This is a genomic window from Brachybacterium sp. SW0106-09, assembly GCF_001293905.1.
GTDB lineage: Bacteria > Actinomycetota > Actinomycetes > Actinomycetales > Dermabacteraceae > Brachybacterium > Brachybacterium conglomeratum.
The window spans coordinates 112,840-159,614 of the sequence record NZ_BCAK01000006.1 but is presented as its reverse complement, the minus strand read 5'-3'; the positions used below and the strand labels follow the sequence as shown (position 1 = coordinate 159,614).

General features: G+C 73.7%; 43 protein-coding genes and 1 pseudogene (1 of these 44 running past the window's edge). 26 read left to right on the top strand and 18 right to left on the bottom strand.

All coding sequences use genetic code 11. The annotated features are described in order from the left end of the window. Positions 1 to 425 precede the first annotated feature (425 nt). The 3 genes from Y09_RS04875 (at position 426) to Y09_RS17635 (ending at position 2,815) form a co-directional block, all read left to right on the top strand. Complete coding sequence (locus Y09_RS04875; RefSeq protein WP_053916511.1) at positions 426 to 956, top strand: Dps family protein; 531 nt, start codon at positions 426 to 428, stop codon at positions 954 to 956. Positions 957 to 1,010: 54 nt separating this feature from the next. Then, positions 1,011 to 1,895: a hypothetical protein gene (locus Y09_RS04870; RefSeq protein ID WP_053916510.1), complete on the top strand. Its 885-nt coding sequence runs from the start codon at positions 1,011 to 1,013 to the stop codon at positions 1,893 to 1,895. A 152-nt stretch (positions 1,896 to 2,047) separates the two neighbouring features. Beyond that, positions 2,048 to 2,815, top strand: coding sequence for a WXG100 family type VII secretion target (locus tag Y09_RS17635; protein ID WP_053916509.1), 768 nt, complete (start codon positions 2,048 to 2,050; stop codon positions 2,813 to 2,815). Positions 2,816 to 2,844: 29 nt separating this feature from the next. On the opposite strand, the gene Y09_RS04860 is transcribed toward Y09_RS17635, so the two are convergent. Next, a complete protein-coding gene (locus Y09_RS04860; protein ID WP_053916508.1) occupies positions 2,845 to 3,489 on the bottom strand; it encodes a dihydrofolate reductase family protein in 645 nt (214 codons plus the stop codon). A 170-nt stretch (positions 3,490 to 3,659) separates the two neighbouring features. On the opposite strand from Y09_RS04860, the gene Y09_RS04855 reads away from it, so the two are divergent. Then, entirely contained in the window at positions 3,660 to 4,304 is a 645-nt protein-coding gene (locus Y09_RS04855; RefSeq protein WP_053916507.1) for a dihydrofolate reductase family protein, read from the top strand. Positions 4,305 to 4,404: 100 nt separating this feature from the next. Here Y09_RS04855 and Y09_RS04850 read toward each other — a convergent pair whose 3' ends face one another. Together Y09_RS04850 and Y09_RS18165 are read right to left on the bottom strand one after the other, a co-directional pair. Then, entirely contained in the window at positions 4,405 to 4,614 is a 210-nt protein-coding gene (locus Y09_RS04850) for a CsbD family protein (protein WP_010549905.1), read from the bottom strand. 103 nt (positions 4,615 to 4,717) lie between these two features. Next, positions 4,718 to 6,660, bottom strand: a pseudogene (locus Y09_RS18165) (aconitate hydratase). A gap of 309 nt (positions 6,661 to 6,969) precedes the next feature. Here Y09_RS18165 and Y09_RS04840 point away from each other — a divergent pair. Continuing rightward, complete coding sequence (locus tag Y09_RS04840; RefSeq protein WP_053916506.1) at positions 6,970 to 8,067, top strand: 3-deoxy-7-phosphoheptulonate synthase; 1,098 nt, start codon at positions 6,970 to 6,972, stop codon at positions 8,065 to 8,067. A gap of 21 nt (positions 8,068 to 8,088) precedes the next feature. Here the strand turns inward: Y09_RS04840 and Y09_RS04835 are convergent, their stop codons facing one another. Then, positions 8,089 to 8,844, bottom strand: coding sequence for an SDR family oxidoreductase (locus tag Y09_RS04835; RefSeq protein ID WP_053916505.1), 756 nt, complete (start codon positions 8,842 to 8,844; stop codon positions 8,089 to 8,091). A 151-nt stretch (positions 8,845 to 8,995) separates the two neighbouring features. Between Y09_RS04835 and Y09_RS04830 the strand changes: the two genes are divergently transcribed. The 7 genes from Y09_RS04830 to Y09_RS04805 are packed head-to-tail and all read left to right on the top strand — an operon-like array spanning position 8,996 to position 14,669. Next, positions 8,996 to 9,757 carry a DUF5701 family protein gene (locus Y09_RS04830; protein WP_082358637.1) on the top strand — a complete coding sequence of 254 codons (762 nt, stop codon included), beginning with the start codon at positions 8,996 to 8,998 and terminating at the stop codon, positions 9,755 to 9,757. A gap of 42 nt (positions 9,758 to 9,799) precedes the next feature. Further along, positions 9,800 to 10,228 carry a DUF6226 family protein gene (locus Y09_RS18085; protein WP_053916504.1) on the top strand — a complete coding sequence of 143 codons (429 nt, stop codon included), beginning with the start codon at positions 9,800 to 9,802 and terminating at the stop codon, positions 10,226 to 10,228. A gap of 7 nt (positions 10,229 to 10,235) precedes the next feature. Continuing rightward, positions 10,236 to 10,682, top strand: a complete 447-nt coding sequence (locus Y09_RS18205; RefSeq protein WP_371440346.1) for a DUF6226 family protein — start codon at positions 10,236 to 10,238, stop codon at positions 10,680 to 10,682. Further along, positions 10,567 to 12,261: a carbon starvation protein A gene (locus Y09_RS04820; protein ID WP_371440345.1), complete on the top strand. Its 1,695-nt coding sequence runs from the start codon at positions 10,567 to 10,569 to the stop codon at positions 12,259 to 12,261. The genes Y09_RS18205 and Y09_RS04820 overlap by 116 nt, the downstream gene beginning before the upstream one ends. Continuing rightward, positions 12,258 to 12,521, top strand: coding sequence for a cory-CC-star protein (locus Y09_RS04815; RefSeq protein ID WP_010549912.1), 264 nt, complete (start codon positions 12,258 to 12,260; stop codon positions 12,519 to 12,521). The genes Y09_RS04820 and Y09_RS04815 overlap by 4 nt, the downstream gene beginning before the upstream one ends. Further along, a complete protein-coding gene (locus Y09_RS04810; protein ID WP_053916502.1) occupies positions 12,512 to 13,573 on the top strand; it encodes an ArsA family ATPase in 1,062 nt (353 codons plus the stop codon). The genes Y09_RS04815 and Y09_RS04810 overlap by 10 nt, the downstream gene beginning before the upstream one ends. 55 nt (positions 13,574 to 13,628) lie before the next feature. Beyond that, positions 13,629 to 14,669: a LacI family DNA-binding transcriptional regulator gene (locus Y09_RS04805; protein ID WP_053916501.1), complete on the top strand. Its 1,041-nt coding sequence runs from the start codon at positions 13,629 to 13,631 to the stop codon at positions 14,667 to 14,669. A gap of 4 nt (positions 14,670 to 14,673) precedes the next feature. Here the strand turns inward: Y09_RS04805 and Y09_RS04800 are convergent, their stop codons facing one another. The 3 genes from Y09_RS04800 to Y09_RS04790 form a co-directional block, all read right to left on the bottom strand. Beyond that, positions 14,674 to 16,158: a DHA2 family efflux MFS transporter permease subunit gene (locus Y09_RS04800; RefSeq protein ID WP_053916500.1), complete on the bottom strand. Its 1,485-nt coding sequence runs from the start codon at positions 16,156 to 16,158 to the stop codon at positions 14,674 to 14,676. A gap of 160 nt (positions 16,159 to 16,318) precedes the next feature. Then, positions 16,319 to 17,032, bottom strand: a complete 714-nt coding sequence (locus tag Y09_RS04795; protein ID WP_053916499.1) for a response regulator transcription factor — start codon at positions 17,030 to 17,032, stop codon at positions 16,319 to 16,321. After that, on the bottom strand, positions 17,029 to 18,312 hold the full coding sequence (locus Y09_RS04790; protein ID WP_234695629.1) for a sensor histidine kinase: 1,284 nt from the start codon (positions 18,310 to 18,312) through the stop codon (positions 17,029 to 17,031). Before Y09_RS04790 ends, Y09_RS04795 begins: the two co-directional genes overlap by 4 nt. 102 nt (positions 18,313 to 18,414) lie before the next feature. Here Y09_RS04790 and Y09_RS04785 point away from each other — a divergent pair, with 102 nt between their 5' ends. The 9 genes from Y09_RS04785 to Y09_RS04745 all read left to right on the top strand — a co-directional run bounded on the left by Y09_RS04785 (position 18,415) and on the right by Y09_RS04745 (position 28,228). Continuing rightward, the gene (locus Y09_RS04785; protein ID WP_053916498.1) at positions 18,415 to 19,164 is read left to right on the top strand and encodes a GAP family protein; all 750 of its coding nucleotides are present in this window, start codon (positions 18,415 to 18,417) and stop codon (positions 19,162 to 19,164) included. A gap of 113 nt (positions 19,165 to 19,277) precedes the next feature. Further along, complete coding sequence (locus Y09_RS04780; RefSeq protein ID WP_053916497.1) at positions 19,278 to 20,177, top strand: substrate-binding domain-containing protein; 900 nt, start codon at positions 19,278 to 19,280, stop codon at positions 20,175 to 20,177. Next, positions 20,167 to 21,474, top strand: coding sequence for an alpha/beta fold hydrolase (locus tag Y09_RS04775; protein WP_053916496.1), 1,308 nt, complete (start codon positions 20,167 to 20,169; stop codon positions 21,472 to 21,474). Before Y09_RS04780 ends, Y09_RS04775 begins: the two co-directional genes overlap by 11 nt. Positions 21,475 to 21,769: 295 nt before the next feature. Further along, a complete protein-coding gene (locus tag Y09_RS04770; protein WP_053916495.1) occupies positions 21,770 to 22,063 on the top strand; it encodes a hypothetical protein in 294 nt (97 codons plus the stop codon). A 25-nt stretch (positions 22,064 to 22,088) separates the two neighbouring features. Then, positions 22,089 to 22,664 carry an endonuclease domain-containing protein gene (locus tag Y09_RS17455; protein WP_159419636.1) on the top strand — a complete coding sequence of 192 codons (576 nt, stop codon included), beginning with the start codon at positions 22,089 to 22,091 and terminating at the stop codon, positions 22,662 to 22,664. Between the two features lie 283 nt (positions 22,665 to 22,947). Further along, the gene (locus Y09_RS04760) at positions 22,948 to 24,288 is read left to right on the top strand and encodes an MFS transporter (RefSeq protein WP_053916493.1); all 1,341 of its coding nucleotides are present in this window, start codon (positions 22,948 to 22,950) and stop codon (positions 24,286 to 24,288) included. A gap of 72 nt (positions 24,289 to 24,360) precedes the next feature. Further along, positions 24,361 to 25,002: a TetR/AcrR family transcriptional regulator gene (locus Y09_RS04755; RefSeq protein ID WP_053916492.1), complete on the top strand. Its 642-nt coding sequence runs from the start codon at positions 24,361 to 24,363 to the stop codon at positions 25,000 to 25,002. A 107-nt stretch (positions 25,003 to 25,109) separates the two neighbouring features. Beyond that, on the top strand, positions 25,110 to 26,447 hold the full coding sequence (locus tag Y09_RS04750) for an exo-beta-N-acetylmuramidase NamZ domain-containing protein (RefSeq protein ID WP_053916491.1): 1,338 nt from the start codon (positions 25,110 to 25,112) through the stop codon (positions 26,445 to 26,447). Positions 26,448 to 26,482: 35 nt separating this feature from the next. Further along, positions 26,483 to 28,228, top strand: coding sequence for a glycoside hydrolase family 3 protein (locus tag Y09_RS04745; RefSeq protein WP_053916490.1), 1,746 nt, complete (start codon positions 26,483 to 26,485; stop codon positions 28,226 to 28,228). 55 nt (positions 28,229 to 28,283) lie between these two features. Here Y09_RS04745 and Y09_RS04740 read toward each other — a convergent pair whose 3' ends face one another. Beyond that, the gene (locus Y09_RS04740) at positions 28,284 to 29,558 is read right to left on the bottom strand and encodes an MFS transporter (RefSeq protein WP_053916489.1); all 1,275 of its coding nucleotides are present in this window, start codon (positions 29,556 to 29,558) and stop codon (positions 28,284 to 28,286) included. 162 nt (positions 29,559 to 29,720) lie between these two features. On the opposite strand from Y09_RS04740, the gene Y09_RS04735 reads away from it, so the two are divergent. The 4 genes from Y09_RS04735 to Y09_RS04720 all read left to right on the top strand — a co-directional run bounded on the left by Y09_RS04735 (position 29,721) and on the right by Y09_RS04720 (position 32,012). After that, positions 29,721 to 30,290, top strand: coding sequence for an XRE family transcriptional regulator (locus Y09_RS04735; RefSeq protein ID WP_053916488.1), 570 nt, complete (start codon positions 29,721 to 29,723; stop codon positions 30,288 to 30,290). Between the two features lie 97 nt (positions 30,291 to 30,387). Further along, complete coding sequence (locus tag Y09_RS04730) at positions 30,388 to 30,945, top strand: DUF488 family protein (protein ID WP_053916487.1); 558 nt, start codon at positions 30,388 to 30,390, stop codon at positions 30,943 to 30,945. Next, a complete protein-coding gene (locus Y09_RS04725) occupies positions 30,942 to 31,157 on the top strand; it encodes a DUF2945 domain-containing protein (RefSeq protein WP_053916486.1) in 216 nt (71 codons plus the stop codon). The genes Y09_RS04730 and Y09_RS04725 overlap by 4 nt, the downstream gene beginning before the upstream one ends. A 354-nt stretch (positions 31,158 to 31,511) precedes the next feature. Next, a complete protein-coding gene (locus Y09_RS04720; protein ID WP_053916485.1) occupies positions 31,512 to 32,012 on the top strand; it encodes an FBP domain-containing protein in 501 nt (166 codons plus the stop codon). Here Y09_RS04720 and Y09_RS04715 read toward each other — a convergent pair. The 8 genes from Y09_RS04715 to Y09_RS04680 form a co-directional block, all read right to left on the bottom strand. Continuing rightward, positions 31,996 to 32,649 (bottom strand): nucleoside/nucleotide kinase family protein, encoded by a 654-nt coding sequence (locus tag Y09_RS04715; RefSeq protein ID WP_082358635.1) that lies wholly within the window; start codon positions 32,647 to 32,649, stop codon positions 31,996 to 31,998. The genes Y09_RS04720 and Y09_RS04715 overlap by 17 nt on opposite strands. A gap of 7 nt (positions 32,650 to 32,656) precedes the next feature. Next, entirely contained in the window at positions 32,657 to 35,935 is a 3,279-nt protein-coding gene (locus tag Y09_RS04710; protein WP_053916518.1) for an exodeoxyribonuclease V subunit beta, read from the bottom strand. Next, positions 35,932 to 38,607, bottom strand: a complete 2,676-nt coding sequence (locus Y09_RS04705) for a PD-(D/E)XK nuclease family protein (protein WP_053916484.1) — start codon at positions 38,605 to 38,607, stop codon at positions 35,932 to 35,934. Before Y09_RS04705 ends, Y09_RS04710 begins: the two co-directional genes overlap by 4 nt. A gap of 4 nt (positions 38,608 to 38,611) precedes the next feature. Then, positions 38,612 to 39,088: a hypothetical protein gene (locus Y09_RS04700; RefSeq protein ID WP_053916483.1), complete on the bottom strand. Its 477-nt coding sequence runs from the start codon at positions 39,086 to 39,088 to the stop codon at positions 38,612 to 38,614. An 18-nt stretch (positions 39,089 to 39,106) separates the two neighbouring features. Then, positions 39,107 to 40,168, bottom strand: a complete 1,062-nt coding sequence (locus Y09_RS04695; RefSeq protein ID WP_053916482.1) for a hypothetical protein — start codon at positions 40,166 to 40,168, stop codon at positions 39,107 to 39,109. An 80-nt stretch (positions 40,169 to 40,248) separates the two neighbouring features. After that, the gene (locus tag Y09_RS04690) at positions 40,249 to 41,394 is read right to left on the bottom strand and encodes an SPFH domain-containing protein (RefSeq protein WP_053916481.1); all 1,146 of its coding nucleotides are present in this window, start codon (positions 41,392 to 41,394) and stop codon (positions 40,249 to 40,251) included. Positions 41,395 to 41,440: 46 nt separating this feature from the next. Further along, positions 41,441 to 41,929, bottom strand: coding sequence for a glutathione peroxidase (locus Y09_RS04685; RefSeq protein ID WP_053916480.1), 489 nt, complete (start codon positions 41,927 to 41,929; stop codon positions 41,441 to 41,443). Between the two features lie 37 nt (positions 41,930 to 41,966). Further along, a complete protein-coding gene (locus tag Y09_RS04680; protein WP_053916479.1) occupies positions 41,967 to 42,878 on the bottom strand; it encodes a PfkB family carbohydrate kinase in 912 nt (303 codons plus the stop codon). Between the two features lie 29 nt (positions 42,879 to 42,907). Between Y09_RS04680 and Y09_RS18160 the strand changes: the two genes are divergently transcribed. Next, the gene (locus tag Y09_RS18160) at positions 42,908 to 44,782 is read left to right on the top strand and encodes a penicillin-binding transpeptidase domain-containing protein (RefSeq protein WP_053916478.1); all 1,875 of its coding nucleotides are present in this window, start codon (positions 42,908 to 42,910) and stop codon (positions 44,780 to 44,782) included. On the opposite strand, the gene Y09_RS04670 is transcribed toward Y09_RS18160, so the two are convergent. Then, entirely contained in the window at positions 44,776 to 45,252 is a 477-nt protein-coding gene (locus tag Y09_RS04670; protein WP_053916477.1) for a nucleoside deaminase, read from the bottom strand. The two genes, Y09_RS18160 and Y09_RS04670, sit on opposite strands and share 7 nt — an antisense overlap. A gap of 32 nt (positions 45,253 to 45,284) precedes the next feature. After that, a protein-coding gene (locus tag Y09_RS04665; protein ID WP_053916476.1) for an NADPH-dependent 2,4-dienoyl-CoA reductase crosses the window boundary here: on the bottom strand, positions 45,285 to 46,775 show its 3' portion. It continues 567 nt past the right edge of the window; the window shows 1,491 of its 2,058 coding nt (coding positions 568-2,058); its start codon lies beyond the right edge, outside the window — the gene reads right to left on this strand; the stop codon is at positions 45,285 to 45,287.

Here is a 46,775-nt window from a genome sequence, read left to right as displayed (position 1 = left end):
GTCCTGGCTGACAGTGCACTGACCGCTTGACACCGCCATTTATCCGTACTGGTACGCCACACGCCAGTACTCGACCATGGCTCGAGGACCAGGGCGCGAGGAACGGGGCTCGAGGCCCAGGGTGCGAGGCGCCGGGCTCGCAGCCGCGGCCACGAGCCGAGGCGCGCACGGCACCGGAAGCACAGGCACGCGGCTCGGAAGCATCGGGCCGGGCCTGCACGGCACTGCCCCCCGCCCGATCAGGACGCGCCGTCATTCCTGCCGTGCCGGATCTCGGCCCTCCCGCGGCGCCCGCCGGCGGGCGCCACGTCGACCGCTCGGCCCGGAACGTTGCCGTGCCCGGTGCCTCTGATTAGCGTGCCGAGCAGTGATCGCGGTCCGTGGACCTCGCGGATCGCGCAGGTCATCGACAAGGAGGACCTCTCATGAACGACACCGTCACCGTCCCCGATCCGGCCGGATCCACGCGCACCGGGCGCGAGAACGCCGAGCAGGGCTTCCTCGCCCCCGCCGCACTCTCCAAGAATCTCCAGGCCGTCCTGGTGGACCTCACGGCCCTGCACCTGGTGGGCAAGCAGGCGCACTGGAACATCGTGGGCCCGAACTTCCGTGACCTGCACCTGAACCTCGACGAGGTGGTCGCCATCGCCCGGACGAGCGCCGACGACGTCGCCGAGCGCATGCGCGCCCTGCACGCCGCGCCCGATGCCCGCCCGGCGGTGGTCGCCGAGCAGAGCACGCTACCCGAGTTCCCCCAGGGCGAGGTGCTCACGCACGATGCGATCGACCTGATGACTGCGTCCATCGAGGGGACCGTGGGCACGATGCGCTCGGTCCACGACGAGGTGGACGAGGCGGATCCCACCTCCGCGGACATCCTGCACGGGATCATCGAGAAGCTCGAGCAGCAGGCCTGGTTCATCAGCGCGGAGACCCGCACCCCGAAGGAGCGCTGACCGTCACGTCCCCGGCGATCGCCTCCGGCACGGCGCGCCGTCATCATGGACGTCATGAGGGAGACGCACAGCTCGCGAGATGACCACCCGGTTCCCGACGACCTGTCGGTCGTCTTCTCCGCCGCCCCGGCACCGGAGGCCGAGGATGCCGCGCCCGCCGACGCCGCCGCGCTCACCGGCTGGCCGTGGTTCCTCCCTCAGGACGGGCTGCGGCACGAGGACCTGGTCCATGCGGTCGACGAGGACCCGCGGGTCGCGGCCGAGTCGCTCCCACGGATCCCGCTGGTGCGCAGGGCCGTGACCCTGCTCGAGCACATCGGCTGCGGCCGTCCGCTCACCTCGGAGGGCGAGCTCGACCCGGCCGACGTGCGCGCCCTCGCCGTGGCCATGGACCTCGACCTCGACGAGCAGGAGCTGGTCTCGATGCGCGAGATCGGGGCGATCGTCGGCCCCTGGAACTCTCTGATCGCCGGGAAGTGGCTGAGCGTCAGCGGCGGCGAGGTCGTGCCGGGAGAGGGGATGGTGCCCGCGGCGGCGCGGTCCGAGGACCCGGCGGCCTTCGTCCGCTTCGCCCGCGCCGTGATCGTGCTGCTGGTCCTCGAGAGCCTCGGCCAGGGCGGCGAGGAGGGTGGGCTGTTCGGCGGCTCGGACACGTTCAACGCCCTGCTGCACACGGTCGCGCCCGACGGGCTCCTGCTCCCGGCCACGATCCGCATCGCCCTCGATCAGGGTCTGGTGCCGGCCGATCCCGCCGGCGACCCGGATATGGACGAGATCAACCGGTACTGGCAGGCGGAGCGGGACCTCGGCACGCTCGCCGCCTATGGGCTGCTGCACCGGGAGCCGCTCCCGGACGGGCAGGCGGTCCGGTATCTCGGCACCGTCGAGGTCCTGGTCGAGGCGTACGGCGCGCTGGAGATGTTCGAGGAACTCGACTGAGCGTCGACGTGGCCGTGCGCCCCGTCCCCGGTCGGCGTCGGCGGGCATGGGGACCTCTCCCCATCGCCAACTCGCTCGGCGCTCCCTAGCATCGGCCCTGATCGCGCTCGGAACTGCGCGACCATGACGGAGCAGGGGAGAGGAACGCGGCGATGAACGCCTTCTGGGGTGCGGACACCGATCAGCTGGAGCAGCACGCGACGGCGATGCACACCGCCGCGCAGCGGCTCGTGGAGCTCCAGGAGCAGCTCTCCTCCCTGGTGATGGACGAGGCGATCTGGCGCGGCAGCGACGCGGACTCCTTCCGTGAGCGCTGGCAGTCCGACGCGCTGCAGGCCTCCGAGCGGGTAGCGGGGGACATCGACACGAAGGCGGACGAGGTCCAAGGGCACGCCTCCGAGCAGGACGGCGCCTCCGGCGAGGGAGGCATCGGCGGTGCTCTCGGCGCAGCGGGTGGTGCGGTCGGTGGCGGAATCGGTGGTGCTGTCGGTGGTGTGGCCGGCGGCGCGGTCGGCGGTGGCATCGGTGCCGGTCTCGGCAGTGCGCTCGGCGGCGCTGCGGGGGAAGCCGTCGTCGGCCTCGGGGGCGGCGGCATCGGCGAGATCCTCGGCGGCCCGGCCGGAGGCCTCGAGGGCGGCCCCGCGTTCCCGCCCATCGGCGGTCCGATCTCCGCCCCGCTCCCGGAGGGAGGCCTGAGCGGCGGTCCCGCCTGGGGGCCGGTCGACGGCGGCTTCCTCGAGGGTCTGGGGGATCCGCTGGCGGGGGGTCCGGCATTCGGTCCGATCTCGGCTCCGCTTCCCGACGGTGACTCCATCGAGGTTCCGGAGATCCCGCTGCCGGACGGTCCGGTGTTCGGTCCGATCTCCGCCCCGCTCACGGGCGGACCCATCGGCGACGCGATCGGGTACCCCCAGGACTGACGCCGACGGGGTGACGACGCGGGGCGCCGTCACCGCCGCCAGAGGAAGCAGTGCTCGACGCCGCTCGGCGCCATGCCCTTCTCCAGGTGGAAGCGGTCCTCGAGGTCCTCGGGTCGCTCCCACAGACGCAGCCCGTGCCCGTATTCGACCGGCGCGATCGAGACGTGCAGCTCGTCGATCAGGTCTGCGTCGAGGAACTCCCGCACGGTGGTGATCCCGCCGCCGATCCGCACGTCCTTACCGCCCGCGAGCTCCTTCGCCCGCTCGAGGGCCTCCGCGGGCGAGGCGTTCAGGAAGTGGAAGGTCGTCTCGCCGACCACCAGCGGCTCCCGCTCGTAGTGGGTGAGCACCACGACAGGGGTGTGGAACGGCGGCTCCTCGCCCCACCAGCCGATCCACCCGTCGTCGGTCCAGGGCCCGCGCTGGTGGCCGAACTTGTGTCGGCCCATGATCTCGACCCCGCTCCCGTGGTCGAAGTCCCGGGTCAGGCGGTCCTCGAAGCCGCGGGTGCCGACGCCGGGCTCATGGGAGGGGAAGCTGGCGGTGGCGAAGCCCCAGCCCAGCAGCGCCATGGGGTCGACGTGCCCGAAGGGCTGCTCGAAGGTCTGGTACTCGCCGGCGCCGATCCCGTCGCGGGAGACGCCGAAGTTCTGCACACGCACACTCTGGGTCATGGGGGAGTCCTCTCGGAGGCGGTCTCCATGGTGCGCCTCGCAGCGCCGCCTGTCACCGGTCCCGGCCCGTCGATCCTCACGAGTCTGCGAAGAAGGTTCCGTCCCCGCCCTGGCCCCTGCCGCCCCGTCGGCGGAGACTCGACCTCCACCATCCCGCCTCGAGAGGACCGATGATGAGACTGACCGTGAACACCTTCCTCACCCTCGACGGGGTGATGCAGGCGCCGGGCGCCGCCGACGAGGACCCCTCGGACGGGTTCACCGCCGGCGGCTGGCAGGTGCCGTACACCGCCGACGCCGACTTCGGCGAGATCGTCACCTCCTGGCTCGAGACCCCGCACACGGCGCTGCTGGGCCGGACCACCTTCGAGATGTTCCGCGCCTTCTGGCCGCAGGTCGATGACAGCGACCCCGTGGCACGGGCCATCAACCACACCCGGCGCTATGTGGTCGCCCATGCCGGCTACGAGCCGGACTGGGGCGAGACCACCGTGATCGACAGCGCCGACCCGCTGCCCGCGATCGCCCGGCTGAAGGCGGAGGGAGAGGGGGAGCTGAAGGTCAGCGGCAGCGCGCAGCTCGCCGCTGCCCTCCACGAGGCCGGGATGATCGACGAGTACCACCTGATCGTCTTCCCGGTGGTGGTCGGCGGCGGCAAGCGCCTCTTCGCCGACGGGTCACCGCCGCGCGGCTTCGCGGTGCGCAGCACCCGCACCACCGCGAGCGGTGCCGTCCATCTCGTGCTCGCCCCCGAGCCGTTCCGGACCGGCGAGTACGCGGTCGAGGACGGGCAGGAGGTCACCCGGCTGGAGTGAGCGCCCGCGGCGGAGATGCCGGAGCGCACGACGAGGGCGGCCCCACCCGGTGGAGCCGCCCTCGGGGATTCACGTGCGTCGGGCCTCGGCCCGGCGCCGATCAGTCCTGCGTGTCCTTGCCGCGCAGGCCGTCGACCGCGCCCTTGACGGTGTCGCGGGCGTCCTGGAGCTTGTCCTTGGCGTCGGCCTTGCCCTGCTGGGCCTGGCCCTCGGCCTCGGTCTCCTTGTCGCCGGTCAGCTTGCCGAGGCCCTCCTTGGCCTGGCCGCCCAGCTTGTCCTTGCTGTTCTCGAACTTCTCGTCGGTGCTCATCGCGGACCTCCTCGGTCGAGTGGACGCACGGCTCCCGTGCGATGCCTCGAGCCTACGCGCCGGCCCTGCGCGCCGTCCGACCCTCCGGTCGATCGGCCCGGCCTCACAGGTCCTGCGCGGTCAGCGGTATCCGTCCTCCGGCGAGCACCATGTCCACCTGCCGCGGCGAGAGCCGGTGGTGCAGCCGCAGGTCCTTCCCGCCGATCCGTGCGGTGAGCGCGGTGCCGGCCCGCAGCGCCGCATGCATCCCCTCGAGCACCACCTCGGCACCGACCTCGATCCCGTCGTGGTCGGCGGGGTCGTCGAACTCGAGGGCGAGGATCCCGAAGTTCGCGAGGTTCTGCCAGTGGATGCGGGCGAAGGACGTCGCGATCACGGCCCGCAGCCCCAGGTGGCGGGGCGCGATCACGGCGTGCTCGCGGGAGGAGCCCTGTCCGTCGTTCTCCCCGGCGATCACCACGTGCCCTGCCTCCGCCTCCTTCGCACGCTGCGGATAGGTCTCGTCGATCCGGGTGAAGGAGAACTCTGCGATCCTCGGGATGTTGCTGCGGAAGGGCAGCACTCGGGAGCCGGCCGGCATGATCTCGTCGGTCGAGACGTCATCGCCCATCACCAGCAGCGCCGGCACCCGCAGATCGTCCTCGATCGGCGTGGACTCCGGCAGCGTGGAGATGTTCGGGCCCTTGACGAGCTCGACCTGCGCGGCCTCCTCGGGCGGCAGCGGCGCCTGCAGCATGTCGTCGATCCGCGCGAAGCGCTCCGGCATCGCCGGGCGCGGAGACGTGATGCCGTGGCTGTCCTCGAGGGTGCGCGGATCGGTGATCACGCCGGTCAGCGCCGCGGCGGCCGCGGTCTCCGGGGAGCACAGCCACACGGAGTCCTCCTCGGTGCCGGAGAGGCCGGGGAAGTTCCGCGGCATGGTGCGCAGGGAGTTGCGGCCGGTCGCGGGGCCTGCCCCATCCCGATGCAGCCCATGCAGCCGGACTGGTGGATGCGGGCCCCGGCGGTGACCAGCGAGGTGAGCCAGCCGCCGGTGATCAGGTCCGCGAGCACCTCGCGGGAGGTGGGGTTGATGTCGAGGGACATCCCGGGTGCGGTCTGCCGCCCCTCGAGGATCTCGGCCACCACGGCGACGTCCCGCAGCCCCGGGTTCGCCGAGGAGCCGACGACGACCTGCGAGACCTCCTCCCCGGCCACGGACGCGACGGGCACGACGTTCCCGGGGGAGGAGGGCCGGGCGATCAGCGGCTCGAGGGCGGTGAGGTCGATGTGCTCGGTGCGGTCGTAGCCCGCGCCCTCGTCGGCCTCGATCCGGGTGAACTCGTCGGCGCGGCCGACGGAGTCGAGATAGTCGCGCGCCGCGTCGTCGGCCGGGAACACGGTCGCGGTCGCGCCGAGCTCCGCTCCCATGTTCGCGATGACGTGGCGATCCATCGCGGTCAGCTGCGCGAGCCCCTCGCCGTGGTACTCGATGATGCGGCCCACCCCGCCCTTCACGCCGTGACGGCGCAGCATCTCCAGCACCACGTCCTTGGCGCTGACCCAGGCGGGCAGCTCGCCGGTGAGCTCCACGCCCCAGATCTCCGGCATGGTCACGTACAGCGGCTGGCCGGCCATCGCCATCGCGATCTCCAGCCCGCCCACGCCGATCGCGAGCATCCCCAGCGCCCCGGCCGCGCAGGTGTGCGAGTCCGAGCCGATCAGGACCGCTCCGGGACGGCCGAAGTGCGCCTGGTGCACGGGATGGGAGACGCCGTTGCCGGCCTTCGAGAACCACAGCCCGAACCGCCGGGCCGCCGACTCGAGGAAGAGGTGGTCGTCGGGATTCTTCCAGTCCGTCTGCAGCAGGTTGTGGTCCACGTACTGCACGGACAGCTCGGTGCGGATCCGGTCCAGGCCCATCGCCTCGAGCTCGAGCATCACCATGGTGCCGGTCGCGTCCTGGGTGAGGGTCTGGTCCACACGCAGCCCGATCTCCTGCCCGGGATCGGCGCCGCCCTCGACGAGATGGTCGGCGATCAGCTTCTGGGCGACGTTGCGCGGCATGGATCCGTCCTCCTCACGGGTCGGACTGCCGGCGAGGCCCGTCGGCGGACCTCCTCCCACCGTACGCGGGGCCCGCGCTGCTGTCCGCTCCTCGGCTCCCGGGATGGCGCGGGCGCCGGAGACGTGTATGGTCCCTCCCATGCAGAAGCGTTGGCAGTTCTATGCGAAGTCGGCTCCGGAGGGGCCGGCCGCCGTATAGCGCCACCGACCCTCTCCAGAGCCGACATGGGCAGAGCATCCGCTCTGCCCTTCGCCATTCCCGGCGGGCTCTGCAGCAGCGGGTCCGCCCCCACCCGGAGGACAGGACCCATGACCCTTCTCGCCGCCACCCCCGTGCAGGCCGACACCGACGTCGCCCCCGACCGCCACATCGCGGGCTTCACCGCGCTGCCCACCCCCGCCGAGCTCCGCGCCGAGATGCCGCTGACCGGCGTCTCCGCCGCCCAGGTCGCCGCGCACCGCGAGCAGATCCGCGACGTGCTCACCGGCGCCGACGAACGCCTGCTGGTCGTCGTCGGCCCCTGCTCGATCCACGACCCGGAGGCGGGGCTCGACTACGCGCGACGCCTCGCGGACCTGCGCGCCGAGATGCAGGACGACCTGCTGCTGGTGATGCGCACCTACTTCGAGAAGCCGCGCACCACCGTCGGCTGGAAGGGCCTGATCAACGACCCGCACCTGGACGGCTCCCACGACATCGCCGCGGGCCTGCGCACCGCCCGCGCCTTCCTCCGCGACGTCACCGCGCTCGGCCTGCCCGCCGCGACCGAGTTCCTCGAGCCGATCAGCCCCCAGTACATCGCCGACCTCGTCAGCTGGGGCGCGATCGGGGCTCGCACCACCGAGTCGCAGATCCACCGCCAGCTCGCCTCGGGACTGTCGATGCCGATCGGGTTCAAGAACGGCACCGACGGCGGGATCCAGGTCGCGCTCGACGCGCTCAGCGCGGCGTCCGCGCCGCAGTCCTTCCTCGGCATCGGTGCCGACGGGAAGGCGGCGCTGGTCGCGACGACCGGGAACCCCGACCTCTCCCTCATCCTGCGCGGCGGGTCGGGCGGGCCGAACTTCGCCCCCGCCCAGGTCGCGGAGGCCGCAGGTCGGCTGGAGGCGGCGGGACTGCCGCAGCGCCTGATCATCGACGCCTCCCACGCCAATAGCGGCAAGGACCACGTGCGTCAGCGGGAGGTCGCGGGGCTGCTGGCCGAGCAGGTCGCGGCAGGCGGTGCCGCGATCGCCGGGATCATGCTCGAGAGCAACCTGCTCGGCGGTGCGCAGAAGCTCGACCCCGAGGTCGGCCCCGTCGGGCTCGTCCGCGGCCGCTCGGTGACCGACGCCTGCATGGGCTGGGACGCGACCGAGGAGGCGCTGCGCGAGCTCGCCGCCGGGGCGCGCCGCCGACGGGGCTGAGCGACTCGTCCTCCCCGCCCCTCAGCCGCGACGGTCCTCCGAACCCAGCCACTGCTCGAAGGTCATCTCGCCGATCCTCGCGGTCGCGGGATCGCCGCGCAGCGCCCCGGAGGCCAGCCCTCGCCAGTAGGTGCCGGGCAGTCGCAGCTCGAGCACGCGCCGGGAGATCCCGTCGTGCGCGTACTGGCGCCGGATCATCGTGGCGAGGGTGGTCGCCTCGGGGCCGATCAGGTCCGGGGCGCGTCGGGAGGGGCCGTCCTCCGCGAGATCCACCAGGTGGTGCCCGACCTCGCGGGCGGCGACCGGCCGGGAGAGCATCCGCGGGGCGAGGGTCAGCGGGCCGAGCGTGGTCTGCGCGATGATCTGGCTCGCGAACTCGTGGAACTGGGCGGCGCGGGCGATGGTGTGCGGCAGCGCCGAGGCCTCGACCAGCCGCTCCTGGGCGAGCTTGCCCGCGTAGTAGGCGGCATCGGCCGCCTCGAGTCCCACGATCGAGAGCACGATGTGGTGGCGGGTGCCGGAGCGATCCTCGGCCTCGAGCAGGTTCCTGCTGGTGGCGGTGAAGAACTCGGTCGCGCGGCGGGCGTTCTGGGTGGTGATGTTCAGGGCGTCGATGACGACGTCGGCCCCCTCGAGCGCGGCGTCCAGCCCCTGCCCGGTGAGCACGTCGACACCCTCGCGGCGGCTCAGCACCGCCGTGTCATGGCCGCGCTCGCGGGCGGCCTCGGTGATGCGTCGTCCGACCATGCCGGTGCCCCCGGCGATCGCGATCCTCATCCTGACCCTCTCCTCGGTCCCGGCGCTGCCGCCCACTCTTCCCTACCCGGCCCCGCCCGTCGAGGGGACCGAACCCCCGCGCGCACACTTCGGCGTCCTGTGCGTGACCTCAGACCGCCAGAGGCGCTGAGGTCACGCAGGGAGCGCAGAAGTGTGCACCGCCTCCCGCCGACCACTGCCCGGCAGCATCGCGGCGGGGAACATTCCCGTCAACGCCCGCGTTGTCCCTGGCCCGTCTCATCCCGCCCGCCGCGTCCTCCGAGGAGCTCCCATCACCGCCTCCACAGCCCTGCCCACCCTCGCCGCCCGGGCCGAGCGCCTGATCGACCTGGGCCTCCACACCCTCGCAGGGCTCCCTGCCGAAGCCCTGACCGATGCCGGGACCCGCGCCGGCGCCGATCGCACCGACGCGCTCCTCGCGATCGACCCCGCCCTTGCACCGCCCACGGCCCTCGCCCCGCTCATGCAGCGCGGCGAGAAGCTGGGCTTCGTCGTCGAGGACATGACCGACGTCGACGCCTTCGCCCCGACCGGCGTCGACCTGCCCGACGCGCCGGTCTACCTCGTCCATGCCCCGGACCGCGGCGACGAGTTCGAGAACGCCTCCCCGGCCGAGGCGCTCGAGTCGATCACCGCCGCCGGCCGCAGCCCGCTGCTGCTCACCGAGGGACTGCTGTGGGTGCTGCAGGTCCCCGAGGTCCTCGAGCGGAACCACTGCTTCATGACGATCGGCTCCCGGATCCGGAAGGCGAGCGGCCAGCTCGACTCCCGCACCCCGGCGCTGTGGATCTCGAGCGGCGCCGGCCGCGACGGGAAGGAGCGGAAGGACGCGCCGAAGCTCGGCTGGTGCTGGTGGAACAACCGCCACACCTGGCTCGGCATCGCGTCGGCGGGCGGCCGCGCGACCGTCTGAAAGACGTGGAGCCCGCCCGGTGCCGCGGGTAGCCTCCGCGTCTTGGACGAGCACGTACCACCCACCTGGTGGCAGGAGCATCACGCCTTCCTGCTGGAGTGCGCCGAGGAGGGTGAGGTCGATGCCGGCCCGCCCTTCTCGGCGCAGCTGCTCGACCTGCTCACCGACGTGGAGCGCACCTTCGCCGTGACCGGCGCCGATACCCCGCCCTGGCCCGACCCGCATCTCCGGCCCGACGGCGAGGACTTCCCCGTGCGCGAGGAGGAGTACAGCCGCTGCCTCGACCCCGGCAAGCACAGGATTCTCGCCGCGCGCGCCGAGGCCTGGGCCCAGGTGCCCGTCGCGAAGGGCTGGGCCGAGCGCGAGGAGATCGCGGACAGCGCTGCCCTGACCTGGCTGACCGACCCGCTGGTCACCACTCACCGAGCGACGGTCCTGCGCCCGCACCGCCCCCGACGGGCAGGACGGTGACCATGATCTGGCCCCGGCCGATGCACTGCTGCCCGGGCTCGTCGTCGGCGCCGGCGACCCGCCGCTCCCGGTCGAGACGATCCCCGACTGCGGCTGCGACGCCTGCGACTCCGGCTCCCGCGATCTGCTCGAGCTGCTCGACCAGGTGATCCTCTCGATCGTCGACGGCTCCTACGAGGCCCTGATCTCCCCGGACGGCCGGCGGGAGCCTGCCCTAGAGTGGACCCACGCGCTCGACGAGGACGCGGAGGAACCGGGGCCGAGGGCGGTCCTGTCCCCGCACCACGGTGGACGCGCTTCCCCGCCCCCGCCCCGAAGGACGACTCCTCGTGAACTCCCTGGTACTCGCCATCGTGGGAGTCGGCATGATGATCGCCGGCTACCTGCTGTACTCGCGCTATCTCTCCAAGAAGGTGTATCGGCTCGACGCCGGTTTCCGCACCCCCGCCCATGAGCTGCAGGACGGGGTCGACTACGTCCCCACCAACAAGTTCGTGCTGTGGGGCCACCACTTCACCTCCGTCGCCGGCGCCTCGCCGATCGTCGGCCCCGCGGTCGCCGTGATCTGGGGCTGGGGCCCCGCCTTCCTCTGGGTCACCCTCGGCACCGTGTTCTTCGCGGGCATGCACGACCTCGGCGCGCTGTGGGCCTCGACCCGCAACCGCGGGCAGTCCATCGGCACCCTCGCCGCGAAGTACATCGGCCGCCGCGGCAGCCGGCTGTTCCTCGTGGTGATCTTCCTGCTGCTGCTCATGGTCAACACGGTCTTCGCCGTGGTGATCTCGGGGCTGCTGGTCTCCACCCCGTCGGCCGTGATCCCCACCGGGGGCGCGCTCGTGGTCGCGGTGCTGGTGGGGCAGGCGATCTACCGCCTGAAGTGGAACCTGCCGATCGTGTCCGTGGTGGGCGTGGTCGCCCTGTACAGCCTGATCCTGCTCGGCGACCGGTTCCCCGTCGCACTGCCGGAAGGCTTCCTCGGCATCGGCGCGGAGCCGTTCTGGATCCTGGTGCTGTTCCTCTACGCGGGCATCGCCTCGATGCTGCCGGTGTGGGTGCTGCTGCAGCCGCGCGACTACATCAACGGCCTGCAGCTGTTCGTCGGCCTGATCCTGCTGTACGGCGCGGTGCTGATCTTCCGCCCCGAGGTCGTCGCCCCCATGCTCAACCAGGCCGTGCCCGAGGGGACCCCGGGCATGATGCCGCTGCTGTTCGTCACCGTCGCCTGCGGCGCGATCTCCGGCTTCCACGGCATCGTCTCCTCCGGCACCTCCTCCAAGCAGCTGGACAAGGAGACCGACGCGCGGTTCGTGGGCTACTTCGGCGCGGTGGGCGAGGGCCTGCTGGCGCTCGGTGCGATCATCGCGACCACCGCCGGCTTCCGCACCCTCGCCGACTGGGAGGCGGTCTACTCCGCGTTCAACGAGGGCGGCGTGGAGGCGTTCGTCGCCGGCGGCGGCTCCATCCTGAACGCGGGCCTCGGCATCCCGACCTCTCTGTCCGCCACGATCCTCGCCACCATGGCGGTGCTCTTCGCCGCCACCACCATGGACACCGGGGTGCGCCTGCAGCGCTTCGTGGTCCAGGAGATCGGGCAGATCCTGGGCCTGCGGCTCGGCACCTTGGTCGCGACCGCGATCGTGCTCGTGGTCTGCCTGGCGCTCGCCTTCGGCGCCGGTTCCGGGGGCACCGGTGGCATGGTGATCTGGCCGCTGTTCGGCACCACCAACCAGATCCTCGCCGCGCTGACCCTGGCGATCCTCGCCGTGATGCTCACCCGCAAGCGCCGCCCGGTGCTGCCGGTCCTGCTGCCGCTGCTGTTCGTGCTCTTCGTGAGCGTGTTCGCGCTGCTGGTGCAGGTGGGTCAGTACGCGGCCGAGGGCAGCTGGCTGCTGCTGGTGCTCGACGTCATCATCCTCGTCGCCGCGGTGTGGGTGATCGTCGAGTCCGCGATCGCGCTGACCCGCGCCCGGACGGAGCCGCCCGAGGTCGAGGGCGCCGACGAGGAGCCGCTCGAGGACTCCTCGGTCCGATGACGGCCTCGTCCCGTCTGCGCGCCCTGGCCGAGGGGCTGCACGAGTTCTACGTCGGTCCCTACCGGCGCACCTTCGCCCGCGCGCAGCGGGACGAGGACGACCTGTTCCGCATGCTCGTGATGAGCGAGATGCTCGGCGTCCCGAACCCCGCCTCCTACTACACGGCCGAGCTGCTCCCGGTCCTCTACGACGGCTTCCACGACTGGCACCGCAGGATGGGGATGGAGCGCTCGCCGCTGGAGGAGTACCGATGCTGCTGAGCCTCGCGCAGTCCCGCCGCGTGCTCTTCCTCGGCGGGAAGGGCGGGGTCGGCAAGACGACCATCGCCTCGGCGGTCGCCCTCGACGCCGCCCGGTCCGGCAGGCGCGTCCTGGTCGTCTCCACCGACCCCGCCCACAACCTCGGCCATCTGTGGGAGCGGCGCATCGGCGACCGGGTCACGCCGCTGGCCGACGGGGCGGGCGGCGGAGCGGTCCACGGCATCGAGATCGACCCCGACGCGACCACCGACCAGCACCTGCGCGACGTCGCCACGACCCTCAAGCGGCTCATGCCCCGCACCCTCCACGGCGAGGTCGACAAGCACATGGACCTCTCCCGCCGCTCCCCGGGCACCCACGAGGCGGCCGTGCTCGAGCGGATGACCGCGCTGGTCGAGCGGGGGCGGGAGGAGTTCGACCTGGTCGTCCTCGACACCGCCCCGAGCGGCCACACCGCCCGCCTGATGGCGCTGCCGGAGGTGATGACCGCCTGGACCGACGGGCTGCTCGCCCGGCGGGAGAAGTCCGCCCGGCTGGGCGCGGCACGGCGCGGACTGGAACGGCGCGGACCCGGCCGACGAGGGGAGGGCGACCTGGGCGCCTCCGTGCTCGGCTCCACCGCGCCGCGGGACCCGCTCGAGGAGCGGGACGAGGAGATCCGGGCGATCCTGCTGCGCCGCCGTGACCGGCTCGCAGCGCTGCGCGAGACCCTCACCGACCCCTCCACGACCTCCTTCGCCATCGTGCTGGCCGCCGAACGGCTGCCGGTGCTCGAGACGATCGAGCTGCACGAGGAGCTCACCCGGACCGGGGTCCACGTCGGCGCGCTCGTGGTGAACAAGCGCTCGCCCCCGGACCGCGGGGACTTACTCGCCCGCCGCCGCGCGGTGGAGGGGGAGCATCTCGCCACCCTCCACTCCGCGCTGCCCGAGGTGCCGTGCCAGGAGGTCCCGCTGGGGGAGGAGGACGTCGTCGGCCCCGCGGCACTCGCCCGCTTCGCCGGGCTGCTCGCCCCCGCGGCCACAGGCGGCCCCGGGCCGCGCCGCGGCTAGACTCGCGGGACCCGCGCCGGACGGCGCGAGGAGACGTGCCGAGGAGGACCGCCGCATGACCAGTGACGACGGCGGTCGGCCGCCGCGCGGCCCCGTGACCCTCGCGGACGTCGCCCGCGAGGCCGGCGTCTCGATCGCGACCGCATCCTTCGTGCTCTCGGGCCGCGGCGGACTGCGCTCGGCGGGCTCCGCCGAGACGAAGGCGAAGGTGCGCGCCGCCGCGGAGCAGCTCGGCTACGTCCCCAACCGGCACGCGCAGGCCATGCGCACCGGCCGCGGCGGCGGGATCGTGCTGGCGCTGGGCACTCTGGAGGACCCCTGGGGCGTGCAGCTCGCCACCCGGGTCCGCGACCGGGCCCTGGCGCACGAGCTGTCCACCCTGGTCCTCGCCGACGAGCGCTGGTACGAGTACCTCCTCGGCGCCTCCGCCGACGCCGCCCTCGTCACCAGCATCGACTTCGTCCCCGAGGGGCCCGAGCAGATGCGGCGCCTGGCCGGCTCGACCCAGACGGGGCTGGTGGCGTTCAGCGCACAGATGGAGCCCGAGGGCTTCGACGTGGTCTCCTCCTCGCCGCTGCCCGCCATCGGCAGCGCCTACCAGCGGCTGCGCTCACGGCACGAGCGGGTGCACCTGCTCGCCCCGGAGGTCGACCGGCCCGGCGGCGTCCTCGCCCATCAGCGCACCCGTGCCTTCCTCGAGGCGGCCCGCGCCCACGGCGACGACGCCGAGGCGCTCGTGCACGTCGTGCCCGAGGGCAGCCACGACACCTACCGCGCGGCGCTCGACTGGCTCGCGGGCCCGGACCGGCCGGGCGCGGTCGTCTGCTTCACCGGCTACCAGGCGGTGGCGCTGCAGCTCGCGGCCGAGCGGGCGGGCCTGTCGGTCCCGGACGACCTCGAGTTCGTCGCGATCGGCGACATCCCCGCCGGCTCGGAGTTCTTCGGCCCGATCAGCGTCTACGGCGTCGAGGACGTCTTCTCGCGGCTGGCCGGGATCCTGGTGGACCGGGCGGTGGACCGCACCGACCGGCCCGGGACCAAGCACGTCTTCGACTGGCGCTTCTTCCCCGGCACCACCACGGCCGACGACGCCTGAGCGGTCAGGCGGCCTGCGGCCGGCGCAGCGTCGTCGCGAGCAGCGCCGCGATCGAGCACATCACGCCGCCGGCGACGAAGGCCCAGTTCGCGCCCGAGGCCTGGGCGAGCTCGGCGCCCGCCCCGGACTCCGCCGCGACCGCCGCGCCGAGGGTCAGCAGCGCGATGAACACCGCGGTGCCGAGCGCCCCGGCGAGCTGCTGCAGGGTGTTGAGGATCGCGGACCCGTGGCCGTACAGCTCCTTCGGCAGCGCGCCGAGGGACAGCGCCATCAGCGGCGTCATCACCATGGACATGCCGATCCCGAGCGGCACGTTCAGCGCGATGACCAGACCCTGGGTGGCGTCGCCGTCCAGCAGCAGCATCGACGCCCAGCTCACCAGCGCCATCAGCGCCGCGCCGGGCAGCACCAGCGGCAGCGGGCCGACCCGGTCGTAGAGCGCGCCGACCAACGGCCCGAGCAGCCCCGAGGCCGCCGCTCCGGGCAGCATCGTCAGCCCCACGGCGAGGGTCGACATGCCGAGCGCCCCGGTCATGTACAGCGGCAGCGCCACGACGGTGCCGAGCATCGTGGCGAAGCACAGCAGGATCACCAGCAGGGAGACCAGGTAGGTGCGCACGGTCAGCGGGCGCAGGTCCAGCAGCGGCTCCTGGCCCCGCGCGCGCATCCGCACCTGCCGCGCGGCGAACACCGCGAGGGAGAGCAGGCCCGCGGCGGCGGCGAGCAGCGGCACCAGGCGCGCATGCCCGTCGACGATCGCGCTGATCGAGGCGAGAGCATAGATCACGCCGCCGAAGCCGATCGCGGAGAGCACCACGGAGAGCACGTCCAGGCGCACCGCGCGCGGCTCGGTGTAGTTGCGGATGAACAGCAGCCCGATCACCAGTGCGACCACGATGATCGGCAGCATCATCGCGAACAGGTGGTGCCAGGAGCCGCGGGCGAGGATGGCGCCGGAGATCGTCGGCCCGAGCGCGGGCGCCGCCGAGATCACCACGCCCACCAGACCCATCACCAGGCCGCGGGAGCGCAGCGGGACGAGCGCGAGGACGGTGGTCATCAGCAGCGGCAGCACCATCGCGGTGCCCGCCGCCTGGATCACGCGCGCCCCGAGCAGCACGGGGAAGCTCGGCGCGATGACGGCCAGCGCCGTCCCGGCGAGGAACAGCGCCATCGCCAGGAGGAACACCGAGCGCACCGACAGGCGCGTCATGAGGAAGCCGGTGGTCGGGATGACCACGGCCATGGTGAGCATGAAGCCGGTGGAGAGCCACTGCGCGGTCACGGCGGTGATCGACAGATCCTCCATCAGCACCGGCAGCGCGACCGAGAGCAGCGTCTCGTTGAGGATCATGACGAAGGCGGAGACCACGAGCACGGCGATGATCGGCGTGACCCGGGTCGTCGCGGCGGGCTCGGGGGCGGAGGTCGAGGGGCCGGCGTCCACGGCGGGCAGCTCACCGGTCGGGGTGGGGGAGGGGGCGTGCATGGCTGGCGCGCTTTCGTCGAGTGCGGTCCGACGGGCCGGGACCGGAGGCCACCCGTCGGAGGGGCGGCGGACGAGGTCCGGGCCCGCACCGATCGTCCCATGCGGCCCTGCTTCTCGTCACCGTGATATCAGGGACAGAGGGGCGGCTGGGCAGGGACGATCAGGAGCCTCGGTGCTGCTGCCACCACAGCGCCGCCTGCACGCGGGAGTCCAGGCCCAGCTTCATCAGCGCATGGGAGAGATGGGACTTCACGGTCGTGATCTCGACGAACAGCTCGCGGGCGATCTGCTGGTTCGTCAGCCCCTGCGCGACCAGCGCCAGCACGTCCTCCTCCCGGCCGGTGAGCGCGGGCTCCGGGGTGGCGGGCGCCGGGCCGACGGGCGGGGCCTCGTCGGCTGCGCCGCCCTCCCGGCCCCGCAGCGCCGCGAGCACGGTGCGGGTCGCGGCCGCCGAGAGCACCGCGTCGCCGCGGTGCACGTCCCGCACCGCGGCGAGGATCCGCTGCGGGTCCTCGGACTTCACGAGATAGCCGTCGGCCCCCGCCGCGAGCGCGCCGAGCACGAACTCGTCGAGGTCGAAGCCGGAGATCACCAGCACGCTCGCCCCGGTCTCCCGCAGCCGCGGGGTGATCTCGATGCCGGTCGCCCCGGGCATCCGCACGTCGGTGAGCACCACGTCGGGGCGGTGGGCGCGGGCGGCCTCGAGGGCGGCGGGCCCGTCGGCCGCCTCCGCGACCACGGTGATGTCCGGGGCGGAGCCCAGCAGCGCGACCATCCCCGAGCGCACGGCGGGATGGTCCTCGGCGACAACCACCCGGATCGGAGCGGAGGAGGGGCGGTCGGACGCCGCAGGGGAGGGGGACGGATCGGTCATCGCGGTGAGGCCTCCGTGGCGGTGAGAGTCGTGCCGGTCAGGGGCGGTTCGGCCGGCGGGTCGCCCGATGCGTCGACCGGGAGCACCGCCTCCACGCGCCACCCCGGGGGCCCGTCGGTGCCCGGGACCGGGCCCGAGCTCGCCGTCCCGCCGACCGCGAGCGCCCGGTGCGCGAGGGCCGCACGACCCATTCCGGCCCCCAGCGGCTCCGCACCGTCGCGGCCGTTGACCAGCTCGATCCGCACTGCGCCCTCCCGAATTCCCGCCGTGAGCCGGATCGGCGCTCGGCCGTGACGCACCGCATTGGTCACCGCCTCCGCCCCGATCCGCAGCGCCGCGGCCTGCACCGCGGGCCCCACCCGGGCGGGATCGGTGAGCGCGGGCGCGATCTCGACCTGGGCCGATGGGTCCCGCGCCCGCAGCCGTGCGGCGAGGGAGGGCCAGTCCAGGGTGGCGCTCGGCAGGGTGCCGGTGCCCTCGTCGGCGAGCACCCCGATCATCGAGCGCAGGTCTCGCAGCGCGGCCTGGGCGGAGGAGCGGGAGGCGGTCAGGGAGCTCTCCCGCGCCTCGCGGTCCTCGAGCGAGGCGGCGAGGGAGGAGTGCAGGGCGACGGCGCTGAGATGTCCGGCGATGACGTCGTGCAGGTCGTGGGCGATCGAGCGCCGCTCCGCCTCGACGGCCTGGGCGGCCCGGCTCGCGGCGAGCTCGTGCTCGAGGCCTGCCAGGCGCTCGGCCGCGCCGCGCGCCTCCCGGTGATGGCGCACCTCCCAGCCCCACAGCAGCGGCGTGCTCGCCATCAGCCCCGCGATCATCGCCACGAGGAACACCGCCGGTCCCGGCAGGCCCCCGAGCAGCGCCGCGAGCATCGCGGCCGCTGCGGCGGCGATCGAGATCGCGGTGCAGGTGCGCGCCACCCGTCGCGAGCCGTGCATGACCGGCACGAACAGCGCCTCGAACAGCAGGAAGTAGGCGGAGATCTGCCCGCCGCCGATGATCTCCGCGGTCGCCAGCGGCCCGGCGACGACGAAGGGCACCAGCGGGCGGCTGCGTCGCCAGCACAGGCTCGCGCACGCCGCCAGCAGCAGCGCGACCGAGACCCCGCGCGACCACTGCGCGCCCTCGCCGAGGAACCCTGAGTTCGAGACCCCGGAGAGGGCCAGCCCGACGACGAGCGCCGCATAGATCCCCGCGGTCAGCAGGTCGCGCCCCGTGATGCGCGGCGCACCGACGGCGGCGGTGACGGGGGCGGCGGAGGCGTCGGCGCGGACGTCGGCGGGCATGGGGCGAGCCTACGCGGCCCCGCCCGCCCGGCCCCCGGCCTCCGCCGGGTCTCGTCCCAAGGGAGGAGGACCGGCGCGCTCCCCGCCGCGCACGATGGAGCCATGGACCAGCTCGCCTCCCTCGCCGGCCCGCTCGGGCTCGTGGTGCTCGCCCTCGTCGACTCGACCTCGATGGGCACCCTCGTCATCCCCCTCGTCCTGCTCGTGGTGGGGGAGGGCGGGGCCCGCCGCGTCGCCGGGCGCACGCTGCTGTACCTCGCGGTGATCGGGGTGTTCTACCTGCTGCTCGGCGTGGCACTGCTCGCCGGCTTGCTCCCGCTCATGGAGCGCCTCGGCCACCTGCTCGCGGCCCCGCAGACCATGGTGCTGCTCGCCGCCGCCGGGGCGGCCCTGCTGTGGTGGTCCTTCCGACTCGACCCGAAGGCCATCGCCAAGCGCGGCGGGGACCCGGAGGCGTCCGCGCGGCGATGGACCGCCCGCGCCCGCCGCGCCTCGGGACGGCCCTCCGCGCTGGTCCCCCTCGCCCTCGGAGCGGGCCTGATCGAGGCGGCCTCGATGATCCCCTATCTCGCAGCGCTCGGGATCATCGCGGACATGGGCATCGGCCTGCCCCGCGGGGCGCTCGTGCTCGTCGGCTACTGCGCGGTGATGATCCTGCCGGCGCTCCTGCTGTGCGGTGCGCGGGTGCTGCTGGGGGAGCGCGGCGACCGATTCCTCGAGCGGGTCCACGACGGGGCGGTGCGCCACGCGAGCGGCGCCTTCTCCTGGACGGTGGGGATCATCGGTGTGATCCTGCTGCTGAACACCGCCGGGCCGGCGATCGGCTGGCTGAGCGGGGGCGCGATCGCCTGACCTCGTGCGAGGGCTCTGCGACGAAGAACGGGACATCGCTGTGACCAGCGTATACTCTGCTACCTTGTGGTCATTTCGACCGCAATGCCCGTTTGGTGCGGAGGTGCATCCCGGTGGTCGCAGCGAACGACGACGACGTCGCGCCCCCGGTCGCCGCGAGCCGGGGCGGGGGCGTCGTCCTGGCGCTCAGCAGCCTGGGTGATCCGTGGGGCGTCCAGCTCACCAGCCAGGTGCGCCAGGACGCGCTCTGCACGGGCCTGTCCACCCTGGTCCTCACCGACCCGCGCTGGTACGAGCACCTCCTCGGCGCCGAGGCCGACGCCGCGCTGCTCACCGCGATCGACCTCGAGCAGGACGGCCCGCGCCGCGTGCGCAGCCTCTCCGACCGCACCCGCAGCGGCCTCGTCGCCTTCAGCGCGCAGATGGAGCCCGAGCGCTTCGACGTGGTCAGCTCCAGCCCCGTCCCCGCCGTGCACCACGCCTACGCCCGCCTCCGCGCCCGCCACGACCGCGTCCACCTCCTCGCCCCTGATCTGCGCTCCCGCCCCGGCGGCGTGCTCAGCGTGCCCCGCGTCGCCGCCTTCGTCGACGCCGTCGCCGTCCACGACGACGGCCCGGTCGAGCAGCACATGCGCCTGACCCCGGAGGGAACCCGCGGCACCTTCGAGATCGCCCTGGACTGGCTGAACGGCCCCGACCGCCCCTCCGCCGTCCTCTGCTACACCGGCTACCAGGCCGTCGCGCTCCGCCTCGCCGCGGCGCGGGCCGGGGTGGAGGTCCCGGGGGAGTTCGAGATCATCGCCATCGGCGACGTCCCCGCCGAGGCCGAGCTGCTCGGCCCGATCAGCTACTACGGCGTCGACGACGTCTTCGCGCGCCTGTCCGGGGTGGTCGTGGACCGCGCCGTCGAGCGCGGCGACCGCCCCGGCCGCCTGCACCGCTTCGACTGGGAATACTTCCCCGGCACCACCACCCGCGACGACGAGACCCCCAGGAATCCCGATGACCGCTGAGACCGCCTGCCCCGCACGCACCGACTGGACCCTGCCGGGCCTCGCGCTCGCCGACCTCACCCTCCCCGTCCCGCTGGACCATGCCGACCCCGCCGGGCCCTCGATCGAGCTCTTCGCCCGCCTCGTCACCCGGCCCGGCGGCGAGGACCTCCCCGTCCTCGTCTACCTCCAGGGCGGGCCCGGCTCCGAGGCTCCGAGACCACTGGACCCCGCCTCCCCGCCCTGGCTGCCGCGCGCCCTGCGCGAGCACCGCGTGCTCATGCTCGACCAGCGCGGCACCGGCCGCTCCACCCCCGTCGGCCCCGACGCCCCGCTTCCCGAGGGCGCGATCCCGGGCGCCCGCACCCTGCGCGAGGCGAGCCCCGCCCAGCAGGCCCGCTATCTCGCCTTCTTCCGCGCCGACGCGATCGTCGCGGACGCCGAGCTGCTGCGCGAGGCGCTGGACCTTCCGCGCTGGTCGCTGCTGGGGCAGTCCTTCGGCGGGTTCACCACCCTGCGCTACCTCTCCGCCGCCGCGGGCAGCGTCGAGAAGGCCCTGTTCACGGGCGGTCTCCCCACCGTCGGCCCTCACATGGACCAGGTCTACGCCACGACGTGGGAGGGCATGATCGCCCGCTCCGAGAGGTACTGGGCCCGCTTCCCCGGCGACCGCGACCGCTTCCGCCGCCTGGCCGACGAGGCCGCCGCGGGCCGGCTGCGCGCCCCGGGCGGGAGGCACATCGGCGTCGAGTCCCTGCGCCGTCTCGACCACCTGCTCGGCGCCTCCCAGGGCGCAGAGCGTCTCCACCTCCTGCTGGACCTCGACCCCGCCTCCCCGGCCTTCGCCCACGATCTCGCCGCGGCCCTGCCCTTCTCCGGCCGGAACCCGCTGTACGCGGTGATCCACGAGAGCTGCTGGGCCGACGGGGTCGCCACCCGCTGGGCCGCGGACCGCACCATGCCCGCCGCGGTCGCGGAGGACCCGACGCTCCTGGCCGGCGAGCACATCCACCGCGACCTGTTCGCCGAGGACCCCGAGCTCGCCGTGTGGGCCGAGGCCGCGGACCTGCTCGCCGAGCACGAGTGGCCCCGCCTCTACGACGAGCAGGCCCTGCGCGCGGCCGAGGTGCCCGGCGCCGCCGCCGTCTACTACGACGACGCCTACGTCCCCCGCGAGCACTCGATGACCACCGCCGCGCTGCTGCCCGGCCTGCGCACCTGGGTCACCAGCGAGTACGAGCACAACGGCCTGCGCGCGAGCGGCGAGGGCGTGCTCGACCACCTCCTCGACCTCGCCACGGGGCTCCGCGCCGCCTGACCGTCGGCGCACCCCCGCCCGCACCGCGCCCGCACCGTTCACCCCACCCCGCGCCCGCACCGTTCACCCCACCCCGCCCCCACACCGTTCACCCCACCCCGCACCCACACCGTTCACCTCGCCCCGCACCCGGTCAGCAGAAACGGGACTCCAACGGCACGCCGCGGCGCTGAGCTCCTCGCCGTGCCGCTGGAATCCCCTTTCTGCAGGGGCCCGCCGTTCCTCCCCACGCCGCCCCGTCCACATCTCTCGCCTGCCGGCCCCGTCGCGATCGAGATCCGGGGACGCTCCGGGAATGGATCCGCGCTCCCCGCTCCGCCGACGCCTGCACGTCTGGACCACCGCGGACCTGCGAGGGGCCGGCATCTCCCGGCACCGGCAGCAGCGCCTCGTCGCCGACGGGGCGCTGCGCGGATACGGCGGCGGCTGGTTCGGCACCGCCGAGACCCCGGACGACGTGGCCGGTGCGCTCTTCCGGGGCAATCGCCTGACCTGTCTCTCGGCCGCGCGGATCCTCGGGCTGTGGACGCCGGACCTCGGTCCCGATGTGCACGAGACTTCCCGCCGCCCCACGAGGGGGGGAGCATGACGGGGTCGTCTCGAGGCATCGTCCGGTGATTCGCCGCTGGCCGGATGACGAGCCGGTGCTGCCGCTGGAGGTGGCCCTCTCCCACGCCCTCACCTGCCTTGATGCCGACTCCGCTGCGGTGCTCCTCGAATCGGCCCTCGAGCGCCGGCTGCTCGTCCCCTCGCAGGTCGACCTCCTGCTCGCCGAGGCACCCGCCCGTCGACGGCGTGCGATCGGTCGGGTCAGCGCGCTCGCGGGCTCCGGGTCCGAGACCCGGGTGCGTCGGTACCTCGAGCGGCGCGGGGTGCGCGTGCGGGAGCAGGTGGCCGTGTTCGAGGGAGGGCGGGTGGATCTGCTGGTCGGCGACCGTCTCGTCATCGAGTGCGACAGCGTCCGTCACCACGTAGAGCGGTCCCGGTACTACGCGGACCGGTCGAGGGATCGGGCAGCCCTGATCGAAGGCTGCCTGGTGCTGCGGCTGACCTGGGAGGACATCTGGCTCCGCTGGGAGGAGACCACGGGAGCGCTGGACACGCTGATCAGGCGGCGCGTGCATCGTGGGCAGCGCATCGGCGGGGCCGGCCTGCAGGAAGGGGACTCTCACGGCACGCCGCGGCGCTGAGCTCCTCGCCGTGCCGCTGGAGTCCCCATTCTGCCGACGCCACCCCGCCGGGCTCCTCGCCGTGCCGCTGCACGCCCGATCCTCCGACGCCGCCTCTGTGATCTCCCGCACGCCGTCCAGGAGTCTGCCCAGGCGACGACTTCTCGTCAGCCACACAAAACAACCACTGGTCAAGATCTGGTCGACGTATTAGAAGGCGTCCACTAATGATGTCCGGCACGGCCACGCCACGATCCCGCACAGCAGCGCGGACGGCGGGCCTCGGCCAGACGAAGGAGTCCGCGTGAGCACACAGGCGCCCGCCCCGGGATTCGCCCCCGACCCGACGATCGACCCCGTCGGCAGCCCGAACCTGATCGGCCCGAAGCTGCCGATCCCGCATCTCGGGATCGCCTTCGACAAGCCGCGCCCCTGGTGGTTCGTGCTCGGGATCATGCTGGGCCAGCTCGGCATCTTCATCGCCCTGATGGGGCCGGCGACCGTGTCGATCCAGATCAAGGCGAGCCAGCTCGCGAGCAGCCCGGCGGAGGCCGCCTCGATCACCGCCTTCGCCGTCGCGCCCGGGGCGCTGGCCGCGGTCATCTTCAATGCCCTCGGCGGCCGCATCTCCGACCGCTCCACCAGCCGCTTCGGCCGCCGTCGCCCCTGGCTGATCGTCGGCGCCCTCGGCATGCTCGTCGGCCTCGCCCTGATCGCCCTGGCCCCCGGTGCGGCGCTGATGGCAGTGGGCTGGTTCCTCGCCCAGGCCGCCGGCAACCTGGCGCTCGCCGCCTACGTCGCCTCGATCGCCGATCAGCTCTCGCCCGCGCAGTACGGCCGCGCCTCCGGCCTGGTCGGCATCGCCGGCAACCTCGCCGTCATGATCGCGACCTGGCTCGCCTCCGCCTTCGCCGGGAACATGCTCGCCCTGTTCCTGGGCCCGGGTCTGATCGGCATGGTCCTCGTGCTGATCTTCGCGTTCATGCTCCCCGAGCCCGTGCTGCGCGAGAACCGCCTGCCCTTCAATCTGCGCGAGCTCGTCCTCACCTTCTGGCGCAACCCCGTGAAGTTCCCCGACTTCGGTCTCGCCTGGGGCGGGCGCTTCACGATCATCCTCGCCTCCTACATGTTCACCACCTTCCGGCTGCTGTACATGGAGAACCACCTCGGGCTCGACGCCGGCTCCGCGACCCTGGCCGTCGCCACCGGCGTGACCATCTACACCGTCACCTCGATGGTCGCGAGCCTGCTGGCCGGCTGGCTCTCGGACCTGCTGGGCCGGCGCAAGATCCTCGTCGCCGCCTCGATCCTCATCTTCGGCCTGGCCACCTACCTGCTCCTGCACGCCGACACCGTCACCGCCTTCTACGTGGTCGAGGCGATCATGGGCCTCGCGTACGGCACCTACATCGCCGTCGACCTCGCACTCGTCCTCGAGGTGCTGCCCGACCGCGAGCAGGCCGGGAAGGACATGGGCGTGTTCAACATCGCCAACGCCCTCCCGCAGTCCCTCGCCCCCGCCTTCGGCGGCTTCCTGCTGGCGAACCTCGGCGGCGGCACCGACTTCACGGCGCTGCTGGTCGCCGCGCTGGTCGCCGCAGTGATCGGTGCCGTGCTGACGATGTTCATCCGCGGCGTGAAGTGACGGCCGGCCTCTGAGGGCGGGGCTCCTCCCGGCTCGTGGAACACTGTCCTTCGACCCTCTCGAAGGAGCGCCATGAGCACGACGGAGCCCCGCCCCGGCCGCCGACGACCCGGCAGGCCCCGCGGCCAGGACTCCTCCGTGGTGCGCGAGGCGGCGCTGGGCGCCGCGATCGACCTCATCGCCGAGCACGGCTACGCCGCCACCTCCATGGCGCAGGTCGCCGAGGCCGCCGGGATCTCCCCCTCCGGCCTCGCCCACCACTTCCCCTCGAAGGCCGCGCTGCTGGGCGCAGTCCTCGACCATCGCGACTCCATCGACACCCTCCCCGCTGCGGAGGGCGCCGGTGCCTGGGCCGTCTTCGACGGGCTGGTCGAGCTGGCCCGCGTCAACGCCGGACGCCGCCAGCTCGTCGCCCTGTACACCACCGTGATCGGGGAGGCCGTCGGCCCGGACCATCCGGCCCACGACTGGATGCTCCGCCACTTCGAGGTCTCGCTCGCCCTGCTCGAGGATGCCGTGCGCGAGGGGCAGCGCACCGGCGAGATCGCGGCCGACGCCCCGCCCGGCCATCTCGCCCGCACCACCATCTCCCTGATGGACGGGCTCCAGGTGCAGTGGCTCGTGGACCCCTCGGTGGACATGCCCGCCGAGCTCCACCTCCACGTCGCGGAGCTCAAGCGCCGCTGGGGGACGGGCCCCGCCGAGCTCTCCTGACACCTGCCTCGGACCTCCCCGAATCGGTTGTGACCCGCACCGCGCCCCGGTAGCGTGGTTGATCGCGCCTGTGCGCCACGATCCGACGACGACGACGGAGGTCCCCCGTGAACCCTGCACCCTCGCCCCATCCCGCCGCGCAGTCGGCCCGACCGGGGCGACGCCGCGTGCTCGCCTCCCTCGGCGCGCTCCCCGCCGGCGCCGTCCTCGCCGGCGCCGCCTCCCCCCAGGCCGCCCCCTCCCGGGGGAAGAGGGTCGACGGGGACTTCCGCCTGGGCGTCGAGAACCTCCTCGAGCCCGCCGCCCTCGAGACCCTGCGCGACCAGCGCGTCGGCCTGATCACGAATCCCACCGGCGCGGACCGCGCGCTGCGCTCCACGATCGACCTCCTGGTCGAGGCGCAGGGCACCGGCGCCTTCACCATGACCGCCCTGTTCGGGCCCGAGCACGGGGTGCGCGGGGCCGAGCCCGCCGGTGGCGCCGTCGGCGACTACATCGACGAGAAGACCGGACTGCCGGTCCGCTCCCTGTACGGCGCGACCCAGAAGCCCACCCCGGAGATGCTCGCCGACGTCGACGTGCTCGTCTTCGACATCCAGGACATCGGCGCCCGCTTCTACACCTATATCTGGACCCTCTACTACGCGATGCAGGCCGCGGGCGAGAACGACAAGCGGTTCGTGGTGCTGGACCGGCCGAACCCGCTGGGCACCGACATCGAGGGGTTCGTGCTCGAGCCGGAGCTGTCCTCCTTCGTGGGGCTGCGCGAGATCCCCCAGACCCACGGCCTCACCGTCGGCGAGCTCGCCCGCCTGTTCAACGGCGAGTTCCTGAACGGCGAGGTCACCCTCGAGGTGGTCGAGATGAGCGGCTACGACCCGGAGGCGCCGCCCGTCCAGGAGCTGCCCTGGGTGCTGCCCTCCCCGAACATCCCCACCCCGGACACAGCCGTGGTCTACGCCGGCACGGGGCTGATCGAGTCGCTGAACATCTCCGAGGGCCGCGGCACGACCACGCCCTTCCTCTGGTTCGGCGCCCCCTTCATCACCGAGGCCCAGGTCGACCAGATCATGGAGACCCTCCGCGCCGCCGAGCTGCCCGGCGTGCTCTACCGGCCGATGTTCGCCACCCCCACCACCTCCAAGCACGCGGGCGTCTTCTGCGGCGGCCTGCAGCTGCACGTCACCGATGCCGCCGCCTACGAGCCCGTCCGCACCGGCATCCACGTGATCGCCGCGCTGCTGCGCACGGTGGAGGAGGTCGACTGGCGCGAGGGCGAGGACTGCCGCACCGAGGACGACGTGTGCTGGATCGACAAGCTCACCGGCACCAAGCGCACCCGTCAGATGCTCGAGGACGGCGAATCCCCCGAGGCGATCGTCGCGGCCTGGCGCCGCGAGGCGAGGCGCTTCGAGGTCACCACCAAGCGCTACCGCCTGTACTGATCACGCCGACGTCCCGAGAACCCCAGGAGATCCCCATGTCATCCCTCTCCCGCCGCGCCTTCGCCGCGGCCCTCGCCGGCACCGGCGCCGCTGTCGCCCTGCCCGTCGCCGCCCAGGCCGCGCCCTCGAAGGGGCATGCCGACCGGATCGAGGAGATCCTCGCCGGCATGAGCGTCGAGCAGAAGATCGGCCAGCTCTTCGTCGCCGTCGGCTACGGCTCCCGCGCCGACCAGACGCACGCCTCGAACACCTCCACCACCGGCGTGGACACGATCGCGGAGATCGTCCGCACCCACCACGTGGGCGGGCTGATCTACTTCGTGTGGAGCGAGAACCTCCAGAGCATCGAGCAGGTCGCGACGCTCTCCAACGACGCGCAGGACGCGGCGCTCGAGAGCGGCGGGGTCCCGCTGATCATCAGCGCCGACGAGGAGCGCGGCGTCGTCTACCGCCTGCCCGCCCCCGCGACCCCGCTTCCCGGGCAGATGGCGCTCGGGGCGACCGGCTCCCGCGCCCATGCCCGCAAGGCGGGGGAGATCGTCGGCGGCGAGATGCGCGCCGCCGGCCTCCACCAGGCCTTCTCCCCGGTGGTCGACGTGAACGTCGAGGCGCAGAACCCCGTGATCGGGGTGCGCTCCCTCGGCGCCGACCCCCGCGCGGTCTCCCGCCTCGCCGTCGCCCAGATCAAGGGCCTGCAGGGCGCGGACTGCTCCGCCGCCGCCAAGCACTTCCCCGGCCACGGCGACACCGCGACCGACTCCCACCTGGGCCTGCCGGTCATCGACCACACCCGCGAGGAGCTCGACACCCTCGACCTGCCGCCATTCGTCGCCGCGATCGAGGAGGGCATCGACTCGATCATGACCGCGCACATCGTGGTGCCCGTGCTCGACGACTCCGGCGTCCCCGCCACGCTCTCCCGCCCGATCCTCACCGGGCTGCTGCGCGAGGAGCTCGGCTTCGAGGGCGTGATCGTCACGGACTCCCTCGCGATGGAGGGCGTGCGCACCCTGTTCGGCGACGACCGCGTCCCGGTCGAGGCGATCCTCGCCGGCGCCGACCAGATGCTCATGCCGCCGGACCTCGTCGTCGCGATCGGCGGGGTGCGCGACGCGGTCGCGAGCGGGGAGATCACCGAGGAGCGGCTGGATCAGTCGGTGCGGCGCATCCTGGCCCAGAAGCTGCGCCGCGGCCTGTTCGACGACGTGCACGTGGACGCCGCCCGGGCCGAGGGCGCGATCGGCACCTCCCGTGCGCTCGCGACCGCGGAGCGCATCGCCGAGGACTCGATCACCCTGATCACCGCCGAGGACGGCGCGCTCCCGCTCGCGGACGGAGCGACGGTGCTGGTCACCGGCTCCGCCACCGCGGCGAAGCTCGAGGTGGTGGTCGACGCGCTGACCTCGCTGGGCCATGCCGCGACAGCGCTCGCCGGCGCGACGCCCGAGCAGGCCGCCGAGGCCGCGTCCGCGGTCGACGCGGTCCTCGTGCTCACCTCGTCCTCCGGCTTCACCACCCCGGCCGCCCAGGTCGCACTGGTCGAGGCGCTCGCCGCGACCGGCACGCCCGTCGTGCACGCCTCCTTGCGCAATCCCTACGACGTGGTGCACGTGGGGGAGGTGGCCGCCTCGCTCGCGGCCTACGGCAACGCCGACGCCTCCCTGCGCGCGCTCGCCGGCGTGCTCGCGGGCGAGGTCAAGGCGCGGGGGAAGCTGCCGGTCGCGATCCCCACGGCCGACGGGACGGGGGAGGCCTTCCCGCTCGGCCACTGGCTCGGCTGAATCACGCTCCCGACTGCAGGATCGGGACTCCAGCGGCACGGCGCGGCGCTGAGCCTCAGCGCGTGCCGCTGGAGGCCCCCTTCTGCTGATCCATCGTGTCCGCGGCCTCGCCGTGCGCCCGCGCCTCGGCGGCCTCGCGGGCAAGGCGCCGGCGGCGGGCCTTCACCCAGCCGGAGGTGAACACCGCCCCGGTCACCGCCAGCACCACGCCCATCACCGCGATCACCACGGTGAAGGTCGCCTCCAGGGAGGCCAGTGAGATCAGCGCCGAGGAGGTGATGATCCCGAGCGCGTTCGCGGTGCGCAGCAGGGCGAACACCTCGGCGCGGTGCTCGGGGGCGACGAGACGGTCCAGCACCAGGGAGTAGTAGGTCGCCAGCGGTGCGAGCACCGCGCCGACCAGCAGCGCGCCGATGACGGTCGCCACGGCGGAGTGACCGAGTCCCACCACGGCGACGCCGAGCGCGGTCACGCCCAGCCACACCAGCACGGTGCGGCGGCGCGGCTCGCGGTTGTGGATGCTCACCCACACGCCGCCCGCGACCGAGGTCACGCAGATCGCGACGGGGAACAGTGCACCCCAGGCAGCCGGCATGCCGAAGGAGACCGCGAGGGAGACCGCACCGATCTCGATCGCGGCGATCGAGGCGGCGCTCGCCCCGCCGCACACCAGCCACAGCACGATCATCGGGCTCAGGCGCAGCGCGCTGCCGCGCTGTTCGGGGCCGGGCGCGGTGGCCGAGGGGATCGACGGCAGCAGGAGCAGCGGCGCCGCGCCCAGCAGCACCATCGCCCAGGCGGCGAGCTGCGGGGAGATCCCGCCGAGAGCGGCGGCGATCACCGGCGAGGCCACGAAGGTGACCTCGTTCAGCGTGGCCGCGATGCCAAGGGCGCGGGGCAGTCGGCTGGCGGGCACGAGGTGGTTGAGCACCGAGCGCAGCGTGCCGTAGGCCGCGCCGTTGACGAGTCCCGCGAGCGCCGCACCCGCGACGACCAGGGCGAAGGGGGCGCCGATCCCGGCGAGCACCGCGATCGCGATCAGCGCGAGCGTGCGCAGGCCGATGAGCGCGCGGACGAAGGGGACCGGGGCGAAGCGTCGGCCGAGCCGGGAGAGCGGGACCGCGCCGAGGACCTGCGCGATCGTCATCGCGAGCATCATCGCGGCGCCGGCAGAGGCGCTGCCGGTCAGCGGCAGGGCGATGAGGGAGAAGGCGATGGGCGCGGCGGCCTGCGGCACCGCGAAGGTCCCGTACGAGCCGAACCAGCGCAGCAGACGGGACTCGGGCCGGACGGTCGCGGGGGTCGCGGGCGCGGGAGCGGGCGCGGTCATTGGGAACCTCCTTCGGGGCGCAGGGGAGAGGGGGCGGCGGGGCGCACCGGCCGCTCCTGCGCAACATAGTGCGCAACGCCGAGGGTGCGCAATATAGTTCCCGTCACCCCGGTCGGCGATAGGCTTCCGGGCACGGAACGCCCGAGCGACCAGGAGGCCCCGATGAGCGGTGGGATGCGCCCAGCCGTGGTCGAGCGGCTCGGCGAGCGGATCCGCGCCGCCCGCCAGGAGCTGGACCTCTCCGTCGGCGCGCTCGCCGAGGCCAGCGAGGTCTCCCGCCGCATGCTCACCCAGATCGAGCTCGGCCAGGCGAACCCCTCCGTCGCGATCCTCGACCGCATCGCCGCCGGGCTCGGCACCACCTTCGCCGCGCTGATGGGCGTCGGCGCCGACGACGCCCCCGACGGCGTGGAGATCTGGTCCACCGACGCCGGCAGCTGGGCGGTGCTGCTGGGCGCCGTGGACACCGACGCAATGTCGGTCGAGACCTGGAAGTGGAAGCTGCTGGGGGAGGACAGCTACGAGGGCGGCTCCGGCATCGCCCTGCCCGGCATCATGCACCACGTCATCGAGGGCGCCCTCGAGATCGACGACGCCGACGGGCTGCAGGTGATCGAGGCCGGCGGTTCCGCGCGGATCGCCTCCCCCGGCCCCTACCGCTACCGCGCCCGCGACGCGCAGGCGGCCGTGTTCTTCTCCGTCGCCCTGCTGCCGCGGCCCGGGCGGGGCTGAGCCGATCACCGGCGGCGGCCGGGGCAGGGGAGGGCTCACGATCCGCCCGCTGGAGAGCCGCGCCGAGGCATGATGGAGGCAGACGAAAGGAGGCGCGATGGCCGGCACGATCTGGACGATCGGGCATTGGACCTGCCCCGAGGAGGTCGTGCTCGAGACCCTCCGCAGCGCGGAGATCGACGAGCTGGTCGACGTGCGCCGCCTCCCCGGCTCCCGCCGCAGCCCCCAGTTCGACGCCGAGGAGATGACCCGCTGGCTGGGTGAGGCGGGCATCCGCTACCGGCGCCTGGCCGAGCTCACCGGGCGCCGTCCGAAACAGCGGGACGTGGACCCGGAGCTGAACGCGGGCTGGCAGAACACGAGCTTCCGCAACTACGCCGACCACACCCTCGGCGAGGAGTACGAGGCCGGGATCGCGCAGCTCACCGCGCTCGCCGCGGAGCATCACGTGGCAGTGATGTGCGGTGAGCCGATGCCCTGGCGCTGCCACCGGCTGCTGATCTCGAACACCCTCGTCGCACGCGGCTGGGAGGTCGTGCACCTGCGCGCCGGCGCCGCCCCCGTCGAGCACGAGCTGGGCGCCTGGGGCGCCCGTCCCGTCGTCCGCGAGGACGGCACCGTGATCTATCCACCGGAAGCACAGGAGGAAGCATGAGCACCGAGTTCGCCGTCGGCGACCACGTCAGCTGGAACTCCGAGGCCGGCCGTGTGAGCGGCACGATCACGAAGGTCCACACCGCAGATTTCGACTACAAGGGGCATCGACGCCGCGCGAGCCAGGACGAGCCGCAGTACGAGATCGAGAGCGACCGCACCGACCATGTCGCCGCGCACAAGGGCTCGGCGCTGAGGAAGGTCGAGAGCTGACCGCCACGAAGGGCGGCATCACTCGCTCCCCGGGGCGAACTCTCGATCACCGACTCCGCCGAAGCGCTCACCCTCGAGCTGTCCGACGAGGAGCGCGCCGAGCTCGACCGCATCATCGCCTGAGGGTCGCCGGGTGACCTGAGGGATATCACCTCGCGTCCGGACGGCGGTGAGCGTACCGTGGCACCCGTCCACGCACGGAGAGGAGTCGGCATGCCCACCGCGCATGCAGGGAGCGAGGCGGCCCGAGCGGCCTGCTCGGTCTGAGCCCGCGCGCCCTCGAGCGCGCCGCGATGACCACCCCCGACCCCAGCACGCCCCGACGCGGGAGCGTGCCCTCTGCGAGGACCCCGAATGAACACCCTCACCGAATCCCAGCTCCGCGACGCCTTCGTCAACGCCTCCAAGGGCGAGGCGAAGCGCGCGATGACCCCCGACCTCGACCAGATCGACTTCTCCCGCCTCGACTACTTCGGCTGGCAGGACGCGAAGAAGCCGCGCCATCACTACGTCGCCCTCGAGCTCGACGGGGAGGTCGCGGTGCTGCTGCTGCGCGGCCCGGACAACCCCCCGGCGAAGAAGATGCTGTGCGCGTGGTGCGAGGACATCGTCGACGGCGTGCACGCGGCGAGCTTCGTCGCCCCGCTCGCCGGCGCGCCCGGCCGACGCGGCAACACCGTCGGCACCGCGATCTGCGCGGACTTCCGCTGCTCGCGCAACGTGCGCCGGGAGCCGAGCTCCTTCGAGCTCCGCTCGGAGGATCCGGCGCTGCTGGCGTATCACCGCGAGCAGAGGATCGCCGGACTCCAGGAGCGCTCGACCGCCTTCGTGCGCACGGTCATCGAGCGGAGCTGACCCCCACCACGACGTCCGCCCGGTCGCGGGTCGCCGCGACCAGGCGGGCGTTGTCCTCGTCCGGCCCGAGCGCCCAGTCCCGCGCCGCAGGCGGCGGCTTCCCGAAGCGCTCGTGCCGAGCGATCAGCCGCTCGCGCCGCAGCTCCTCCGGCACCTCGACGAACCAGCAGGCATCCAGCATCGTCCGGACCTGCGCGAACGGCCCGTCCTCGAGCAGCAGGTAATTCCCCTCGGTGATCACCAGCGGCACCTCGGCGCGCACCTCGATCGCCCCGGCGAGCGGCTGCTCGAGCTCCCGCTCGAACATCGGCGCCCACACCGGCGCATCCTGCGGCCGGGCGGTGCGCAGGCGCTGCAGCAGCGCCGCATAGCCGCCGGCGTCGAAGGTGTCCGGCGCGCCCTTCCGCGCGAGCCGCCCCAGGCGCGCGAGGGCGACGTCGGCGAGGTGGAAGCCGTCCATCGGCACCAGCACCGCCTGCGTGCCGAGCTGCTCGGCGAGCCGCGCGGCGAGGGTGGACTTCCCCGCCCCGGGCGCTCCGGCGATGCCCAGCATCCGTCGGCTCCCGCTGCGCAGCGCCTCGTCCAGCAGGGCCCGCGCCGCGTCGACCGCCCGCTCGACGCTCAGCTCAGTGTGCATCGACCGGCTACCCATCGGCTGCTCCGAGCTCCACCTCGACCACCTCGCCGCGCAGCGGCAGATGGATCAGCACGCGCGACGGCGCAATCCCCGCCGCCGCAAGAGCCTGCGCATAGGTCGCCATCTGCCCCAGATACTTCTCCCGCACGTGCTCCACCGGGTGGTCCCCGGGGTAGCTCTTGTGGTCCACCAGCACCACCTGCCCGTCCGGCAGGCGCAGCAGCGTGTCGATCCAGCCCTCCATCACCTGGTCGTCCTCGTTCCACCAGGTGATCGGCTGCTCGGTGAGCTCCTCCGCGCCGGGCAGCTCCGCGGCGAGGAACCCTGCCCAGGCCTCGCCCGCCTCGATCAGCACCGACGGCTCGACGGCCCGGGCGACCGCCCATCGCTCGACGAGCCGCGCCGCGGCCGCCCGGCGCTGCGCGTCATCGAGGTGCGCGAGCGGCATCGCGAGATAGGCGTGGATCGCCTCGCCGACGCGCTCCCACTGCGGGCCGCCGCCGGTGACGAGGCGCCGCCCGATCCGTCGCGGCTCCGAGACCGTCCCGGCGACGCCCTCGGAGCCCACACCGGAGGCCTGGAAGCGGGCGGCGACATGCGCCTCTCGCGGCCGCGCGCCGACGAGATCGCTCGCCGCGAGAGCACTTCGCCGAGCATCGAAGCGTTCCGCCCCCTCCACGAGAACCCCGGCGGGGGCCCGCACCACGGCGGGCAGCACCCCTCCGTCCCGCACCGCGATCCCGTCGCCGCCGACGCTCCAGGACAGCAGGGGCGAGGCATCCTCGTGCGCCGCGGGCACGAGCATGTCCAGCACCGGCGCCGAGCCGTCGCCGCTGAGCACGGTGACGTCGGCGGCGCGGGTGAGGGCGACGTACTGCAGGCGCCCGGACTCCTCCCGCTCCCGGTCCGTGCGCCGCAGCGCATGCGCGGAGGCGGAGAGCCCCTCCTGCAGCGCTACCTGCGAGGTCAGCAGCGCGGGCCAGTAGCGCGGCGTCCGTCCCGCGAGCGGCGCGGAGACATCCAGCTCCACCGCCGGCACCACGAAGGCGCCCGAGGTCTGCGACCGCTCGCTCGGGTCGTGGTCGAGCATGACCACGACGTGCGGCCACTCCAGACCCTTCGCGCCGTGGATCGTGCCCACCCACACCGTGTCCGGGGTGCCGGTGAGGTCGGGGCCGCGGTCGACCGCGTCCACCGCGATCCGCAGCCCGGTCAGCGTGACCGGGGCGGAGTCCGCGCGGGCCCGGTCCGCGTACTGACCGGCCACGGCGCGCAGCGCGTCGAGGGTGCGCAGGCGCTGGTCGGGGGCGGGCCAGGCACGGATCCGCTCGGGCAGGTCGAGCGCGTCCACGAGCGCGGTGATCATCTCGACGGGGGAGAGGGAGATGCACTGCTCGCGCAGGTCGCGGAGCCCGTCCAGCACCGGGTCACGCCACCACTGGTCGAACAGCCCCTTCCGCGCCTCCCGGTCGGGCCGGGCGGCGAGGTCCGCGAACCAGGTCCGGTGCGCGGCGTGGTCCGGGAGCAGGTCCACCAGCTCGGTGAGGGCGAGGGTGTCGCTGAGGTCAAGGGTGACCGCGAGCGCGGCGCGGACAAGGCGTCCCTCGCGGGTGGCGAGGATCGGCCGGCCCTCGCCGGAGGCGGGGATGCCCCGCTCGGTGAGCGCGGCGATGACGTCCTGGGCCCGACGGTTCGAGCGGACCAGCACGGCGACGTCGGCGGGGGAGGTGCCCGGTTCGCGCAGCAGCTCCAGCACCCCGTCGGCGATCGCGGTCGCGTGCTGCGGGTAGGTGAGCTTCTTCGGCACCTCCGGCACCCAGGCCTCGAGCCGCCCGGGACGGTGCCCCGTCTCGCTCCGACGCGCCACCGCCTCCGGGGCCGCGGTGGTCACCACGCGCTCGCGCGGCAGGTCGGGGAACACCTGCGGGAACACCGCGGTGACGAGGTCGAGCACCGGCTCCTGCGAGCGCCAGGAGTGCTTGAGGTCCAGCACCTCCGCGTCCCCGAGCCCGGCGGTGCCCGCCTCGATCCGCTCGATGATCCCGAGCATGAGGGAGGGGTCCGCGTCGCGGAAGCCGTAGATCGCCTGCTTCGGGTCGCCCACCCAGATCTTGTCGTCGATCAGCTGGGACAGCTCGAGGAACAGGGCGAGCTGCACGGGGGAGGTGTCCTGGAACTCGTCGACGGCCAGGAGGTGGAAGCGGTCGCGGATCACCTCGCGGGCCCGTCCGCTGCTGCGCACCAGCTCGAGGGTGCGCACCTCCTGGTCGATGAAGTCGATCAGCCCCAGCTCGTCCTTGAAGCGCTGGTACGCCTCGAGGGACTCGGCGGCGGTGTCCATGACCAGCGCGATCAGGGCGCGCACGTCCTCCTGCAGGGCCGGGTTCGCCAGCAGCTCCTCGGCGATCCTCGACGCGACCCCGATCAGGGCGAGGTCCACGTCCTTGCTGTACACGTACCCCTTCGCATCGGGGTCCCCGGCCTTGCCCTCCGCGACCTTGGCGACCTTGGCCCACACGCTCCACGGCGCTCGCTCGAGCCGCGCCACGTCCCGCAGCAGGCCGTCGAGGGTCTTGAGGCGCTTGCGCACGGTGCCCGCGCCCTTCTCCGTGAACGGCCCGTCCCCGGCCTCGGAGCTGCGCACCTGCGCCCACAGCCCCTGCACCGCGGCGGCGAGCTCGGACCGCCACGCCTCGCGCCGATCCGCCTCCGCGGCCTCCGGCAGCGCCGCCGCCCGGTACTCCTCGAACGACGCCTCCGCTGCGCGGCGCAGCGCCTCCGCATCGAGCAGGTTCGTCCGGGCCCGACCGGCGAGGTCCCGCACATGGCCCCGCCACGAGGGGGAGGCGCCCCAGGAGATCTCGGGCTCCTCCTCGCCGTCGTGCTCGGTGCGGGCCAGGAGGTCCGCGGCCCGGGCCCCGGCCTCCGCGGCGGTCTCGTCGATCGCGGCGCGGAAGGCGGCCTTCTGCCGGTCCTCGTCGAGCACCTGCACGTCGGGCGAGATGCCGGCGTCGAGCGCGAACTCCCGCAGCAGCTCCCCGGAGACGGAGTTGACGGTGCTGATCAGGGCGCTGTCCACGGCGCGGGCGGCGTCGACCTGCCCGGTCTCGAGCAGGGTGCGGCGCACCCGGTCGCGCAGCTCGGCGGCGGCCTTGGTGGTGAAGGTCGTCGCGATGAGCTGCGAGGGGTCGAGCCCGCGGGCGATCCGGTCGGCGATCTGGTGGGTGAGGGTGTGGGTCTTCCCGGAGCCGGCCGAGGCGTTGATCAGGGTGAAGGTCGAGGTCATCGGATCGCTCCCGTCGTCCCGCACAGCTGTGCGTGCTCGCTGGTCCCGCAGTGCTCCTCGACGAGGAGCCCGCCGGCCTCCCGCTCGGCCGCGCGCGCCTTCGTGAGCGCGCTCGACCTCGCCGACCAGCTCGCCGAGGCGTCCAGACCCGTCCGCTCCTGCAGCTCCCGGCAGCCGCAGCGGATCCGTCCGTCGGCGACCTCGTCGAGCCGTGCGGTGACGGCGGCGAGCATGCGCCGCCAGGCCTCGCCGGTGTCCATCGGGGCGCGGTCGTGGGGGTCCAGCGCCGGATCGGCGGAGACGAACTCGCCGCTGCGCAGCAGGAAGTAGCCGACGTCGGCGGGCTGCTCGCCAGGGTGCTCCTGCGCGAGGGCCCAGGCGTAGGAGGCGAGCTGGATCGCCTCGGAGGTGTCGAAGAGGTCGCCGTAGCGGCTGCGGCTGCGGGACCACTTCAGGTCCAGCACGGTGCGCCGCCCGTCGGCCGCGATCGCGTCGACGTCGCGGCTGCCCACGAAGGGCACGGTCCGCTCGCCGTCGGCCAGCATCAGCGTCAGCGGGAGCTCGAAGCGGGTCTCGGTCCCGGTGATCCGCAGTCCTGCGGCGGCGGCCCCGGAGAACAGCGCCCCGACCGAGCGCACGGCCCGGTCGCGCACGTCCTCCCGCGCGGCCGCGCGTCCGGGCAGGTCGAGCTCGGAGGCGAGCTGGGGCACCAGGCGGTCCAGCACCTCACCGATCTCCTCGGCCGACGGGGCGTCGAGCGGGGTCCCGCCGAGGCCCGGGTCGTAGCGCTTCTCGACCAGCGTCTCGACCACGGCATGGACGAGGGTGCCGATCATCCGCGCCCCCGTCGGCAGCACCGCGACGTCGGCGGGCCGCACGTCCAGCGCGTACTCGAGCGCCCAGTGGTGCGGGCAGGCGAGCAGCGAGGAGACCTGGGTGAAGGACAGCTTCCGCGGCAGCAGGTGCGGGGCCGGCGCGATCCGGTGCTCCGTCGGCGGCGCGGCGGGCTCCTCCTCCTGCGGAGGTGCCACGACCTCCAGCGACCTCCCCGCGAGCGTCCACCGTCCGTCCTCGATCAGCTCCTCGGGCCGCAGCCGGTCACCCGCGCCGAGATGCGCGAGCAGGCCGCTCGGCCCCGGCACCTCCTCGAGCCGCCTCCCGGGCAGCACGACGACGATCTCCTCGGCCCGCCGCAGACCCCGCAGCGCGGCATCGACCTGCAGGGCCGCATGCTGCGCGGGGGAGAGCACGCGCCCCCCGCCCGCTGCGAGCGCGGCGATCTCGGCCGGGTCCCAGCGCTGCGTGCGCGGGGCGTCGTCGGAGCTCGGCCCCCACCACAGCACGGCGCCGCCGCGCACCTGGGCGGGAGAGGTCGTGACCTGCCGATCCGACACCTCGCGCACCGCGCGCGGCGAGGGACCGGAGCCGCCGCAGCTGTCGATGACCTGCTGCAGCGTGCGCCGGGTGAGGGGCGCCTCGGGGGCGAGCATGCCGAGCACCCGCTGCAGCACCTGCACCTGGGTGAGACTCGCCAGGAGATCCCCGTCCCCGCGCCCGACGGCGCGCAGCCGCTCCGCGAGCCAGTCCAGCCGCTCGGCGATCGCGCGAGGCCGAAGAGCATCACCCGGCAGCGGATCGCGGACCAGCCGGTCGATCACCCGGGCCGCCTCGATCGCGCGCTCGTGCCCGCGCTCGCCGATCCGGGAGAGCGCCGCGCGCCAGGCCGGTCCGCCGACGCCGGGCTCGGCGCCGAGGGCGCGCAGCAGCTCGCGCCGGGCGAGCGCAGGCACGAGGCCGACGGGCTCCGACTCCGCCTCGGCGCCGGGCAGCACCCGCAGGTCCAGCAGCGCCGCGAGCTGGTGCACGTCCACGGGCGCGGTCGCGACGTCCAGGAACAGGCCGAGGACCTGGTGGTGGGCCCGGTCACGGGAGGGGCCGACGGCGCCGATCGCGGGCATGCCCCGCCGGTGCAGCGCACGATCCAGCACGTCCGTGTCCGCCGAGGCGAGCACCGCGGCGGCGGAATCCGCGGCGAGGAACCGTGCGGCGGCATCCGCCGCCGTCCACTCGTCCAGCGCCTCGACGACACTCACCCGCGGCGTCCCCTCGCGCGCGGCGGCAACCGCCACCAGCCGCACCCCCGCCGCCTCCAGCAGCCCCAGCAGGCGCGGCCACATCCCCGGCAGCGCCTCCGGCTCCTCCGCGAGGACCATCTCCTCGATCCCGAGCGGCCAGGCCCCGCCCGCCTCCTCGAGCAGCTCCACGATCTCGTGCAGGTCGTCCCCGCCCGACGGGGCGAGCGTCCCGGCCACGCCGACCTCCGCGACCCGCTCCAGTTCCCGCAGCGTCGCGAGCCGCTCCGGCAGCGGCCCCACGCTCCGATCGGGCCGCCAGCCCGTCTCGATCGCGGCATCCCGCCAGCGCAGCAGCTGCGCGGCGGTGCTCCACGGATCCACCGCGAAGGACCGCGCGGGCCAGGGCTGGGGGTGCTCCTCGAGCATCCGCAGGTACTGCGCCACCCGCACCGCCGGCTCGACCGCGGGCCGCGTCAGCCCCAGCCGTCCCTGCAGCAGCTGCACCAGGCCGCGCGGGCCGAGCCGCGCGATGCCCGCGGCCCCGCCGCCGTCGGCCCAGGCCGCACCGTCCAGGGACCAGCCGAACTCGATACGCATGACCTCACAGTAGGCGAGAGGCCTGACGTTCCCGCCGCATCTCCCACACCGCGCCGACGCGGGCCGCGAGCGGGACCGGCAGCAGCAGCCCGAGCACCCCCAGCGCCCCCGCCGCCTCGGGGCCGAGCAGCAGGACCGGCAGCGCCAGCACCGGCAGCACCGTCCCGGTCGCGATCGCCACGAGCGCGAACACCGCCGCGGACCGACTGGGCCGGCGCACACGTCGGACCATCCCCGGGAGCATGACCAGGTCGCACACCGCCGCCCCGGCCCACACCACGGCCGCGATCACCCCGATCGCCCGGATCCCGAGGAGCAGCGGGCCGTCGACGCCGTCGTCCGTCGGCCCCGACATGATCGACGGGACCAGGAGCGTCAGCATCACGGTCAGCAGCAGCACCCCCGCCGCGGCGAGGCCCGCGAGCACGCCCCACAGCACCAGGCCCGCGAGGGCCAGGCGGCGGTGCGGCGTCGGCTCCATGGCCGGAGCTTAGGCCGCTCACCGGTTGAACGGATCGTCCGGCCGGATCCCCCAGGAGAAGCCGCGCTCGTGGAGCACCTCGCCGGAGGGGTCCGGCGCGAGCACCAGGTCCTGCCCCTCGCCGGTGACGTGCAGCGTCCCATCGGCCTGCTGCTCGACGCTCAGCGTGAGCGTCTCGCCCTCGTCCTCGAGGTACTCCTGCACGGGCTGCCCCTCCTCTCGCAGGTCCTTCAGCGTCAGCTCGATCGTGCCGTCCTCGCCGCGGGTCCAGGAGCCGGCGCGCAGCGTCCCGTCGGCCGTGCGCAGCTGCGCCTGCGCGGCCCCGCCGTAGGAGATCGAGCCGAGCGCGAGTCGGCTCCAGCGCGTGTCCTCGGAGAGCTGCGCGGCAGGCTGCGCGGTGTCCTCGGCGACGGCCCACACCCCGGCCGGCGCCGACTCGTCCACGCTACGCGGCGGGTACATCGTCGTCACGCCCCACAGCACCAGGCCCGCGATCACCGCGGCGGCGACAGGCCCGGCCACCGCCCCGAACCGCTCCGCCGGGCGCCACGGCACCAGACGTGGGCGCGGCGCCTCGCCGATCTCCCCGCGCCCCAGCACCGCGCGCCACAGGCGCGGCATCCACGGGATCAGCACCAGCAGCGACATCGCGATGTACACGGCCGACGGGGTCTTGACCATCACGTCGTAGCCGATGTTCAGCACCAGCACGAAGCTCATCGAGGCCGCGCCGATCAGCGCGCCGAGCACGACCGTGCGCCGCCACAGCAGCGCGAGCCCGGCCCCGAACTCGGCGAGGCCGGAGAGGAACTGGAAGACGGGGGAGAAGGCGACCATCCGCCACAGCAGCCCCATCGGGCTCATCTCCCCGTGGGCGATCAGGGCGTCTCCCGCATCGGAGAACCCGAACTGGCCGAACACGAGCTTCGCGGCGCCGTAGTACATCAGCACCAGCGCGAGGGCGAGCCGCACCCCGCCGTGCGCCCACCATGCGAGCGTCACCCCGGCGGTGCGGGCCAGGCGCTTCTCGGTGGAGTAGTCGGCGGGGGCGGGGTCGGTGCGCTCCTCGGGAATGCTCATGCCCCCACCACATCGCATCGTGGCGGGGGCATGATCGGTCTGCGGTATCGACCGCGCACGACCTTCGGCGAGGCTCGGGCTCAGCCCTGGTTCGCGCTGCCGGGGTGCGCCCACGGCGGCACGTCGCCGCCGGGGTAGCCGTCCGGCACCTGCTGCTGGGCCTGCCGCTGCGCCTCGCGCGCCTTCTGCTCGGCCTCCTGGCGGGCCCGCTGTGCGCGGGCCTCCTCGCGCTGGCGCTGCTGCTCGGCGGAGGCGCGCTGGCGCCGGCTCACGTCGTCGGCGTCAGCATTCTGGCTCGCCTCGGCCGCGGCCTGCGACTGCAGCATCGCCGAGCGGATCTCCTCGCCCATGGAGCCGACGGAGCCGGGGTTGCTGGGCAGGTAGAGCACGTTGGAGCGGCCGTTGCGGGCCACGTCCTGCATGGTGTCGAAGTACTGCGTCATCAGCAGCAGCTGCTCGGCGGAGTTCTCGATGCCGACCTTGCGCAGCATCTCGTACTGCTCCGCGATGCCGAGCGCGATCGCCTTGCGCTGGGCGGCGACGCCCTCGCCCTGAAGGCGCTTGGACTCGGCCTCGGCCTCGGCCTGGGTGACGCGCTTGATCTTGTCGGCCTCGGCGAGGGACTGGGCGGCGACCCGGTCGCGCTGGGCGGCGTTGATGGAGTTCATCGAGTCGCGCACCCGCGAGTCCGGGGAGATGTCCTGGACCAGGGTGTTGATGATGTTGAAGCCGAACTCCTGCATGCGGGTCGAGAGCGTGTTCTCGACGCTGCGGGCGATGTCGTCCTTCGACTCGAAGGCCTGGTCGAGCTCGAGGCCCGACAGCGCCGAGCGGACGGTGTCGAAGACGTAGGAACGGATCTGCGCCTCGGGGTTGGACAGCTTGTAGTACGCGTCCACGACCTGCTCCTCGCGGATGCGGTACTGCACCGCGACGGGCACCGTCACGAAGACGTTGTCCTTGGTCTTGGACTCGATGTTGACCTCGAGCTGCTGGACGCGCAGCGAGACCGGCTTGGTGGTGCTGTCGATGAACGGCGTCTTGAAGTTCAGACCGGCGTGCGCGACGCGGCGGAACTTGCCGAAGCGCTCGACGATGATCGCCTCCTGCGTGTGCACCGTGAACATCAGAGAGGTGCGCAGACCCCCGAACAGCAGCGCGGCGAGGATCGCGAGCACGACGAGTATCACGACGAGCACGACGATGGTGATGATGAGGCCTTCCACAGGGACCCCTTTCGAGTGGGAGGAACGTGTGAGACACGCTACCAACTCACCGGAGGGCCAGCTCCGCCTCGATCCTGCGGGCGATGCGGGTCGGCGGCACCGGCGGGGCGAAGCGGCGCACCACGTGCCCGTCGGCGGAGACGAGGAACTTGGTGAAGTTCCAGGCGATCCTCCCGCCCATCACCCCCGGCCTCTGCGCGCACAGCCAGCGCCACATAGGCGGGGCGTCCGGCCCGTTCACGTCGGTCTTCGCGAACAGCGGGAAGGTCACCGAGAACTGGGAGGTGCAGGTCTCCCGGGTGTCCTCGTCGCTGCCGGGGTCCTGGTGGAACTGGTCCGAGGGGAACCCCAGCACGCTGAAGCCCAGCGCGGAGAAGCGCTCGTGCAGCTCCTGCAGGCCCCGCAGCTGCGGGGTGAAGGCGCACTGGGTGGCGGTGTTGACCACCAGCACGGGGCCGCCGCGGAACTCGCCGAGGTCCACCGGCTCGCCGTCGATGCTCGTCGCCGAGAAGTCGTGGAAGGTGCGGTCGTCCATGATCTCCTTCTCGGGGCCGTCCTTACGCCATCGTAGGTCAGGAGAGGAACTCGTCCACCTCTGCGCGCGAGGGGGCGCTCTGCGGCCCGCGCCGCGTCACCGCGATCGCCGCGGCGGCGTTGGCGCGGGTCGCCGCGGACTCCCAGTCCGCTCCGAGCGCGCGCTCCGCGAGCAGCACCCCGGTGTGGGTGTCGCCGGCGCCGTTGGTGTCCACCGGCGTCTGCGGGAAGGCGGGGATCTCGGTGCCGCGCCCGTGATGGAAGACGTGGCATCCCCGCTCCCCGTCGCGCACCACGACGACGGCGCCCGGCCGCAGCCGCCGCCGGATCGCCTGCGGGGTGTCCTCGAGGTGGTCGAGGTCGGTCAGCGCCCGCGCCTCGTCCGCGTTGGAGGTCCACACCGTGGTGAGGGTGAGCATCCTGTCCTGCAGCGCGCGCGGGAAGGAGGCGAAGGGGTCGCCCGGGTCCAGCACCACGTCGACGCCCTCCTCGAGCCCCTCGAGGAACTCCAGCAGCGGCTCCCGGGTCGGCTCGAACAGGCTGTATCCGGAGACGCACACGAGGTCACCGGGCCGGGGCGCCAGCCGCTCGAACGACTCCGCGGTCACCTCCCGCTCCGCCCCGTACACGGTGAGGAAGGTCCGTTCGGCCGATGGCTCCAGCAGCACCACGCAGTACCCGGTGTCGGTGTCCTCGCGCGGGACGTCCGAGACCGCGACCCCGTCGGCCCCCAGCACCTCGCGGATCAGGTCCCCGTTCGGGCCTGTGCCGTGCGCGCCGCCGTGGACGGCCTCCGCCCCGGTGCGCGCCGCGGCGAGCAGCGTGGTCACGGCCCCGCCGGCGTAGCGCCGCTCGGTGCGGGCGTTGGTGTTCCCGCCGCGCGCGGGCAGCGCGTTGACCTCCAGGATCACGTCGACGAGGGCCTGGGCGGTGTGGAGCACACGGGACATGGCCCGAGTGTAGGTGGGAGCATGGCCCGATGACCCCCGCTTCCGCCCGCCGCCGCACCCCCGTCGTCATCGTGATCGCCGCCCTGGCGGTCATCGCCCTCGTGGTCGGCGGCATCGCCTTCTGGCGCTCCACCGCCGACGACGGCACGGACGCCGCCGAGCAGCTCGCCGGCACCCTCGCCGAGGGCGGCTCCGACCTCGATGCCGAGGTGCTCGGCGCCCTCCGCGACACGGGAGCGACCGCCGAGGTCGCCCTGGCCGATGCCGGTGACGCCGAGGACGGCACGCGCACCGCGACCTACGACTGGACCTGGACCCTCCCGGACGACGCCGGGACCTGGGAGTACACCACCACCGCCACCCTGACGAAAGGTGAGGACGGCTGGGCGCCGCAGCTCACCCCCGCGGCCCTCGGCCCCGAGCTCGAGGACGGCGAGACGCTCGCCGTGCGTTCCGTCGACCCCGAGCTCGGCACCATCACCGACCGTGACGGCACCCAGCTCTACGGCCCCCGCGACGTGAAGGTCCTCGGCCTGGACAAGTCCCAGCTGGCCGCCGACCAGCTCGACTCCTCCGCCCGCGACCTCGCCGCCGCGCTCGGCACCGACGCGGACCGCTACGCCGAGTCCGTCGCCGGCGCCGGCGAGGAGGCCTTCGTCCCCGCCCTCACCATCCGCGTCAGCGACGAGGGGGAGTACGACCTCGCCAGGGCCGGCCAGGTCCCCGGCTTCCACGCCCTCGAGGAGCAGCGCCCCCTCGCCGTCGAACGGGACTACGCCCCCGGCGTGCTCGGCTCCCTGCGCGAGGCGACCGCCGAGGACGTCGAGAGCTCCGGCGGCGAGATCCAGGCCGGCGACCAGGTCGCGACCGGCGGCGTCCTCGCCGCGGAGCAGGACGCGATCCTCGGCACCTCCGGCCTCGAGATCGTCGCCACCGGCGGCGAGCAGGAGCGCCCGCTCCACGAGGTCGATCCCGTCGCCGGCACCACGGTGCGCACCACCCTGGACGACGACCTGCAGCGCCGCGCCACCGCCGCGATCGCCGACGAGGACTCCCCGTCGGCCGTCATCGCGCTCAGCGCCTCCACCGGCGACGTGCTCGCCGCGGCGCTCGGGCCGACGGGCCAGTCCTATCCCGTCGGCCTCGTGGGCCAGTACGCGCCCGGCTCGACCTTCAAGACCGTCACCGCGCTGTCGCTGCTGCGCGCCGGCGTCACGCCCGACACCGAGCTGCAGTGCCCCGAGACCGCCTTGGTCGCCGGACGCTCCTTCAAGAACGCCGACTCCATGGACCCCTCCCTGTTCGGCACCATGCCGCTGCGCTCCGTGATCGCGCACTCCTGCAACACCGCGCTGCTGCTGCAGCACGAGACCGTCTCCCAGGCCGAGCTCGCCGACGCCGCGACCACCCTCGGCATCGGCCAGGAGGCCCCGGCCGGGCTCGACGCCTTCATGGGCTCGGTCGACCCGGCCGACGAGGGCGTCGAGCACGCCGCGGCGATGATGGGCCAGGGCCGCGTGCTCACCTCCCCGCTCGCCATGGCGACCGTGCTGGCCAGCGTCCAGAACGGTGCCACGGTCACACCCCGCATCCTCGCCGACTCCGAGCCGGCCGCCCCCGAGGTCCCGACCCCGCTCACCGAGGACGAGGCCTCGCAGATGCAGGAGATGCTGCGCGGCGTGGTCACCGACGGCAGCCTCGACGACTTCGCGGACCTGCCCGGGGAACCGGTGATCGGCAAGACCGGCACCGCCGAGTACACGAACGAGGAGGGCGAGCTTGCCCTGCACTCCTGGGTGATCGTCGCCCAGGGCGACCTGGTCGTCGCCGCCTTCGTCGAGGACGGCAGCTACGGCTCCATCACCGCTGGTCCGATCGCCCGGGAGGTGCTCGCGGGTCAGTAGGCGGTGCGCCCCTCGTGGGCGAGCCACGCGTCGAACGGGGCGACCGCGTCCGCGTGCCGGTGCTGCTCGACGGGGAGCACGGCGTGGCGGCCCGGCCGGGCGAAGTAGTCGTAGAAGGCGGAGTCGTCGAAGCCGGCCCGAGCGGCGTCCCCGCGGCCTGCGGCGAACACCACGAGGTCCAGCCGCGCCCAGAGCGCCGCGGACAGGCACATCGGGCACGGCTCGCAGCTCGAGTACAGCACCGCGCCGCGCAGCTCCGGCGATCCGCTGCGCGCACAGGCCTCCCGGATCGCGGCGACCTCGGCGTGGGCGGTGGGATCGTTCGTGGCGGTCACCCGGTTCACGCCCTCGACCAGCTCCCCGCCGGGCAGGCGCACCACGGCGCCGAACGGACCGCCGCCGTCGGCGACGTTGGCGGTGGCCAGGGCGATCGTGCGCTGCAGGGTCTCGGTGGGATCGGGGTGCTCCATCGCGGGCCTCCTCGGGGCCGGGACCGCCGAGACTACAGCCCCGCCGCGACCTGCACGGCCTGGCGGATCGCCCGCTCCGCGTCGAGCTCCGCGGCGACGTCGGCCCCGCCGATCACGTGCACCCGCGGCGCCCGGCCGCGCCGCTCGGCGATCACCTCGTCGGCCAGCGCGTTCACGCTGACCTGCCCGGCGCACACCACGACCGTGTCGACATCCAGCACCCGCGCCTCGCCGCCCTCGGTGATGTGCAGGCCCGCCTCGTCGATCCGCTCGTAGGTCACGCCGCGGTGCTGGATCACGCCGGCATGGCGCAGCTCCGCCCGGTGCACCCAGCCCGTCGTCCGGCCGAGCCCTGCGCCGATCCGCGTCTCCTTGCGCTGCAGCAGGTGGACCTCGCGCCGCGCCTCCTCGCGCGGACGGGTGATCACGCCGCCGCGCTTCTCGTCGGCGTCGACCACGCCCCAGTGCTCCCGCCAGCGCCCGACGTCCAGGGTGGGGGAGGGGCGCGGCGCGGTGAGGTACTCGGCGACGTCCACGCCGATCCCGCCCGCGCCGATGATCGCGACCTTCTCGCCGGCCTCGGCACGGCCCTCGAGCAGATCGGCGTAGCTGATCACCTCCGGCCCGCCGCTCCGTTCCAGAGCGATCTCCCGCGGCGCGACGCCGGTGGCGACGATGACGTCGTGGAAGCCCTGCAGCTCGGTCGCCGTCGGCCGCATCCCGAGCCGGATCCCGACGCCCGCCGCGGCCAGCCGCATCCGCCAGGACCTAAGCGCCTGCGCGTAGTCCTCCTTGCCCGGGATCCGCGCCGCGAGCCGCAGCTGCCCGCCGATCTCCTGGGTCGCCTCGTAGAGGGTGACGATGTGGCCGCGCTCGGCGGCGGCGAGCGCCGCCTCGAGCCCCGCCGGGCCCGCGCCGACGACCGCGACCTTCCGGGTGCGGCGCTCGATCACCGGCGTCAGCACCAGCTCGGTCTCGTGGGCGGCGCGCGGGTTCACCAGGCAGCTCGCCCGCTTCCCGTCGAACACCTTGTCCAGGCAGGCCTGGTTGCAGGAGATGCAGGCGACGACCTGTCCGGCGCGGCCGTCCGCGAGCTTGTTCGGCAGCTGCGGATCGGCCAGCAGCGGGCGCGCCATCGAGATCAGGTCCGCCTGCCCGGAGGCGAGCACCTGCTCGGCGACGTCCGGGTCGTGGATGCGGTTCGAGGCGACCACGGGGACGCCGACCAGCTCGCGCAGGTGCTGGGTCTGCTCCGCGAAGGCGGCGCGCGGCACGGAGGTGACGATGGTGGGCACTCGGGCCTCGTGCCAGCCGATCCCCGTGGAGAGCACGTCCACCCCGGCGCGGACCAGGGACTGCGCGAGCGCGGTGGTCTCGGTCCAGGTCTGCCCCTCGGGCACCAGGTCCAGCAGGGAGATGCGGTAGCTCAGCAATGCGTCGTCCCCGATCGCGTCCCGCACCGCGGCGGCGATCGCGAGCGGCACCGCGCGCCGGCCCTCGGAGGTGCGGCCCCAGCGGTCCCG

What these genes read in the sequence shown, in the direction of transcription:
- Y09_RS04875 (WP_053916511.1), top strand. Translation starts at nt 426, where the DNA reads ATGAACGACACCGTCACCGTCCCCGATCCGGCCGGATCCACGCGCACC.
- Y09_RS04870 (WP_053916510.1), top strand. Translation starts at nt 1,011, where the DNA reads ATGAGGGAGACGCACAGCTCGCGAGATGACCACCCGGTTCCCGACGAC.
- Y09_RS17635 (WP_053916509.1), top strand. Translation starts at nt 2,048, where the DNA reads ATGAACGCCTTCTGGGGTGCGGACACCGATCAGCTGGAGCAGCACGCG.
- Y09_RS04860 (WP_053916508.1), bottom strand. Translation starts at nt 3,489, where the DNA reads ATGACCCAGAGTGTGCGTGTGCAGAACTTCGGCGTCTCCCGCGACGGG.
- Y09_RS04855 (WP_053916507.1), top strand. Translation starts at nt 3,660, where the DNA reads ATGATGAGACTGACCGTGAACACCTTCCTCACCCTCGACGGGGTGATG.
- Y09_RS04850 (WP_010549905.1), bottom strand. Translation starts at nt 4,614, where the DNA reads ATGAGCACCGACGAGAAGTTCGAGAACAGCAAGGACAAGCTGGGCGGC.
- Y09_RS04840 (WP_053916506.1), top strand. Translation starts at nt 6,970, where the DNA reads ATGACCCTTCTCGCCGCCACCCCCGTGCAGGCCGACACCGACGTCGCC.
- Y09_RS04835 (WP_053916505.1), bottom strand. Translation starts at nt 8,844, where the DNA reads ATGAGGATCGCGATCGCCGGGGGCACCGGCATGGTCGGACGACGCATC.
- Y09_RS04815 (WP_010549912.1), top strand. Translation starts at nt 12,258, where the DNA reads ATGACGGCCTCGTCCCGTCTGCGCGCCCTGGCCGAGGGGCTGCACGAG.
- Y09_RS04810 (WP_053916502.1), top strand. Translation starts at nt 12,512, where the DNA reads ATGCTGCTGAGCCTCGCGCAGTCCCGCCGCGTGCTCTTCCTCGGCGGG.
- Y09_RS04805 (WP_053916501.1), top strand. Translation starts at nt 13,629, where the DNA reads ATGACCAGTGACGACGGCGGTCGGCCGCCGCGCGGCCCCGTGACCCTC.
- Y09_RS04800 (WP_053916500.1), bottom strand. Translation starts at nt 16,158, where the DNA reads ATGCACGCCCCCTCCCCCACCCCGACCGGTGAGCTGCCCGCCGTGGAC.
- Y09_RS04795 (WP_053916499.1), bottom strand. Translation starts at nt 17,032, where the DNA reads ATGACCGATCCGTCCCCCTCCCCTGCGGCGTCCGACCGCCCCTCCTCC.
- Y09_RS04790 (WP_234695629.1), bottom strand. Translation starts at nt 18,312, where the DNA reads ATGCCCGCCGACGTCCGCGCCGACGCCTCCGCCGCCCCCGTCACCGCC.
- Y09_RS04785 (WP_053916498.1), top strand. Translation starts at nt 18,415, where the DNA reads ATGGACCAGCTCGCCTCCCTCGCCGGCCCGCTCGGGCTCGTGGTGCTC.
- Y09_RS04775 (WP_053916496.1), top strand. Translation starts at nt 20,167, where the DNA reads ATGACCGCTGAGACCGCCTGCCCCGCACGCACCGACTGGACCCTGCCG.
- Y09_RS04770 (WP_053916495.1), top strand. Translation starts at nt 21,770, where the DNA reads ATGGATCCGCGCTCCCCGCTCCGCCGACGCCTGCACGTCTGGACCACC.
- Y09_RS04755 (WP_053916492.1), top strand. Translation starts at nt 24,361, where the DNA reads ATGAGCACGACGGAGCCCCGCCCCGGCCGCCGACGACCCGGCAGGCCC.
- Y09_RS04745 (WP_053916490.1), top strand. Translation starts at nt 26,483, where the DNA reads ATGTCATCCCTCTCCCGCCGCGCCTTCGCCGCGGCCCTCGCCGGCACC.
- Y09_RS04740 (WP_053916489.1), bottom strand. Translation starts at nt 29,558, where the DNA reads ATGACCGCGCCCGCTCCCGCGCCCGCGACCCCCGCGACCGTCCGGCCC.
- Y09_RS04735 (WP_053916488.1), top strand. Translation starts at nt 29,721, where the DNA reads ATGAGCGGTGGGATGCGCCCAGCCGTGGTCGAGCGGCTCGGCGAGCGG.
- Y09_RS04730 (WP_053916487.1), top strand. Translation starts at nt 30,388, where the DNA reads ATGGCCGGCACGATCTGGACGATCGGGCATTGGACCTGCCCCGAGGAG.
- Y09_RS04725 (WP_053916486.1), top strand. Translation starts at nt 30,942, where the DNA reads ATGAGCACCGAGTTCGCCGTCGGCGACCACGTCAGCTGGAACTCCGAG.
- Y09_RS04720 (WP_053916485.1), top strand. Translation starts at nt 31,512, where the DNA reads ATGAACACCCTCACCGAATCCCAGCTCCGCGACGCCTTCGTCAACGCC.
- Y09_RS04715 (WP_082358635.1), bottom strand. Translation starts at nt 32,649, where the DNA reads ATGCACACTGAGCTGAGCGTCGAGCGGGCGGTCGACGCGGCGCGGGCC.
- Y09_RS04710 (WP_053916518.1), bottom strand. Translation starts at nt 35,935, where the DNA reads ATGACCTCGACCTTCACCCTGATCAACGCCTCGGCCGGCTCCGGGAAG.
- Y09_RS04705 (WP_053916484.1), bottom strand. Translation starts at nt 38,607, where the DNA reads ATGCGTATCGAGTTCGGCTGGTCCCTGGACGGTGCGGCCTGGGCCGAC.
- Y09_RS04700 (WP_053916483.1), bottom strand. Translation starts at nt 39,088, where the DNA reads ATGGAGCCGACGCCGCACCGCCGCCTGGCCCTCGCGGGCCTGGTGCTG.
- Y09_RS04695 (WP_053916482.1), bottom strand. Translation starts at nt 40,168, where the DNA reads ATGAGCATTCCCGAGGAGCGCACCGACCCCGCCCCCGCCGACTACTCC.
- Y09_RS04685 (WP_053916480.1), bottom strand. Translation starts at nt 41,929, where the DNA reads ATGGACGACCGCACCTTCCACGACTTCTCGGCGACGAGCATCGACGGC.
- Y09_RS04680 (WP_053916479.1), bottom strand. Translation starts at nt 42,878, where the DNA reads ATGTCCCGTGTGCTCCACACCGCCCAGGCCCTCGTCGACGTGATCCTG.
- Y09_RS18160 (WP_053916478.1), top strand. Translation starts at nt 42,908, where the DNA reads ATGACCCCCGCTTCCGCCCGCCGCCGCACCCCCGTCGTCATCGTGATC.
- Y09_RS04670 (WP_053916477.1), bottom strand. Translation starts at nt 45,252, where the DNA reads ATGGAGCACCCCGATCCCACCGAGACCCTGCAGCGCACGATCGCCCTG.